Annotated in this window: 49 protein-coding genes and 1 pseudogene (2 of these 50 cut by a window edge); 31 read left to right on the top strand and 19 right to left on the bottom strand. The window is 71.3% G+C overall.

What is annotated here, in order from left to right:
- The 3 genes from AB0I18_RS12080 to AB0I18_RS12070 all read right to left on the bottom strand — a co-directional run.
- Nucleotides 1-269: the beginning of a pyridoxal-phosphate dependent enzyme gene (locus AB0I18_RS12080; protein WP_363105314.1), read on the bottom strand. It extends 676 nt beyond the left edge of the window; only the first 269 of its 945 coding nucleotides appear in the window; it begins with the start codon at nt 267-269; its stop codon lies off the left edge, out of view.
- Between the two features lie 10 nt (nt 270-279).
- Entirely contained in the window at nt 280-870 is a 591-nt protein-coding gene (locus AB0I18_RS12075) for an N-acetylmuramoyl-L-alanine amidase (RefSeq protein WP_363105313.1), read from the bottom strand.
- A 161-nt stretch (nt 871-1,031) separates the two neighbouring features.
- Nucleotides 1,032-1,265 carry a hypothetical protein gene (locus AB0I18_RS12070; RefSeq protein ID WP_363105312.1) on the bottom strand — a complete coding sequence of 78 codons (234 nt, stop codon included), beginning with the start codon at nt 1,263-1,265 and terminating at the stop codon, nt 1,032-1,034.
- Nucleotides 1,266-1,500: 235 nt separating this feature from the next.
- Here AB0I18_RS12070 and AB0I18_RS12065 point away from each other — a divergent pair, with 235 nt between their 5' ends.
- The 3 genes from AB0I18_RS12065 (at nt 1,501) to AB0I18_RS12055 (ending at nt 5,101) form a co-directional block, all read left to right on the top strand.
- Nucleotides 1,501-2,907 carry a family 2B encapsulin nanocompartment shell protein gene (locus AB0I18_RS12065; protein WP_363105311.1) on the top strand — a complete coding sequence of 469 codons (1,407 nt, stop codon included), beginning with the start codon at nt 1,501-1,503 and terminating at the stop codon, nt 2,905-2,907.
- A gap of 112 nt (nt 2,908-3,019) precedes the next feature.
- Nucleotides 3,020-4,162 (top strand): family 2 encapsulin nanocompartment cargo protein polyprenyl transferase, encoded by a 1,143-nt coding sequence (locus AB0I18_RS12060; protein WP_363105310.1) that lies wholly within the window; start codon nt 3,020-3,022, stop codon nt 4,160-4,162.
- Nucleotides 4,163-4,477: 315 nt separating this feature from the next.
- Nucleotides 4,478-5,101, top strand: a complete 624-nt coding sequence (locus AB0I18_RS12055) for a GNAT family N-acetyltransferase (RefSeq protein ID WP_363105309.1) — start codon at nt 4,478-4,480, stop codon at nt 5,099-5,101.
- 137 nt (nt 5,102-5,238) lie between these two features.
- Here AB0I18_RS12055 and AB0I18_RS12050 read toward each other — a convergent pair whose 3' ends face one another.
- Nucleotides 5,239-5,835 carry a TetR family transcriptional regulator gene (locus AB0I18_RS12050; protein ID WP_363105308.1) on the bottom strand — a complete coding sequence of 199 codons (597 nt, stop codon included), beginning with the start codon at nt 5,833-5,835 and terminating at the stop codon, nt 5,239-5,241.
- Nucleotides 5,836-5,957: 122 nt separating this feature from the next.
- On the opposite strand from AB0I18_RS12050, the gene AB0I18_RS12045 reads away from it, so the two are divergent.
- The 5 genes from AB0I18_RS12045 to AB0I18_RS12025 all read left to right on the top strand — a co-directional run bounded on the left by AB0I18_RS12045 (nt 5,958) and on the right by AB0I18_RS12025 (nt 8,990).
- Nucleotides 5,958-6,542: a dihydrofolate reductase family protein gene (locus tag AB0I18_RS12045; protein ID WP_363105307.1), complete on the top strand. Its 585-nt coding sequence runs from the start codon at nt 5,958-5,960 to the stop codon at nt 6,540-6,542.
- Between the two features lie 96 nt (nt 6,543-6,638).
- Nucleotides 6,639-6,863: a hypothetical protein gene (locus AB0I18_RS12040; RefSeq protein WP_363105306.1), complete on the top strand. Its 225-nt coding sequence runs from the start codon at nt 6,639-6,641 to the stop codon at nt 6,861-6,863.
- Nucleotides 6,864-6,992: 129 nt separating this feature from the next.
- Entirely contained in the window at nt 6,993-7,406 is a 414-nt protein-coding gene (locus AB0I18_RS12035; RefSeq protein WP_363105305.1) for a YciI family protein, read from the top strand.
- Complete coding sequence (locus AB0I18_RS12030) at nt 7,403-8,650, top strand: sigma-70 family RNA polymerase sigma factor (protein ID WP_363105304.1); 1,248 nt, start codon at nt 7,403-7,405, stop codon at nt 8,648-8,650. The genes AB0I18_RS12035 and AB0I18_RS12030 overlap by 4 nt, the downstream gene beginning before the upstream one ends.
- Nucleotides 8,651-8,660: 10 nt before the next feature.
- The gene (locus tag AB0I18_RS12025; protein ID WP_363105303.1) at nt 8,661-8,990 is read left to right on the top strand and encodes a DUF952 domain-containing protein; all 330 of its coding nucleotides are present in this window, start codon (nt 8,661-8,663) and stop codon (nt 8,988-8,990) included.
- 209 nt (nt 8,991-9,199) lie between these two features.
- Here AB0I18_RS12025 and AB0I18_RS12020 read toward each other — a convergent pair whose 3' ends face one another.
- The 4 genes from AB0I18_RS12020 to sodN form a co-directional block, all read right to left on the bottom strand.
- The gene (locus AB0I18_RS12020; RefSeq protein WP_363105302.1) at nt 9,200-9,973 is read right to left on the bottom strand and encodes a VOC family protein; all 774 of its coding nucleotides are present in this window, start codon (nt 9,971-9,973) and stop codon (nt 9,200-9,202) included.
- Between the two features lie 54 nt (nt 9,974-10,027).
- On the bottom strand, nt 10,028-10,441 hold the full coding sequence (locus tag AB0I18_RS12015; protein ID WP_363105301.1) for a helix-turn-helix transcriptional regulator: 414 nt from the start codon (nt 10,439-10,441) through the stop codon (nt 10,028-10,030).
- A 192-nt stretch (nt 10,442-10,633) separates the two neighbouring features.
- Entirely contained in the window at nt 10,634-11,296 is a 663-nt protein-coding gene (locus AB0I18_RS12010; protein ID WP_363105300.1) for a PASTA domain-containing protein, read from the bottom strand.
- Between the two features lie 243 nt (nt 11,297-11,539).
- Nucleotides 11,540-11,935, bottom strand: coding sequence for a superoxide dismutase, Ni (gene sodN, locus AB0I18_RS12005; RefSeq protein ID WP_030790542.1), 396 nt, complete (start codon nt 11,933-11,935; stop codon nt 11,540-11,542).
- Between the two features lie 145 nt (nt 11,936-12,080).
- Between sodN and sodX the strand changes: the two genes are divergently transcribed.
- Nucleotides 12,081-12,515, top strand: a complete 435-nt coding sequence (gene sodX / locus AB0I18_RS12000) for a nickel-type superoxide dismutase maturation protease (RefSeq protein WP_363105340.1) — start codon at nt 12,081-12,083, stop codon at nt 12,513-12,515.
- On the opposite strand, the gene AB0I18_RS11995 is transcribed toward sodX, so the two are convergent.
- Nucleotides 12,419-13,048, bottom strand: a complete 630-nt coding sequence (locus tag AB0I18_RS11995; protein ID WP_363105299.1) for a CGNR zinc finger domain-containing protein — start codon at nt 13,046-13,048, stop codon at nt 12,419-12,421. The two genes, sodX and AB0I18_RS11995, sit on opposite strands and share 97 nt — an antisense overlap.
- Before the next feature lie 98 nt (nt 13,049-13,146).
- Between AB0I18_RS11995 and AB0I18_RS11990 the strand changes: the two genes are divergently transcribed.
- Complete coding sequence (locus AB0I18_RS11990; RefSeq protein WP_363105298.1) at nt 13,147-13,905, top strand: class I SAM-dependent methyltransferase; 759 nt, start codon at nt 13,147-13,149, stop codon at nt 13,903-13,905.
- An 84-nt stretch (nt 13,906-13,989) separates the two neighbouring features.
- On the opposite strand, the gene AB0I18_RS11985 is transcribed toward AB0I18_RS11990, so the two are convergent.
- Genes AB0I18_RS11985 through AB0I18_RS11975 form a run of 3 tightly spaced genes read right to left on the bottom strand, consistent with a single transcriptional unit; the run spans nt 13,990 to nt 16,681 of the window.
- Nucleotides 13,990-14,742, bottom strand: coding sequence for an amino acid ABC transporter ATP-binding protein (locus AB0I18_RS11985; RefSeq protein WP_363105339.1), 753 nt, complete (start codon nt 14,740-14,742; stop codon nt 13,990-13,992).
- A gap of 15 nt (nt 14,743-14,757) precedes the next feature.
- A complete protein-coding gene (locus tag AB0I18_RS11980) occupies nt 14,758-15,687 on the bottom strand; it encodes an amino acid ABC transporter permease (RefSeq protein ID WP_363105297.1) in 930 nt (309 codons plus the stop codon).
- A 34-nt stretch (nt 15,688-15,721) separates the two neighbouring features.
- Nucleotides 15,722-16,681 (bottom strand): ABC transporter substrate-binding protein, encoded by a 960-nt coding sequence (locus tag AB0I18_RS11975; protein WP_363105296.1) that lies wholly within the window; start codon nt 16,679-16,681, stop codon nt 15,722-15,724.
- A 650-nt stretch (nt 16,682-17,331) separates the two neighbouring features.
- Here AB0I18_RS11975 and AB0I18_RS11970 point away from each other — a divergent pair.
- The 4 genes from AB0I18_RS11970 (at nt 17,332) to AB0I18_RS11955 (ending at nt 21,073) form a co-directional block, all read left to right on the top strand.
- A complete protein-coding gene (locus tag AB0I18_RS11970) occupies nt 17,332-18,576 on the top strand; it encodes an NADP-dependent malic enzyme (protein WP_363105295.1) in 1,245 nt (414 codons plus the stop codon).
- A gap of 637 nt (nt 18,577-19,213) precedes the next feature.
- Complete coding sequence (locus AB0I18_RS11965; protein ID WP_363105294.1) at nt 19,214-20,179, top strand: zinc-binding dehydrogenase; 966 nt, start codon at nt 19,214-19,216, stop codon at nt 20,177-20,179.
- A gap of 97 nt (nt 20,180-20,276) precedes the next feature.
- Nucleotides 20,277-20,486 carry a helix-turn-helix domain-containing protein gene (locus AB0I18_RS11960; protein WP_033282107.1) on the top strand — a complete coding sequence of 70 codons (210 nt, stop codon included), beginning with the start codon at nt 20,277-20,279 and terminating at the stop codon, nt 20,484-20,486.
- Nucleotides 20,486-21,073, top strand: a complete 588-nt coding sequence (locus AB0I18_RS11955; protein WP_363105293.1) for a Clp protease N-terminal domain-containing protein — start codon at nt 20,486-20,488, stop codon at nt 21,071-21,073. Before AB0I18_RS11960 ends, AB0I18_RS11955 begins: the two co-directional genes overlap by 1 nt.
- A 207-nt stretch (nt 21,074-21,280) precedes the next feature.
- Here the strand turns inward: AB0I18_RS11955 and AB0I18_RS11950 are convergent, their stop codons facing one another.
- Nucleotides 21,281-22,393 carry a helix-turn-helix transcriptional regulator gene (locus AB0I18_RS11950; protein WP_363105292.1) on the bottom strand — a complete coding sequence of 371 codons (1,113 nt, stop codon included), beginning with the start codon at nt 22,391-22,393 and terminating at the stop codon, nt 21,281-21,283.
- A gap of 1 nt (nt 22,394) precedes the next feature.
- On the bottom strand, nt 22,395-23,522 hold the full coding sequence (locus AB0I18_RS11945; protein ID WP_363105291.1) for a hypothetical protein: 1,128 nt from the start codon (nt 23,520-23,522) through the stop codon (nt 22,395-22,397).
- Nucleotides 23,523-23,680: 158 nt separating this feature from the next.
- Between AB0I18_RS11945 and AB0I18_RS11940 the strand changes: the two genes are divergently transcribed.
- Together AB0I18_RS11940 and AB0I18_RS11935 are read left to right on the top strand one after the other, a co-directional pair.
- Nucleotides 23,681-23,854, top strand: coding sequence for a hypothetical protein (locus AB0I18_RS11940; RefSeq protein ID WP_363105342.1), 174 nt, complete (start codon nt 23,681-23,683; stop codon nt 23,852-23,854).
- 111 nt (nt 23,855-23,965) lie between these two features.
- Nucleotides 23,966-24,283, top strand: a pseudogene (locus AB0I18_RS11935) (hypothetical protein); the annotation flags it as partial.
- A 33-nt stretch (nt 24,284-24,316) separates the two neighbouring features.
- Here AB0I18_RS11935 and AB0I18_RS11930 read toward each other — a convergent pair.
- Nucleotides 24,317-24,502 (bottom strand): DUF6104 family protein, encoded by a 186-nt coding sequence (locus tag AB0I18_RS11930; protein ID WP_363105290.1) that lies wholly within the window; start codon nt 24,500-24,502, stop codon nt 24,317-24,319.
- A gap of 240 nt (nt 24,503-24,742) precedes the next feature.
- Here AB0I18_RS11930 and AB0I18_RS11925 point away from each other — a divergent pair, with 240 nt between their 5' ends.
- The 13 genes from AB0I18_RS11925 to fxsT (AB0I18_RS11865) all read left to right on the top strand — a co-directional run bounded on the left by AB0I18_RS11925 (nt 24,743) and on the right by fxsT (AB0I18_RS11865) (nt 47,010).
- On the top strand, nt 24,743-25,237 hold the full coding sequence (locus AB0I18_RS11925) for a CU044_2847 family protein (RefSeq protein WP_363105289.1): 495 nt from the start codon (nt 24,743-24,745) through the stop codon (nt 25,235-25,237).
- Nucleotides 25,234-27,600, top strand: coding sequence for a trypsin-like peptidase domain-containing protein (locus AB0I18_RS11920; RefSeq protein ID WP_363105288.1), 2,367 nt, complete (start codon nt 25,234-25,236; stop codon nt 27,598-27,600). The genes AB0I18_RS11925 and AB0I18_RS11920 overlap by 4 nt, the downstream gene beginning before the upstream one ends.
- A 276-nt stretch (nt 27,601-27,876) precedes the next feature.
- Nucleotides 27,877-28,896 carry a MoxR family ATPase gene (locus tag AB0I18_RS11915; protein ID WP_363105287.1) on the top strand — a complete coding sequence of 340 codons (1,020 nt, stop codon included), beginning with the start codon at nt 27,877-27,879 and terminating at the stop codon, nt 28,894-28,896.
- Nucleotides 28,897-28,903: 7 nt separating this feature from the next.
- Entirely contained in the window at nt 28,904-32,332 is a 3,429-nt protein-coding gene (locus AB0I18_RS11910) for an SAV_2336 N-terminal domain-related protein (RefSeq protein ID WP_363105286.1), read from the top strand.
- 42 nt (nt 32,333-32,374) lie between these two features.
- Entirely contained in the window at nt 32,375-32,635 is a 261-nt protein-coding gene (gene fxsA / locus AB0I18_RS11905; RefSeq protein ID WP_363105338.1) for an FxSxx-COOH cyclophane-containing RiPP peptide, read from the top strand.
- A 173-nt stretch (nt 32,636-32,808) separates the two neighbouring features.
- Complete coding sequence (locus AB0I18_RS11900) at nt 32,809-34,053, top strand: FxsB family cyclophane-forming radical SAM/SPASM peptide maturase (protein ID WP_363105285.1); 1,245 nt, start codon at nt 32,809-32,811, stop codon at nt 34,051-34,053.
- On the top strand, nt 34,053-35,564 hold the full coding sequence (locus AB0I18_RS11895; RefSeq protein WP_363105337.1) for an HEXXH motif-containing putative peptide modification protein: 1,512 nt from the start codon (nt 34,053-34,055) through the stop codon (nt 35,562-35,564). The genes AB0I18_RS11900 and AB0I18_RS11895 overlap by 1 nt, the downstream gene beginning before the upstream one ends.
- Nucleotides 35,565-35,714: 150 nt before the next feature.
- Nucleotides 35,715-38,726, top strand: coding sequence for an FxSxx-COOH system tetratricopeptide repeat protein (fxsT, locus tag AB0I18_RS11890; protein WP_363105284.1), 3,012 nt, complete (start codon nt 35,715-35,717; stop codon nt 38,724-38,726).
- Between the two features lie 103 nt (nt 38,727-38,829).
- Entirely contained in the window at nt 38,830-39,237 is a 408-nt protein-coding gene (locus AB0I18_RS11885; protein WP_363105283.1) for a CU044_2847 family protein, read from the top strand.
- Nucleotides 39,234-40,178 carry an AAA family ATPase gene (locus AB0I18_RS11880; RefSeq protein WP_363105282.1) on the top strand — a complete coding sequence of 315 codons (945 nt, stop codon included), beginning with the start codon at nt 39,234-39,236 and terminating at the stop codon, nt 40,176-40,178. The genes AB0I18_RS11885 and AB0I18_RS11880 overlap by 4 nt, the downstream gene beginning before the upstream one ends.
- 7 nt (nt 40,179-40,185) lie before the next feature.
- Nucleotides 40,186-42,150, top strand: coding sequence for a magnesium chelatase (locus tag AB0I18_RS11875; RefSeq protein ID WP_363105281.1), 1,965 nt, complete (start codon nt 40,186-40,188; stop codon nt 42,148-42,150).
- On the top strand, nt 42,140-43,459 hold the full coding sequence (locus tag AB0I18_RS11870) for a CHAT domain-containing protein (protein WP_363105280.1): 1,320 nt from the start codon (nt 42,140-42,142) through the stop codon (nt 43,457-43,459). The genes AB0I18_RS11875 and AB0I18_RS11870 overlap by 11 nt, the downstream gene beginning before the upstream one ends.
- Before the next feature lie 554 nt (nt 43,460-44,013).
- Nucleotides 44,014-47,010 (top strand): FxSxx-COOH system tetratricopeptide repeat protein, encoded by a 2,997-nt coding sequence (gene fxsT, locus AB0I18_RS11865; protein WP_363105336.1) that lies wholly within the window; start codon nt 44,014-44,016, stop codon nt 47,008-47,010.
- A 98-nt stretch (nt 47,011-47,108) separates the two neighbouring features.
- Here the strand turns inward: fxsT (AB0I18_RS11865) and AB0I18_RS11860 are convergent, their stop codons facing one another.
- The 4 genes from AB0I18_RS11860 to AB0I18_RS11845 form a co-directional block, all read right to left on the bottom strand.
- A complete protein-coding gene (locus AB0I18_RS11860; protein ID WP_363105279.1) occupies nt 47,109-50,933 on the bottom strand; it encodes a multifunctional oxoglutarate decarboxylase/oxoglutarate dehydrogenase thiamine pyrophosphate-binding subunit/dihydrolipoyllysine-residue succinyltransferase subunit in 3,825 nt (1,274 codons plus the stop codon).
- Nucleotides 50,934-51,288: 355 nt separating this feature from the next.
- A complete protein-coding gene (locus AB0I18_RS11855; RefSeq protein WP_363105278.1) occupies nt 51,289-52,557 on the bottom strand; it encodes a HAMP domain-containing sensor histidine kinase in 1,269 nt (422 codons plus the stop codon).
- 66 nt (nt 52,558-52,623) lie between these two features.
- A complete protein-coding gene (locus AB0I18_RS11850; RefSeq protein ID WP_363105277.1) occupies nt 52,624-53,361 on the bottom strand; it encodes a response regulator transcription factor in 738 nt (245 codons plus the stop codon).
- A gap of 113 nt (nt 53,362-53,474) precedes the next feature.
- The gene (locus AB0I18_RS11845) at nt 53,475-54,164 is read right to left on the bottom strand and encodes a spermidine synthase (RefSeq protein ID WP_363105276.1); all 690 of its coding nucleotides are present in this window, start codon (nt 54,162-54,164) and stop codon (nt 53,475-53,477) included.
- Between the two features lie 145 nt (nt 54,165-54,309).
- Here AB0I18_RS11845 and AB0I18_RS11840 point away from each other — a divergent pair, with 145 nt between their 5' ends.
- Together AB0I18_RS11840 and AB0I18_RS11835 are read left to right on the top strand one after the other, a co-directional pair.
- Nucleotides 54,310-55,185 carry a rhomboid-like protein gene (locus AB0I18_RS11840; protein ID WP_363105275.1) on the top strand — a complete coding sequence of 292 codons (876 nt, stop codon included), beginning with the start codon at nt 54,310-54,312 and terminating at the stop codon, nt 55,183-55,185.
- Between the two features lie 115 nt (nt 55,186-55,300).
- Nucleotides 55,301-56,637: the 5' end (the start) of a SpoIIE family protein phosphatase gene (locus AB0I18_RS11835; RefSeq protein WP_363105274.1), read on the top strand. The gene runs 1,657 nt beyond the window's last position; the window shows 1,337 of its 2,994 coding nt (coding positions 1-1,337); it begins with the start codon at nt 55,301-55,303; its stop codon lies off the right edge, out of view.

Raw genomic sequence — 56,637 nt, 5'->3', positions numbered from 1 at the left:
GCGGCGGCGGTGGCGCGCAGATGGTTCGAGTACGCGCCGCCGAAGGTGAGGACCGTACGGCCCGCCGCGGCGCGCAGGTTCGGGGCCAGCTTGCGCCACTTGTTGCCGACCAGGCCGGGGTGGATCAGGTCGTCCCGCTTGAGCAGCAGCCGTACACCGTGCCGCGCGAAGCGCTCGTCCGCCGTCTCGCGCAGCGGCGACGGGAGTCGCGGCCGCAGGACACCGAGGTCGAGCGCTTCGGGGGTGTCGGGGACATCGGGGCCGGTCACCCGGCCATTGTCACTTGAGGCGGCCCCCGATGCGCTCCCGCATGGCGGCCATCGTGAAGCCGCGCGGGTCGATCTTGCCCGGCTGCCATTCGAGGTGGCCGATCACCGAGCGCTCAGTCCAGCCGTGGTGACGGCAGACCGCCGCCGCGGCCCGCTCGATCGCGGCCAGCTGGGCCTCGGGCCAGGGGTCCTGGCCGTCGCCGAGGTTCTCGCACTCGAAGCCGTAGAAGTGGCGGTTGCCGTCGGTGTTCGCCTCGTTGTCCGGCGGGAGGCCCTTCTCGGCGATGACCGCGCGCAGTACGTCGTCGTCGCCGAGGCCCGCGTGGTTGGCACGGCCGTAGCCGACGAGGTGGACGCGGCCGTCCTTGGTGATCACGCCGTGGCACAGCGGGCCCGGCAGGCCGCTGTAGCCGTCGCGGCAGATCTCGACCGTCCGCGCACTGCCCGAGGTCACGGTGTGGTGGATCATCACGCCGTGGACGGGGCCCCACGGCCCCTTGTGATTGCGGTTGTGATGCTCCCAGTCGCCGACCTCGACGACAGTGAGCCCTTCGTCCTTGAGCCGGCCCAGAAAGCTGCCCGCGGACATGGGTGGGGCCACGACCGCCTCCTTACACGGGGCGCGACGGCCACCGGTCGTGGCCGTCTCGTACCGCTGCTTGTACCGGAACCCCGCAGCCCTGAACCACTTGTTCGCACAGCGTGCGAGCCGATCCGGTCAGCGTCCGGTCAGTGCCCCGTCAGCGGCACGGTCGGGCCGTGTCAGGCGCGCAGGAAGCTGTCCCCGTGTGTCGCGATGTGGCTCTCCAGGGCCTGGAGAGCCTGCTGAGTGGCCTGCGGCGAACCGCTGCCGCGCTGCTCGGCGTAGTAGGCCGCACCGAGGCTTTTCAGCAGCTCGCCGCCCGCCCGCTGCGCCTGCACGTCGTCGAGCTTCTGCTTGCCCTGCGTGAGGCCACGCTGGGCCTGTTCCTTGGCGCGGTCCAGGAAGCCTGCCATTGCCGTCTCCTCGTCGTTCGTCCGTTACCGGCCCAACGGGCGACCGGATCTTGAAGTTCCCCGGCCAGGATGGCCCGCGGGCTCGGCCGCCGCGACCTGTCGACCGGCCGGACGGGTTCTACGTTGTGCCCCGAAATCGAAGATCCATTCCCGCTCTTTCGTGTAATAGCACCGACACGGTCCGTGATGGAAGGCTTGCCCCGCAGCTCATTGTGCGATTTGGGAGGGCATTTTCATGTCGGTAGGCGAAGAGATCCGCGCGGACCAGGATCAGCCGCAGAAGAGTCTCGGCACATCCGCGGCGCGGAACCTGGCCACCACCACGAAGTCCGCACCACAGATGCAGGAGATCAGCTCACGATGGCTGTTGCGCATGCTCCCGTGGGTGAACGTGCAGGGCGGCACGTACCGGGTGAACCGAAGGCTCAGCTACTCCGTGGGCGACGGCCGCGTCACCTTCGTGAAGACGGGTGACCGCGTTCAGGTCATCCCCGCGGAGCTGGGCGAACTGCCGGCCCTGCGCACGTACGAGGACCAGGAGGTGCTCGGCGAGCTCGCCCAGCGCTGCCAGCAGCGGGAGTTCGGCCCGGGCGACGTGCTCGCCTCCTTCGGCAGCCAGGCCGACGAGGTGTTCCTGCTCGCCCACGGCAAGGTCGAGAAGATCGGCACGGGTCCGTACGGGGACGACTCGGTGCTCGGCGTCCTCGCAGACGGGGCCTACTTCGGAGACCAGGCGATCACCGACCCGGACGCCATCTGGGAGTACACGGCCCGCGCGGTCACGGCCTGTACGGTGCTCGCGCTGCCCCGCCGGGACCTCGACCAGATCGCGGAGCGCTCCGAGTCGCTGAACGAGCACCTTCAGCAGCTGCGCGCGATTCCCGAGCAGCGCGCCAACAAGTACGGCGAGAAGGAGATCGACCTCGCCGCCGGCCACACCGGAGAAGCGGCCATCCCGGGAACGTACGTCGACTACGACGCGGCACCACGGGAGTACGAACTCAGCATCGCCCAGACCGTGTTGCGCATCCACACACGCGTGGCCGACCTCTACAACCAGCCGATGAACCAGACCGAGCAGCAGTTGCGGCTCACCGTGGAGGCGTTGAAGGAGCGCCAGGAGCACGAGCTCGTCAACAACCGGGAGTTCGGGCTGCTCAACAACTGCGAGTACGACCAGCGGCTGCAGCCGCACGACGGTGTGCCCGGCCCGGACGACCTGGACGAACTGCTCAGCAGGCGGCGCGGTACCAAGCTGCTGCTCGCCCACCCGCGCGCGATCTCCGCGTTCGGCCGCGAGCTCAACAAGCGGGGTCTTGTCCCCGAGACCATCGACATGGGCGGCAACCGCATCCCCACCTGGCGCGGCGTGCCGATCTACCCGTGCAACAAGATCCCGGTCACCGAGGAGAGGACGACCTCGATCATCGCCATGCGTACCGGCGAGGCCGACCAGGGCGTCATCGGGCTGCAGCAGGCCGGCATCCCGGACGAGATCGAGCCGAGCCTGTCCGCGCGGTTCATGGGCATCAGCGAGCAGGCGATCATGTCCTACCTGGTGACGGCCTACTACTCGGCGGCGGTCCTGGTGCCCGACGCGCTCGGGGTCCTGGAGAACGTCGAGATCGGCCGCTGGCGGTGACGTCCCGCACGGCGCCCGCCGTGTTCCCGCACGTCTGCGCGGGTAGACCGACTGAGTACGCGCCCAGCGGCAGCGGAACCGCCACCATCCGCGAACTCTCCAAGGCGGACCCATGGGTGAGCTCATGACGGAGACACAGCAGAGCCCGTTACCGGTCGTCGAAGGGCGGGACCCGATCGAAGGGCGGTCCGTTCCCGGACGCCACGGACCTGCCGGGGACGGGCGACACGGGGCGCCCGACGGGCAGGAGGCGGAAGGAATCCTGGAGCGTGCCCGGGCGTCGGTCGACCCCGAGCTGCGCCGGGCCGTCGAGTCACTGCCAGGGCCCCTGCGGCGGATCGCGCTCTACCACTTCGGGTGGCAGCACGCGGACGGCACTCCGGCGGCAGGCAATCCGGGCAAGGCGATCAGGCCCGCACTCGTGCTGACCGCGGTCCGGGCGCTGGGCGGGCAGCACGCGACGGCCGTACGGGCGGCCGCCGCCGTGGAGTTGGTGCACAACTTCACGCTGCTGCACGACGACGTCATGGACCGGGACACCACCCGCAGGCACCGGCCCACCGCGTGGACCGTGTTCGGCGACGCCGACGCGATCCTCGCCGGGGACGCTCTGCAGGCGCTGGCCCAGCGGCTGCTCGCCGAGGATCCGCATCCGGCGTCCTCGGCGGCGGCCGCCCGGCTCGCGAACTGTGTCGTCGAGCTCTGCGCGGGGCAGCACACGGACACCGCGATGGAGCGCCGGGGTCCCGACGACGTCACGCTCGACGAGGTTCTCGCGATGTCCGAGGCCAAGACGGGAGCGCTGCTCGGCTGCGCGTGTGCGCTCGGGGCCCTGTACGCGGGCGCGGGCGAGGCGGACGTCGAGGCGCTGGACGCGTTCGGCCGTGAGGCCGGGCTCGCCTTCCAGCTCATCGACGACGTGATCGGCATCTGGGGGGATCCGGGGCACACCGGCAAGCCGGCCGGGGCGGACCTCATGGCCCGCAAGAAGTCCCTGCCCGTGGTCGCCGCGCTCGCCTCCGGTACGCCGGACGCGGTCGAACTCGCCGAGCTGTACCGGGCTCCGTACGCCGACGGAGATCTGGAGCGCACGGTCCTGGCCGTCGAGCGTGCGGGCGGCCGCGACTGGGCGCAACTCCAGGCCGCCGACCGGATGTCCCGGTCCCTCCACCATCTGTCCCGGGCCGTCCCGGACCCGGAAGCGGCGGGAGGGCTCCTGTCGCTGGCCGAGTTCGTGACGCGGCGGAGCACGTGACGGGGAGGCCGGAGCCGCGTGGCGCGTGAGGAGGTAGGTGACGAGTGACGGGTGAGTGAAAAGGCGGGAGGCCGCCTGACGTTCCCGGCTCCCGTACACCCGAAGCGGTACGGCTGTCACGGGCCGTACCGCGAATGAGACACCGGAGCCACAGATGCCGCGTGGTGCCTGACGACGCGGCGCGGCGGAGGGGTTCCGGTTCCGGCGGGCCCCGCACATCCCCACGGTGTGCGGGACCCGTCGCCCCTTGACGGGGTGATCGCCTAGGCTTCAACGGCCAGGTGAGCACGGTCGGTTGAGGTGAAGGGGCGGGGCATGGGCGTGGCAATCCGCAGAGCGGGCGAGGGCGACCGGGAGGCCGTGACGCGGCTTCTCGACGAGGCCTTTCAGGACGACCCGGTGAGCGGTTGGGTCTTCCCCGACGCGGAACACCGGCGGCGCAGACATCCGCTGCTGATGGGCGCCTTCCTCGACATCGTGCTCGACGAGGGGTACGTGGACATCACCGAGGACGGTTCGGCCTGCGCGCTGTGGTTCTCGGTGCCGGCGGAGGCCCACGAGGAGGACGAGGACGGGCCGGCCCTGTTGCGCGAGGCCGTCGACCCCGAGAACGAACGGGTCGAGCTGATCGGCCGGTTGACGGCCGACATCCACCCGAAGGGCAGGGCTCACGAATACCTGTGGATGATCGCCGTGGCGCCCGGGAGGCAGGGCGAGGGCCTCGGCACGGCGCTCATCGAGCACGTGCTGGGCCGGTGTGACGGGGAGGGCCTGGCCGCGTACCTGGAAGCGAGCAGCTCCCGTAGCCGGGTCCTCTACGAACGCCTCGGCTTTGCCTCCACCGGCCGTGTCCTGGACCTTCCTTCGGGTCCGCCCATGTGGCCGATGTGGCGTGAAGCGAATCGCTCCGCGGGTAGGGCGGGGAGTGCCGGGTCGTGAGCAGCCTGCGGGGCGGTGGGGGCTGGGCGCGCAGTTCCCCGCGCCCCTAAAAGACTGGGGTGCCGGGGGTCGGTTCGTAGGGTGCGGGTCGGCTGTGGCTGGGCGCGCAGTTCCCCGCGCCCCTTGAGGGGCGTGTCTCAGGCGTTCGAGTTCGGCACCACTGTCTCCACGATTCGTTCTACCAAGCCCTCCGGCACGCTCACCCCCGGCAGTACGCCGTCCAGTACTCCCGGCAGGGTCAGGTGTTCCAGGATCAGGCCGAGCATGGCGAGGTAGAGGACCGTCACGGTGTCGTCGCCGCCGGGGAGGCCCGCCGAGCGGTGGAACTCCATCCCGTACTCGAGGTCGCCGCGGATCGTCTTCGTGTACGAGGCCCGCAGCTCGGGGCGCCGGGTGGCCTCCAGGCGCATTTCCAGGAGCGCCAGATAGCCCGTGCGGTCCCGCTGCGCGCGTGACATGAGGTCGTGCATGAACGCCGTGACCAGGGAGCGGTCCCTCGGCCCCGTCATGAGGTCGGCCAGCACCCGCGGGTCCGGCGCGAGCCGTTCGTGCAGTCGCGCGTCGATCTGGCGCAGCAGGTCGTCGCGGCCGGTGAAGTAGTTGGAGGCGGTGCCCACCGGCACCCCCGCCTCGCCGTCGACCGCGCGGAATGTCAGTCCGCGCGCCCCCTCGCTCGCCAGCACCTCCACACCGGCGTCGACCAGGGCGGCCCGGCGCTCCGGGTTGCTCGCCATCCGGAAACCTCTCTCCCACTTGAGTCCCGTACGGGAAACCCTCGGAAATCTCCTTGCAACCACTACAGTTGAAGCACTATGAATGGAGTGGTTCACGGGACACCCTACGGAAAGAGGCCGACTTGCGAAAGCTCACCTACTTCATCGCCTGCTCGATCGACGGCTTCATCGGCGACCCGAGCGGCGACGCGGAGATGATGATGCGCTTCGTGGACGAGGAGTTCTTCGAGTTCCTCAAGGCCGAGTATCCGGAGACGATGCCCACCCACGGGCGCCGCTCCGTCGGCATCGACGACCTGCCCAACAAGAAGTACGACACGATCATCCAGGGCCGCGCCAGCTACCAGATCGCCCTGGACATGGACGTGACCAGCCCGTACGCCCACATGCGCGAGTACGTCGCCTCGCGCACCCTCAAGAAGTCGCCCGACCCGCACGTCGAGATCATCGCCGACGACCTGGTCGGCAGGGTCCGCGAGCTCAAGGCGGAGGACGGCGACTTCGGCATCTATCTGTGCGGCGGCTCGCAGCTCGCGGGCGAGCTGATCGACGAGATCGACGAGCTCGTCGTCAAGACGTATCCGGTCGTGCTGGGCTCCGGCATGCCGATGTTCGGCTCCGGATTCGCCGTCGGTGAGTTCACGCTGGAGGAGGTGCGCACGTTCAAGAACGGGGCGGTCGTGCGGACGTACAGCAGGAAGCGCTGACCGGCGGACGGCCCGCACAGTCGCTCGCGGCTCGCGGCTCGGGCTCGTATGGTCGCTCGTCTGTCGGCCCGGCCCGTACCGTCCTACCCTGGAGGTATGGCCAGTGATGAGTACGTCTGTCCGGTCTGCAAGCAGCCCGTCGACACTGTCGTGCGTCGGCACAAGACGATGGGAGTCTTCGTGCCCATCTGGGGTCCCGGCCCCTGCCAGAACCTCCGGTGCGCGGCGTACGAGGAAGAGGACTCCGAGGCGGAGCCCGCCCTCACCGTCGAGCCCGGACCGCCCGATGCGCCGGAGTCGCAGGCGGAGCGGGACGCCTGAGCTGATCCCGGGCGGTTTCCGCCCGCCCGAAGAATTCTTTGCGCCGGCATGTAGAGACTCGACGGCCGGCTCCGACGTCCCCTGCGAGAGCCGCCCACCGCGGGCGGCCCCAGTCGAAGGAGCGGACTCATGAAGTACCTGGTGATGGTGCAGGGCTCACAGGCGGACTACGAGGGCATGCAGGGCAGGCCCACCGAGGGCTCCCCGGCCTGGAGCGAGCAGGACATGCAGGCGATGTTCGCGTTCATGGGAGCTCTCAACAACGACCTCGCCGAGTCCGGCGAACTGGTCGACGCCCAGGGCCTGACGGAGCCCGCGCGGACGCGGCATGTCAGCAAGGGTCCGGACGGGAAGCCCGTGATCACCGACGGCCCGTACAGCGAGACCAAGGAACTGCTCGCCGGCTACTGGGTCCTGGACTGCGCGAGCCTGGAGCGGGTCACGGAGATCGCCGAGCGGATCCTTGAGTGCCCCGAGCCCGAGGGCCAGCGGGCGTACCCGGTCGTCATCCGGCCGATCGGCGGCGACGGCGGCGACGTGTGAGCCGTCCCCCGAGACGGACGACCGCGACCGAGGACCTGCTGCGCCGGCACGCGCCGCAGGTCCTCGGCGCGCTCGTGCGGCGGTACGGGCACTTCGACGCCGCCGAGGACGCCGTGCAGGAGGCGTTGCTGGCCGCGGCCGGGCAGTGGCCGGCGGCCGGAGTGCCCGACAACCCGCGCGGCTGGCTGATCAGGGTCGCCTCGCGGCGGCTCACGGACGCGCTGCGCAGCGAGGAGGCACGGCGGCGGCGGGAGGAGCGGGCGGCGGCCCTCGCACCGCGTGATGCCTTCTGGGTATCACCGCCTGGAGCCGACGGCGGCGACCGGGCGCCCTCCGAGGACGACACGCTCACTCTCCTCTTCCTGTGCTGCCACCCCGACCTGACCCCGCCCTCGCAGATCGCGCTCACGCTGCGCGCCGTCGGCGGTCTCACGACGGCCGAGATCGCCCGCGCGCACCTGGTGCCGGAGGCGACCATGGCGCAGCGGATCAGCCGGGCCAAACAGAAGGTGAAGGGTGCGCGGTTCGGGCGCCCCGACAACTGGGAGGAGCGGCTGCCCGCGGTCCTGCACGTGCTCTACCTCATCTTCAACGAGGGGTACACGGCCACCTCCGGGACGACGCTCCAGCGTGCCGAACTCGCGGGCGAGGCCATCCGGTTGGCCCGTACGGTGCACCGCCTGCTGCCCGGTGACTGCGAGGTGACCGGCCTGCTCGCGCTCATGCTGCTCACCGACGCCCGCCGCGTCGCGCGCACCGGGCCGCACGGCGAGCTGGTCCCGCTCGACGAGCAGGACCGCGGGCTGTGGGACAAGGCGGCGATCGATGAGGGCGTGGCCCTGGTGACCGAGGCCCTGCCCCAACACCGGCTGGGCCCCTACCAGTTGCGTGCCGCGATCGCCGCCGTCCACGACGAGGCGCCCTCGCCCGACAGCACCGACTGGCACGAGATCCTCGGCCTCTACGACATCCTCGTACGCCTCGCCCCCGGCCCTGTCGAACGCCTCAACCGCGCGGTGGCGGTCGCCATGGTGCACGGCCCGAGGGCGGGCCTGACCGAACTGGACCCTCTGGAAGCCGAGTTGGCGACGGGCCACCGCCTCGACGCGGTCCGCGCCCACCTCCTGGAGCGCGCCGGCGACCCCGAAGCCGCCCGCGCCGCCTACGAGTCGGCGGCCGCCAAGACCCTCAGCCTGCCGGAACAGCGGTACCTCCGGGCCCGCGCGGCCCGCCTGACCCCTTAGCGTGTGGACCATGCCCGAACTTCTGCACATCACCGAGCGCGCCCTGTGGGATGCGGCCCGCGCGACCGGCACGTACGAGATGTCGACGCGCGGCAGGACCCTCCAGGAGGAGGGCTTCATCCACTGCTCGACCCGGACCCAGCTGCCGCGCGTCGCCGACTTCCTGTACGGGGCGTACGAGGGCCCCGACGAGCTGGTGGTGCTGGTCATCGACGCCGAACGGCTCGGAGCGCCGCTGAAGTACGAGGCACCGGAGCCGGGCGGCGAGGAGTTCCCGCACATCTACGGCCCGCTTCCGGTCGACGCGGTGACCGCCGTGGAGCCCTGGGAGCGCGCATGACGAGGCGCGGGCGAAGGCGTTTGGTGGCGGTCGTCTGGACGGTGGCCGTAGTCATGGCCGGCGTCCTCACCCTGTCGTTCCAGGACTCGGCGGAGCCGCAGGCGCCGGTCATCCGGGGGCCACAGCAAGCTCCCGCCCCGCTGTTGTCCGCAGACGTCCCCTAGCTGGAAGCACCCCTTGCCGGAAGCCCCCTGGCCGTGGGCAGGCTGCTAGCCCGTGGGCAGGCTGCCGGTCTCCGGGTCCCGGCCCGTCAGGCAGTACGTGCCGCCCACCGGGTCCCGCATGACCACCCAGCGTGCGCCGCGGCTCACGAACGCGGCGCCCAGCTTCTCGTGCCGGGCGCGGGTGGCGTCGATGTCCGAGCAGGCCAGGTCGAGATGGGCGGCGGTGGGGCGGTCCTCGCCGAGACGCTGGAGCAGGATTCGGAGGGGGAGCCCGGCAGGCGGCTTCACCAGATGGAACTCGGGGAGCGCGCCGGTGTGCGACGCCCAGCCGGTGAGGTCCGTCCAGAACGCGACCTCGGAGTCGTACGCGTTCGGAGCCAGGTCGATGCTCACCTGGTCCAGGCGGCTCGTCGTGCCGTCGGGGGCCTTGGCCACCGGAGGCCGGGCCGACTCGCCGTGCCACGGGACCGCGCAGAACAACTGGCCGCCGGGCGAGCGCAGCACGGCCCAGCTGCCGTGGTCGGACACCAGCGTGGCGCCGAGCCGCAGCGCCGACGCCACCAGCTCGGGGACGTCCTCGACCGCGAGGTCGAGATGCGCGCCGCCGTCGCCGGCCGCGATGCCCTGCGCCTTCACGCACGGGTCGGCCCCGTCCGGCAGCAGCGTCACGAACTCGTCCAGCTCGCCCCTGAAGGGAGACAGCCGGGTGTCCGTGATCGTCGTCCAGAAGTCACAGGCGCGGCCGAACCCCTCGACGGGCCGGTCGACAAAGGCATACATCCAGCGGATCGGACCCGCACCCACGACATCCTCACTCATCCGGCGATCGTAGGTCAGACCGAAGCGACCGGCGTCAGACGACTTCAGACCACTTCAGACCAAGGGTTCGGCCTGCCGTCCGCGCACCGGTCGCGAGTACATCTTCGCCACGCACGCCGGGATCGCCGCCCCCTGCTCGTGCGGCCGCGCCCGGTACGCGCTCGGTGTCTCGCCGACCAGCTCGGTGAAGCGGGAACTGAACGAGCCCAGCGACGTACACCCCACCGCGAAGCAGACCTCCGTCACGCTCAGGTCGCCCCTCCGCAGCAGGGCCTTCGCCCGCTCGATGCGGCGCGTCATGAGATAGCTGTACGGCGTCTCGCCGAAGGCCGCCCGGAAGCTGCGCTGGAAGTGGCCGGGCGACATCAGCGCCGTCCGCGCGAGCGCGGGCACGTCCAGCGGCTCGGCGTACTCACGGTCCATCCGGTCGCGTGCCCTGCGCAACCGCACCAGGTCCTCCGGCATCATCCGCCCAGCATCCCACGGCCCACTGACAAGAGCTCGATCGTCGGCCCGGGCGGCCTCGGCGAGTACCGGTGCACCTGAGCCGGCGCCGCCGAATGGGGCGGTTCGGTGAGGTGGTCCGGCGCGATCACCTCCGGGCTTTCGAAAGCCCGGCCGCGCAGCTGTGGCCGAGTCGGGTCGGTCCGTGGGTGTCGGTCAGCAGGACTCCTCGAACTTCACGGCGTCCAACGTCACCGGCCGGCCGTCCAGCGTGGAGCCGGCGGCCGGTTCCTGGGAACAGACCTGCCAGTTCGACTCCATGAGCACGAACCGGTCCTGTCCGGAGGCGTCGTGCACGGTGATGCCGGTGCCGCTGTCGAGGGCCTGGCGGGCGGCCTTGACGGACTTGCCCTCGAAGTCGGGCATCGTGGCCCCGGCCTGCTCGGGCTCGCCCGCGTCCTTGGCGGGGCAGTCCTCTTCGAGCTTCACCGCGGCGAAGTCGACCTCCGTGTCGGTGGGGTGCTCGCCGGCCCGCGGAACCTGGCCGCACACCTTCCAGTTCCGGTCGAAGGCCTGCATACGGCCACGGCCGAGCGCGTCGTGCGAGGTGAGCCCGTAGAACCCGGCCTCCTGCGCCTGGTCCTGTGCGGACTGGAGACCCTTGCCCACCATGTTGGGCAGGCCGGCCGTCTCGGCGTCGGTGCCGCCGGGCTCGGCCTTGTCGCCGGCGGAGGCGGAGGTGTCGTCGGCGTCCTGGACGGCCGTCGGCTTGTCGACTGCCGTGTCGGCGGTGCCGGCCGTGTCGACGCCGCTGCCGCAGCCGATCAGTGCGAGTAACCCGGCAGTGACGAGTGCCGCGGTGGCGGTGCGGGTGCGCATGGTTCCCCCTGGGATCGCTGTGCGAAAGGAGCATCATGCGCCATGTGCGCGTTATGCGAGGGTGTAGTGGCGATTCTCGGGGCGTGCGCGAAGTTCGCGCGCCCTCGGGTCGCGGGGACCCGACCCACCCCAGGGGCTCCGGAAAGGCCGAAAGGGCCCGGCCGTTGATCGGCCGAGCCCCTTCGGTTGCTCGCTGACCTGCGAGGGTGCACCGCCCGCCGGTCGTGGCGAACGTACCCTGGATCAAGCCTTCTTGGTCTCCCAGAAGATCTTGTCGATCTGGGCGATGTAGTCCAGCGCCTTCTGGCCCGTGGCCGGGTCGGTCGAAGCCTTCGCGGCCGAGAGGGCCTTGAGGGCGTCGTTGACCAGCTGGTGCAGCTCCGGGTACTTCTCGAAGTGCGGGGGCTTGAAGTAGTCGCTCCACAGCACCGACACGTGGTGCTTGGCGAGCTCGGCGCGCTGCTCCTTGATGACGGTGGCGCGAGCCTGGAAGTGCGCGTCGTCGTTGGCGGCCATCTTTTCCTGTACGGCCTTCACCGACTCCGCCTCGATGCGGGCCTGGGCAGGGTCGTACACACCGCAGGGCAGGTCGCAGTGTGCGCTGACCTTCACCTTGGGGGCAAACAGGCGGGAGAGCATTGAGCTGTCCTTCCTCGTGATCGTCTTCTCACGTGCGACATTACTCCGTGAGGGACGGGTTTTCGCGAGTGCCCCCATGGGCTTAGGACAAAAGTCCGGGGTGAGACTGGGACTCGTGGAGGATAGGACCGGGGAGGTGCCGGTGATGCCGGAGCTGTCGCAGGAGACCGAGCGCGGGAGGACTGTCCCGCCCTTCGGGAGGGCGGAGGTGACAGGGCCGTCGATGGTGCCCACGCTGCACCACGGGGACTGGCTCCTCGTGCAGTACGGGGCGCGGATCAGGCCCGGGGACGTGGTCGTTCTCCGGCATCCGTTCCAGCAGGACCTGCTGGTCGTCAAGCGCGCGGCCGAACGCCGGGAAGGCGGCTGGTGGGTGCTCGGCGACAACGCGTACGCCGGCGGGGACAGTACCGACTACGGGACCGTGCCCGAGGAACTCGTCCTGGCGAAGGTGTGGTTCCGGTACCGGCCGCTCAAGAAGGATCAGCGATCGCCGTTGGCACTCGCGCGCTGGGCGCTGTCCGCCGCCCGGCCCGTGCTGTCCGACCGGTCCGCCTCAAGGCGCTTCCGGGCGCGGTAGGCGGCCACGTTCGCCCGGGTCGCGCAGCGGTCCGAGCAGTAGCGGCGTGAGCGGTTCGTCGAGGTGTCGAGGTAGGCGTTGCGGCACGGCGCCGCCTCGCACAGACCCAGGCGGTCCACGCCGTACTCGGTGAGGTGGAAGGCCAGGCCCATCGCGGCGATGGCCGCGTAGCCCGCCGTGGCGTTCGAGGGATGGTCCGCCAGGTGCATGTGCCACAGCGGGCGACCGTTGTCGTCCCGGTGGTCGTGCCCCGAGATCTGCGGGCTCACCGGGAACTCCAGGAGGAGTGAGTTCAGCAGGTCCACGGCGAGCGTCTCGTCGCCGCCGTCCGCCGCCTCGAAGACGGCGCGCAGCCTGGCCCGTACGCCCCGGAAGCGTGTCACGTCCGCGTCCGTGGCCCGCCGGGCCACCCCCTCGTTGCCGCCGAAGAGATCGTGGATGGCTTCGACCGAGGTGAGCGAGTCCTTGTCCCGGGCCGGCTCCTCGCTGTTGACGAGGCGTACGGCGTAATCCGAGTAATAGGCCAGTTCCACTTGTAGTCCTTACGGTGGCGCTCTATGGTCTGGTGGCGGGAGAGTAATGACTAACCGTGCTCTCAGGGTATTACACACTGGGGAAGAGAGGGGCTTCCATGACGACCACCGTCGGAGCCGACTGGCAGGCGTGGCAGGAGAGCTGGGACCGGCAGCAGGAGTGGTACCTCCCCGATCGTGAGGAGCGCTTCCGGGTCATGCTCGACATGGTCGAGGCCCTGGTGGGCCCGGAGCCGCGAGTCCTGGACCTCGCGTGCGGTACGGGAAGTATCACGGCCAGGCTGCTCGAAAGGTTCCCGAAGGCGGTCAGTACCGGTGTCGACCTCGACCCCGCGCTCCTGACGATCGCCGAGGGCACCTTCGCGGACGACGACCGGGTCACGTTCGTGACGGCCGACCTCAAGGACCCGGACTGGCCGACGTTGCTGCCGTACGACTCGTACGACGCCGTCCTCACCGCGACCGCCCTCCACTGGCTGCACAGCGAACCCCTCGCGGCCCTCTACGGTCAGGTCGCGGAACTCGTCCGCGACGGTGGCGTGTTCATGAACGCGGACCACATGATCGACGAGTTCACCCCGCGGATCAACGCGGCGGAGCGCGCGCAGCGGCACGCGCACATGGATCGCGCCAAGGCGGCCGGTGTCCTCGACTGGTCCGAGTGGTGGCAGCTCGCCGCCAAGGACCCGGTGCTCGCCGGGCCCACCGCCCGCCGCTTCGAGATCTACGGCGAGCACGCCGACGGCGACACCCCGTCCGCCGAGTGGCACGCGCGCGTGCTGCGTGAGCAGGGTTTCGCCGAGGCCCGCCCGGTGTGGCGCTCACCGTCGGACGCGCTGGTGCTGGCCCTGAAGTAGGCGGGCTGGCCGAGTAGGCCGAGAGGCCGAAGGGGCGGTACGGGAGTCCCGTACCGCCCCTTTCGTGCGCGCTCCCAGAGTCCGCTAGAGGACCTTGGACAGGAACGACCGGGTGCGCTCGTGCTGGGGGTTCGTGAGGACGTCGCGCGGGTGGCCCGACTCGACGACCACGCCGTCGTCCATGAAGACGAGGCTGTCGCCGACCTCGCGGGCGAAGCCCATCTCGTGGGTGACGACGACCATCGTCATGCCGGACTCGGCGAGGTCGCGCATGACGTCCAGGACATCACCGACGAGCTCGGGGTCGAGCGCCGAGGTGGGCTCGTCGAAGAGCATCAGCTTCGGGTCCATCGCGAGGGCCCGCGCGATGGCGACCCGCTGCTGCTGGCCGCCGGACAGCTGGGACGGGTAGGTGCCCGCCTTGTCGGCGAGGCCGACCCGCTCAAGGAGCTGCGTCGCGCGCTCCCGCGCCTGGGCCCTGTTGACGCCCTTGACCTGCACCGGCGCCTCGATGATGTTCTCGAGCGCCGTCATGTGCGGGAACAGGTTGAAGCGCTGGAAGACCATGCCGATGTCCCGTCGCTTCAGCGCGACCTCGCTGTCCTTCAACTCGTACAGCTTGGCGCCCTTCTGGCGGTAGCCGACCAGCTCCCCGTCGACGTACAGGCGCCCGGCGCTGACCTTCTCCAGGTGGTTGATGCACCGCAGGAACGTCGACTTGCCGGAGCCGGACGGGCCGATGAGGCAGAAGACCTCGCCGGACTTCACTTCCAGGTCGATGCCCTTGAGGACCTCGACGTGGCCGAAGGACTTGTGGACGCCTTCGGCCTTGACCATTGCCGTGCTCATGGGTCAGCGCCTCCAGCTCGCGAGGGACAGCATGTTCGCCTTGATCTTCTGGAACGGCGTGTCCGGGAGCGTACGGCTCGAACCGCGCGAGTAGTACCGCTCGATGTAGTACTGCCCGACGCTGAGCACCGAGGTCAGGACCAGGTACCAGGCGGCGGCCAGGAAGTACATCTCCACCGGTGCGCCCGAGGACTGCCCGATGTCCTGGGCGTACCGGAACAGTTCGGAGAACTGCACCACCGACACCAGCGAGGTCGTCTTGAGCATGTTGATGACCTCGTTGCCCGTGGGGGGCACGATCACGCGCATCGCCTGCGGGATCACGATCCGGCGCAGGGTCTTCTGGTGGCTCATGCCCAGGGCGTGCGAGGCCTCGGTCTGGCCCTCGTCGACCGAGAGGAGGCCGGCGCGGCAGATCTCCGCCATGTACGCGGCCTCGTTCAGGCCGAGCCCCAGCAGCGCCGTGAGCAACGGCGTCATGAAGCTCGACCAGTAGTCCTTGTAGATCGGACCGAGGTTGATGTACTGGAAGACCAGTCCCAGGTTGAACCAGACGACGAGCTGGACCAGGACCGGGGTGCCGCGGAAGAACCAGATGTAGAACCAGGCGATCGACGAGGTCACCGGGTTCTTCGACAGGCGCATCACCGCGAGGAGGATGCCGCCCGCGATGCCGATCACCATCGAGAGGACCGTCAGGAGCATGGTCTGCCCGACGCCCTTGATGATGCGGTCGTCGAAGAAGTAGTCCGGTACGGCACCCCAGTTGATCTTGCCCTGAGCGAACGCGTAGATGATCGAGACGAAGATCGCGATCGCGATGACGGCCGAGACGTACCGCCCGTAGTGCCGGACCGGGATGGCCTTGATGGCCTCCGGTCCGGCCGGGGGAGTGTCCTCGGGGCCGGCCGTCTTGTCGATGTCAACAGTCACGGATGATGCCTTTCAGCGCCGCTGGGAAACGCGGTCACTTGCCACCGTTGACGGTGGCTTCCTTGACGGCGCCGGCCTCGACGCCCCACTTCGCGATGATCTTCTCGTACTCGCCGTTCTTGATGATCGCGTCGAGCGCGGCCTTCAGGGCGTCCCGCAGCTCGGCGTTCGACTTGTCGATCGCGATGCCGTACGGGGCGGCCTCGACCTGCTCGCCGACGACCTCGAAGTCCTTGCCGCCGCCGGAGGTCTTCGCCGCGTACGCCGCGACCGGGAAGTCCGAGGAACCGGCGTCGGCGCCGCCGGAGCGCAGCCGGGTCTGGGCCTGCTGGTCGTTGTCGAAGGCCTCGATGCCGAGCTTCTTGCCGGCCGGGCACTCCTTGGCCTGGGCCTTGGCCAGGTCGTGCGAGACGGTGTTGCGCTGGACCACGATCTTCTTGCCGCAGAGGTCCTCCCAGGTCTTGATGCCCTGGTCGGCGCCCTTCTTGGTGTAGATCGAGACACCGGCGGTGAAGTAGTCGACGAAGTCGACGCCCTCGCCGACCTTCTTGCCGGTGTCCGCGTCGATGCCCTCCTGGCGGTCCTTGGTGTCGGTCATCGCCGACATCGCGATGTCGTACCGCTTGGAGCGCAGACCGGTGAGCAGGGTGTCGAACGTGCCGTTCTCGAACTCGAACTTCACGCCGAGCTGCTTGCCCATCGCGTCGGCGAGGTCCGGGTCGATGCCGACGGTCTTGCCCGAGTCGTCCTTGAACTCGACCGGCGCGTACGCGATGTCCGAGCCGACCTTGATGACGCCCTTGTCGCGGACGGCCTTGGGCAGCTGGTCGGCCAGCGGGGCCGCGCTGGTCTCCGTGGTGTCCGAGCCGCCGTCGCTGTCGTCGGTCTGGTCACCGCAGCCGGCGAGCAGCAGGGCGCCGGCGACCGCGATCGCACCGACCGCGGTTATTCGGGACTGCGCGGCGGTGGTACGACGGGTGGAGCGTGCGGTCATGGTGGGTTCCTCCGGCGGGTGGGTGGAGTTGCCGATGGGTCGGCAGGAGCCGATGGGTCGACGAGAACACACACCATCGGGTGTCGCGACCTCGTGTGATGACGGCATCTTGCCATTCGGACTTACGCCTTCAGGGTGCCCGCCATGTCAAAATCGGATAACGGGTGACCCCCGAACCGGGCCAGTTCGGTACATCAAGACCGGATCTTGTGCGGGAAATGCCTGTTACGACCGGAAAATCTTCGGTGGATCCCGCAACTGGAGCGACCGCTTCTCCGCACTTGCGCCGCATCAGGGGCGTATCGGCGATCCGCTCGCATATTGGGCGCGTTCGGCACATTCGGTCGGCTGTCCTGTCACCGGTATGTGACCTTCGCTCTCCGGTATACGGCCTCCCGCTGGTCAGGGTGTGACCTTCGCCGGTCGACATGTGACCTTCGCGTTATGGACTCGTCCGCGGTGCCGTCCGTCCGGTAAGAAGGTTCCTTACACCCCTCATCCGGGGCTCAGGGCGCGTGTGCGACGCGCCCGTCGCGTATGTACCCGTACGTACCCGTACGTGAGAGTCATCAGGGACATATGCGGTGCCCGCCCACGCCTCACCAGGAGTGGACACCCTCAACCGTTTAAGACTTAAGGGGTAAAACAAAGTGGCAGCGGAGATCGTCAATCCTCGCAGCGACAGCAGTACGGGCCGCGGTACGGATCAGGAGGGCGGGGGCGCGCCCCTCGATTCCTTCGACTCGTTCGACCCGGCGTTCGCGCTGCACCGCGGCGGCAAGATGGCCGTGCAGGCCACGGTGCCCGTCCGTGACAAGGACGACCTGTCCCTGGCGTACACGCCCGGTGTCGCGAAGGTCTGCAGCGCCATCGCGGAGCGGCCCGAGCTCGTCCACGACTACACGTGGAAGTCGTCCGTGGTCGCCGTGGTGACGGACGGGACGGCGGTTCTGGGGCTGGGGGACATCGGTCCCGAGGCCTCCCTTCCCGTGATGGAGGGGAAGGCCATCCTCTTCAAGCAGTTCGGCGGCGTGGACGCGGTGCCGATCGCGCTCGACTGCACGGGGGTCGACGAGATCATCGAGACCGTGGTGCGGCTGGCGCCGTCCTTCGGGGGCGTGAACCTGGAGGACATCTCGGCGCCCCGGTGCTTCGAGATCGAGCGGCGGCTGCAGGAGCGGCTGGACATTCCCGTCTTCCACGACGACCAGCACGGGACCGCTGTCGTCACGCTGGCGGCCCTGCGGAACGCCGCGCGGCTGACCGGGCGGACGCTGGGGGAGCTGCGTGCGGTGATCTCCGGCGCCGGTGCGGCCGGGGTCGCCATCGCGAAGTTCCTGCTGGAGGCGGGGCTCGGGGATGTCGCTGTCGCGGACCGCAAGGGGATCGTGTCGGCCGACCGGGACGATCTGACCCCGGTCAAGCGGGAGCTTGCCACTCTGACCAACAAGGCGGGGCTTTCGGGGTCGCTGGAGTCCGCGCTCGCCGGGGCCGACGTGTTCATCGGGGTGTCCGGCGGTACGGTGCCGGAGCCTGCCGTCGCTTCCATGGCGGAGGGCGCGTTCGTGTTCGCGATGGCGAACCCGAATCCTGAGGTGCATCCGGATGTCGCCCACAAGTACGCGGCCGTCGTCGCCACCGGGCGTTCCGACTATCCGAACCAGATCAACAACGTGCTGGCGTTTCCCGGGATCTTCGCCGGGGCGCTTCAGGTGCGGGCCTCTCGGATCACCGAGGGGATGAAGATCGCGGCGGCGGAGGCGTTGGCTGCGGTCGTCGGGGACGACCTTGCCGCGGACTACGTGATTCCGTCGCCGTTCGATGAGCGGGTTGCTCCGGCGGTTACCGCGGCGGTTGCGGCGGCGGCTCGGGCGGAGGGTGTCGCTCGGCGCTGAGCCCTTGCCGGTCGTTGGTCGCCGGTTCCCCTTTTCGGGTCCCGTCCTGGTGGGCGGGACCCGATTTTTTACCTTGCGGTGCGGCTGGGTGGGTGGTTTGCCTCCGGCGGGGGGTGGTGTTCGTCTGCGGGTCCGTCGTGGCTGGTCGCGCCGTTCCCCGCGCCCCTAAAGGACTGGGGTGGCTTGGGGTGGTTTGTAGGGTGCGGGCCCGGTGGGGGCTTGTCGCGCAGTTCCCCGCGCCCCTTAAAAGACAAAGACCGGGGGGCTTGGGGTGGTGTGATCACTGCGGGCCGGTGGGGGCTGGGTGCGCAGTTCCCCGCGCCCCTAAAAGACAAAAGACAACGGCCGGGTGGGGTCTGCAGCGCAGGCCCCACCCTCCCGCACTCGGCTCTCCGGCGTGAGGGGTCGTGTCGGGGTGTCCGATCGCCGCGGCAACATGCCATGACCGAATATCCCAGAGCGGCGATCGGATACCCCGTCGCGGCACCGACCCCACCACCCACCAACCCAGGGGCGCGGGGAACTGCGCGACCAGCCCCCACCGAACCCGCAGACAAACAACCGCCCAACCGCCGGAGGCTCAGGTCACAGAAGGCGGTGGTTCCGTCGGGGCGGGGCGAAGCCTAGGGTCGGGGACATGTTCGCTGCCTACGCTGCTCGTATCGACCGTGACCAGCCGCTGAACGGACTCGAGTTGGGGGACCGGCCCACCCCCGAGGCCCGCCCCGGCTGGACGACCGTGAACGTCAGGGCCGCCTCCCTGAACCACCACGACCTGTGGTCGCTACGCGGCGTGGGCCTCGCGGAGGACAAGCTGCCGATGATCCTCGGCTGCGACGCCGCCGGCATCGACGAGGACGGCAACGAGGTCGTACTGCACTCCGTCATCGGCCAGACAGGACACGGCGTCGGACCGAAGGAGCCGCGCTCCATCCTCACCGAGCGATACCAGGGAACGTTCGCCGAGCAGGTGACCGTGCCCGCCTGGAACGTCCTGCCGAAGCCGAAGGAGCTCTCCTTCGAGGAGGCCGCCTGTCTGCCCACGGCCTGGCTGACGGCGTACCGCATGCTCTTCACCAACGCGGGCGTACGCCCCGGCGACTCGGTCCTCGTCCAGGGCGCCGGAGGCGGTGTCGCCACCGCCGCGATCGTGCTGGGCAGGGCGGCGGGCCTGCGTGTCTTCGCCACCAGCCGTGACGAGGCGAAGCGCAAGCGGGCCGTCGAACTGGGCGCGGTGGAGGCCGTCGAGTCCGGCGCCAGGCTGCCGCAGCGCGTGGACGCCGTGATCGAGACGGTCGGCGCCGCCACCTGGTCCCACTCCGTCAAGTCCCTCAAGCCCGGCGGCACCCTGGTCATCTCGGGTGCCACGAGCGGCGACCGCCCCTCGCACGCCGAACTGACCCGCGTCTTCTTCCTCGAACTCAAGATCGTCGGCTCCACGATGGGCACGAAGGACGAGTTGGAGGACCTGCTGGCCTTCTGTGCCGCGACCGATGTCCGCCCGGTGATCGACTCGGTCCTGCCGCTCGACCGCGCCCGCGAGGGCTTCGAGAAGGTGGCCTCCGGCGACCTCTTCGGCAAGGTCGTTCTGACAGCGCCCTGACCTCCCGGGCGCCTTGACCTGCTGGGCCTGCCCCTCACGCACCCACCGATGTCAACCGTGGTTGACATTGACGGGTGCGTCAACTTAAGTTGACGTCATGACCGAAGCAACGGATCTCGCCGAACGCGCGGGCGACCGCGATCCGCGGATCGGGCTGCGGGCAGTCTCCGCGTTGCGGCGACTGGTGGAGCAGCTCGAAGCGGTGCAGGTACGCAGCGCGCGCAATCAGGGTTGGTCGTGGCAGGAGATCGCCGCGGAGTTGGGTGTCAGCAGGCAGGCCGTGCACAAGAAGTACGGGAGGCAGTGATGTTCGAACGGTTCACCAAGGACGCTCGCGCGGCGGTACTCGGCGCGGTCGGCCATGCCGAGCGGCTGGGCGCGGGGACGGTCGAGGAACAGCACCTGCTGCTGGCCCTGCTCGACCGAGAGGGCAGCCGTGCGTCGTTTGCCCTGGCGTCGCTGGGGCTCGCAGGGCGCAGGGAGTCCGTCGAGCGGGCCCTGGCGGAGGCGCGGCGCCGGGGCGGGCTGTCCCGGGCCGACACGGACGCGCTGTCCGGGCTGGGCATCGATGTCTCGGAGATCGTCTCCCGGGTCGAAGACGCCCATGGCGAGGGGGCGTTGGAGGCCGAGGGGAAGAGCGGTGGGCGCGGGAAGGGGTGGTTGTCCGGGTTCGTCGGCGGACATCGTCCGTTCACCCGGGGCGCCAAGGACCTCCTGACGGAGTCTCTGCGTATCGCCCTCGCTCAGCGGGACCGGCGCATCGGCGACCAGCACCTCCTCCTTGCCCTCACCGCCCGCCCCGGCGTCCCCGCCGAGGTCCTGGCCGACCACGGGGTGACCTACGCGTCGCTGCGGCGGGTGCTGTACGGCGGGGGAGAGGCGAAGGCAGGCTGAACGTGACGGTGGACTGAGGGCGGGCGGAGAGCTGTTGGGGGAGGGCTGAGGACGCCTGCGGGGGCCGGAGCGGCGAGGCGGGGGCGCCCGCCTCACTTCAGGGCGAGCGCCCGGAAGTTGCCGAGGCCGGACGCCGGACGCCGGACGCCGTACGCCGGACCCCGAGGCCGTATGCCGGACCCCGAAGCCGCCTCCCCCGTCCCCCGCTCAGGCCTTGGGCTTCCTCAGTGAGGCCGCTATGTGCGCCGCCGCTGTGGACAAGCGGCGGCGGGCGTCGCGCAGTTGCTCCTCCGTCACCCCGTAGTCGCGGGCCGTGTCGCGGATGTCGTCGCGGAAGCGGTCGAGGAGCCGGTCCAGGTCGCGGGCGGGGTCGCCCGTGGAGTCCTCGTGGGCCCAGGCGGGTTCGTAGTCGGCGGGGAAGTCCTCCGGGGTGACCGTGTAGTCGGGCTCCTTCGCCCCGGCCCCCGCCGCCTCTGCCCCCGTCGTCCCCGCCGCTCCCGTCGACCCCGGCCGGCCGAAGCCGAAGTCCTTCCCGAACTCCTTGCCGAAGTCCTTTCCGAACTCACCGAACTCCTTGGCGAGTTCGGTGAGCCCCTCGCGTACCCCCGTCGGCCAGTCGCCCCGCGCGAAGTGGTCCTGCACCTGCTCCTGGACGTGCTTGGCGACCCGCTGGAACTCCGCCTGGGCCTGGGCCCGTGCCCGCTCCTGCGCCTCCTTGGCCTGGTGGCGCGCCCGCTGGGCCTCCTCGCGGGCCCGTCGGCTCTCGTCCTTGGCGCGCCGGGCCTGCTCCTTCCACTCCTGCTTGACGCGACGCATCTCCTCCTTCGCGACGCGCCACGCCTCCTTGTCCCCGAGGTCCGTGAAGTCCCCGAAGGGCCCCTCGGGGCCGCCCCGCTGCCCCTTGGCGCCGGCCCCCGCCCCGGTGGAACCCCGTCGTGCCTCGCTCGCCGCCGCCCGCATCTCGCGGCGCAGATCACCCGCCGCGCCCCGCACATCGGCACGGATCTCCGCGGCGAGTTCCGCGACCGATTCGCGGATCTCCAGCTCCAGATCGGCCAGTTCGCCCCCGCGGTCGGCCAGCTCGGCCCGGCCCGCATCGGTGATCGCGTACACCTTGCGGCCGCCCTCGGTGGTGTGGGTGACCAGGCCCTCGCTCTCCAGCTTGGCCAGCCGGGGGTACACGGTGCCGGCCGACGGTGCGTAAAGCCCCTGGAAGCGCTCCTCCAGGAGCCGGATCACCTCGTACCCGTGGCGCGGTGCCTCGTCCAGCAGCTTCAGCAGGTAGAGCCGCAGGCGGCCATGGGCAAAGACGGGAGCCATGTCAGAGCCCCTTCTCGTGGGTCGGGCCGCCGGGCGATCCGCCGGTCGGGTGGTGGGTCGATCCGTCGTTGGGAGTGTAGGTAGGCCCGTCGGCGGTCTCGGTGGGTGGGCTGTCGGCGACTTCGGTGCCGGGGTGTTCCGTGGCACTCCCCGGACCGGCTCCGCCAGGAGTGGCGTCCTCGGTGTCCTCGGGAGTCGAACCCCTGCCCTTGCCCTGCTCGGTCCCGGTCCCGGTCCCGCCAGGGACCGTGTCCTCAGGTCCTGGCTCCTTGGAGTCGGCCCCCTCCGCGGAATCCACCACCTCGTCCCACAGCTCGTCCTCCGCCGGAGGCCTCCGCAACAGCGCGATGGAGCCGGAGAGGGTCGTCGCCTTCAGCCTCCCGTTCCCCGCTCCCAGCCTGCCGGTGATCTTCTTGGCGCCCCACATTCCGCTGACCCGGAGGTCCTCGAAGGCGCTGGAGACGGCGCCGCTCGCCGTGTCCACCTCGACCTCCGCGTCCGCCGGGTGGGGGAGGCGGATGGCGATCTCACCCGAGATGCTGGTCAGGCTGACGTCGCTGGGCCGGCCGGACGCGTCGAGGTCGACGATGAGGGCACCGCTGACCGACTCGGCCCGTACGGAGGCGCTCGAACCCTCGATGACGGTGAGGTCGCCGGAGACGGAGTTGAGACGGAGGTCGCCGGTGAGGGCCTGCGCCTCGACGTTCCCGGACACCGTGTCCGCTCGCACCGGGCCGGAGAGCCCCACAAGTGTCGTGTCGCCGGAGATGCCCTTCACGACCGCACGCCCGTCGACCCCGGAGATCACGGCGGTGGCGCTGACCACGCCCACCTCCACGGGAGTGCGCGCCGGAATCGCCAGGGAGACCACCGCGCTGCGACGCCAGCCCTTGCGGTCGAGCCACTTGAGGAAGCCCTTCCAGGGCAGGTCCTCGTACGCCACCGTCAGGGTGCCGTCCTTCTGCGTCACCACCAGGGGTGGCCCCTCTATCGAGGAGACCTCCAGGCGTGTGGAACCTTCGTCGATCCCCACGACGTTCACCGTTCCATTGACGATGCGCACATGGAGAGCCGTCACCGGTTCGTCGAACGTGAGCTTCCTCGGCTCTGCGACGGACCACTCGGACATGGTGCTGACCTCCTAGAACGGGACGGGACGCAACACGCCATATCGCGTCTTCCAATAGACACGATATATCGTGGATTCGCGAAGTCAAGACACCCGTTCTGGTGATCCGGCAGGATCGGCAAGGGGTAAATACGCCTGATCTGGGCCCATGTCGCCCCATGAGTCGCAGGCCCCTCGCACGCCCCCCCGGCCGGGAGTGGAGCGTCCTGGTCCCCGAGGGCAAGCCCTGGCTGCACGGCGACGAACCGGTCGACCGCGTCCTCACCGGCTGGGCCACTGCCTTAGGCGTTCTGCCCTGGGAGGTTGCGGACGGTGACAGGGTTCACGGCTGATCGATCTTGAAACGGGTGAGGGCCTTCTGGCCTGGTGTGGATTGCGACATCTGCACCGGCAACAGAAAGGCCCTCGTGCCACACCGTAATGCGCCCCTGACCGAGACCGGACGCCTGCGCGAGGCGGCCCGCGGCCGGCCCGACGCCCGCCCCGTCGAACGGGTCGGCAGGAGCCACGCCGTCCACGCCGTCCACGCCGTTCGCGCGGAACCCGACGCGCTCGGCACCGCCCGCCTCGGACCCTGGCTCCCCTGGACCGGCACCCCGCGGGCCCGCGCCCTCGCGCTCGCCCAGCCGGCGGCAGGGCGGCTGCCGCTCACCGTCCGCGGCGTACGCCGACGCAGCGGCGGCTGGACCCTGGCGGGGGCGCTGTTGCTGGCGCACGGCGCGCTCGGATTGACGTACGACTTCATGCGCCCGCGCGACTGACTCGCCCTCCCGGGCGGTGAAGGTCCCGCAGCCCTACTCGTCGTCCTCGTCCGCGTCGTCCAGTCGCGCCAGCCACGTCGCCAGCCGCTCCACCGGCACCTCGAAGTCCGGATTGAGATCGACGAACGTGCGCAGCTGCTCGGCGAGCCACTCGAAGGTGACCTCTTCCTCGCCGCGCCGCTTCTCCAGTTCCTCGATGCCACGGTCGGTGAAGTACATGGGTGGTGCTCCGTCGTTCTCGGTCCGGTGAAGGGGTGGGGATGTCTCGGCGCGGGAAGAACTCTTCCCTTACGGGAAGAAGGGACGAGGTCTTCCGGCGGCGGAGGACAAGGAAAAGGATAGGCGTGGTGAGGGAGGTACGCCGAGTGGCCGGACGGGCCCTCGCGCGGTGGCCGCCCCGCCACTAGCCTGCGCAACGGCAGGCGTGACCGCGGGGGTTCGGGGGAACGGGGGGATGCCATGGGGGACGGAGTGAACCGGATCGCGCGTATCGCGATGCCGGACGGGACACCGGTCTGGGCCCGGATATCGGGGGCCGGGGAACTGGTGGAGCCGGGCGGCGAGCTGTCGTACACGGACACGGGGTTCGCCGACCGGGTGGAGGCGCAGGTCGAGAGCCTGCACTCGGTGGTGACCAGTGTCGCGAGGTCGCTGGCGGGACCGCTGCGCGCGGTCCGGCCGGACGAGGTCAGCGTGGAGTTCGGGATCGAACTGACCGCGAAGGCAGGCAAGGTGGTCGGCCTGCTCGCGGACGGTGAGGCCAAGGCCGGCATCACGGTCACCCTCACCTGGAACGGCGGCCCGCCACCGGATCTCGCGACGGAGGACCAGGGCGCGGTTCGCGGCGCGGACGGCCAGGGCCCCGGCACCGCGGGCGATCCGCGCGCGGGCGCGTCCTCCGGCGCCCCGGCGCACGGTGGCGCGACGGGTGCCACCGCCGGGGGCGGGGCATGACGGACGGGCACCTCCAGGGCGCGTCGAGCGACCTCGACACCGCCCACCGTGCGCTGCGTGAACTCGTCATGGCCGCGACGGTGCGCATCCATCGCGCGGGGGCCGGGTATGCCCTGGACGAACCCGGCACGTTCCTCGGCAGCGGATTCTTCATCGCCCCGAACTGGGTTCTGACCTGCGCGCACGTGGCACGGAGCGAGGAGGGGGGCGAGGTCACCGTGGTGTACGAGACCGGTCCCGGCCGCGGTACGTCCGCCGTCCCCGGGGAGGTGACGGCGACCCTCCCGGACCATGTCGAGCCCTCCTCGCGCGGGGGCAACTGGCCTGCTCCGGACCTCGCCCTGGTCCAGCTGCGGGAGCCCGTCGACCACGACTGCGTCTATGTGACCGAACGTCCGGCCGCGTACTACGGCGAGGGCAGGGTGTTCTACGCGGGCTGGACCGTGATGGGCGGACAGCTGCAGTTCCTGGACGGCATCCTCTCGGTGCAGGGCACGCTCGGCGGCTGGTCCGCGGGCGTGCAGATGCGGCTGGGCCAGGACACGCTGCCCCCCGGCGTCTCCGGTGGGCCCGTCGTCGATCCGGTGCGCGGCGAGGTGATCGGCGTACTCAAGTCGCGGGCGGACCGGGGGACCGGGGGCACCTCGACGGGGGTGGAGCAGCTACGCGCGCTGCCCGTGCCACCGGCGGCCGTGTCCGCCGAGCACGACGACCCCTACCAGGCCGTCTTCCACGCCCATGACCGCTACCACCGCGACCGGCAGCGCCACCCCGACTCCGATCGCAGTACGTGGGCGGACGTGCAGGGCCAGCTCGGGGCGCGGCCCGGGCGCACCCTCGGCCCGGACGAGCGGACCCAGCTGCTCGGCCGGCTCGCCGATCTGCCCCCGCCGGTCAGCACCCGGGCGCTGCTCGACCTCCTGGAGTCGCTGCTCGGCAGCCGGGCCGCGATCCCGCTGCCCGCGCCGCGCGGCTGGCGGGACGGGCTCGGCGCGCTGTACGAGAGTTCACGCCGGGACGGAGCGCTGGAACTCGTCCTCGACTACACGATGCGGGTCATGTCCGCGGAGCGTCCATACACCACCCCGGGTACCCAGCGCGCGGAGCAGGCCCTGTGGGAGTGGGCGCGACAGGCCGCGGAGGGCCTCGGTATCCGCTACCGGCGCGCCCTCGCGCACCAGCGGATCGAGCGGCTCCGGCTGCATCAGCCGCCCAGGGTGCCGCAGCCGCCGCCCGGCCCTGAACACAACAACGACGTGGCGAGACGCCGCGACGCGGTGGACGTCGTTCCGGCCCCGCATCCCGAGGTTCCGGCCCCGCGTCCCGAGACCGATCAGCCGCTGGCGGTGTCTCCCGGTGTGAGCCTGCCCGCCGTCACGCGGCCCGGGGCGGACGCTCCGGGGACCGTGATGCCGGGCACATCACCCACGACCGCGGTCCCGGGCGTAGCGTCCCGTCCCTCCGGCCCTCCGGTCGGACAGGAGCACGCGGTGGCGCACGGAGCCGAGCGTGCGCCCCGGTTGTCCGCCCTCCTCGAAATCGTGCAGCGCGGCTGGGAACCCGACCGCTGCGACTGGCGGATATCGGTGGCCCGGCCGACCGGCGAGGTCGTACGTCTCCACGAGGCCGAGCGCGCGTCCCTCGGCGCACTGCCCGGGGACCTCGCCGCTCCCCTCGCGGAGGCCTTCCGGCGCTGTGACGAGCCCGGGCGGCCCGCCGTCCTCCAGGTCGGGCTGCCCCACCCGCTGCTCGGCCTTGCCGTGGACGCCTGGCGGTTGAGGCCCGGCGACGCACCGCTCGGCGTGTACCGCCCCGTCGTCGTGCGCTGCGCCGACCGCGACCAGCTGCCCGACGGGGACGAGCCGGGGCCATTCGGCAAGGAGCAGCTCTCCGCGGAGGAGGAGCGAGTCGAGCGCGAGGCGCGCTGGCGGTGGATCCACGCGCACGGTGCGCAGACCGAGATCCTGGACTGCGAGGACGGACTGCACCTTCCCGTACCGCCCGCCGAGGCCCTGCGCCGGCTGCCGCACAGCGCGGTCCCCGTCCTCTGCCGCTTCGGTGACCAGCGGTTCGAGGACGACGTGCTGGCGCTCGCCCGGATCGTGCACGGCGGTTTCGGCGTGGCCCTGTGGCGGCGTCGGCGCGGCCGGTCGGAGGCCGTCTGCGGTGAGTTCCACCGTGGGGCGGACGACACCGTCGCGGGCGCGGACAGCGCGGAGCGGCTCCCCGAACTCGTCCACGCCCTGCGGGCGGGGCTGTGCGCGGGCCGCCCCGAAACCTACTGGGCCGACGGGATAGCCCTTTTCTACGACGATCCGCGCCGCCCCCTGCCCGGCACCGGGGACCTCCTGGAGGCGCCGTGACCGGACCCGGAGCGCCCTCTTCACGGGCTCGCGCGAACCCCGGAGGCGCCGTGACCGGACCCGGAGTCCCCTCTTCACGGGCTCGCGCGAACAGGGGGCCGACTCCAAGGGCCCGTACCCGGTCGGCCGTTGACCTCGTGGACTCCGTATCGGCCACAGGACCACCGGACTCCATCCCGGCGGACCCGCCGGGCCCTTACCAGCCCCACCCCGGATCGATACCGTGAAGCACATTCGACGGCTGCCATCGTGGACGAGCGACGACGAGGACCGGACATGACCGAATCCAGTGAGTGGCTCATCTACCGGGGCGCCGGCGAACCCCACGACGGCATCGACCGGCTGCCCGCGCCCCCGCCCTGGCGGGACTTCGCCGGCCGGGACGCCGCCGGCGGCGACGGTTCCCAGGACCGCAGGCTCGGCGCGCACCGGCACCTCGCCGAACTGCACCGGCCGGGCGCCGAGGAGCTGGAGATGATCAACGCGGCGCTCTATCTGCGCCGACCCCTCCTGGTCACCGGAAGCCCGGGTGCGGGCAAGAGCACGCTGGCCCACTCCGTGGCGTACGAACTGGGCCTCGGCAATGTGCTGCGCTGGTCCATCGTCAGCCGCTCCGCGCTCCAGGACGGTCTCTACCACTACGACGCCATCGCCCGGCTCCAGGACGTGCAGATCGCCGCCCAGGCCGGACACGGCGGGTCGGCCGGCGCGCCGGGGGCGGTCGAGGGCATCGGCAGCTATATCCGGCTCGGCCCGCTCGGCACCGCGCTGCTGCCCTCCGACACACCGCGCGTACTGCTCATCGACGAGCTGGACAAGAGCGACATCGACCTGCCGAACGACCTGCTCAACGTGTTGGAGGAGGGCGAGTTCGCGATACCCGAACTGGAGCGCATAGCCGACCGGTTACCCGATGGCGAGGCCGACGTGCTCACCGCGGACGGCACCAAGGTGCGGGTGCGCGACGGCCGGGTGCAGTGCCACGCCTTCCCCTTCGTCGTGCTCACGAGCAACGGGGAGCGCGACTTCCCGGCCCCGCTGATGCGCCGGTGCATCCACCTGGAGCTGGGCCGGCCCGACCACAACCGGCTGGCCACCTTCGTACGGGCCCACCTGGGCGACGAGGCCGCGCGCGCGGGCGACGATCTCATCACCCACTTCCTGGAGCGCTCGCGCAGCGAACTCCTCGCCGCCGACCAGCTGTTGAACGCGATCTACCTCACCGACGCGGCCGCCCCGCCCAGTCGCGACCGGCTCGCCGACCTGCTCATCCAGCGACTCGACCGCCCGAGGTGACGCGCTGATGCCCGACGCCGCGGCGCGCCACGGTCCCGCTGTCCCGGCCGGACCGGACTCCCGAGAGCCCGGGACCGGCCGCACCTTCGACGATCCGATCGCCGAACTGGTCGCCCGGCTGCGGGGGATCGGGCTCGATCCGGACGCCGAGGGGCTGTGCGACACGCTCTGGCTGGCTCGATTCGTACGCCCCACTGGTGGCACGGAGGAGGAGGTCGGGCGGCAAGCCGGTCCGGCCGGCGCGGGACCGACATCCGTACGGGCCGGTGAGCGGACGGACGGCGGCGACACCGTCCCCGCCGAGCGGAAGCCCGCCGCGCCCGCGCAGCCGCAGCCGTACGACGAAGAGGGCGACCGGAGCGTGGCCCTGTACCCCGTGCCGCGGCACGGGCAGGCCGCGCGTGGACAGGGCGCGCGTGGGCAGGGCCGGGCGACCGCGCTGCCGGTCGGGGTGCCCGCCGCCCCCGCCTTCCCCGCCCCGCTCGAACTCCAGCGCGCCCTGCGGCCGTTGCAGGGCTACCGGAGCGGCGCGCCACCGCTGCGCTCGGTGCTCGACGAGACGGCGACGGCGGAGCTGAGCGCCCGGGCCGGCGGCCTGATCATGCCCGTGTACCGGGGAGTGACCAGGGCCGACGCGCAGCTCCAGCTGGTGATGGACGCCTCCTCGTCGATGCGCGTGTGGGACCGGATGTTCGCCGAACTGGAGCAGGTCTTCGGCCAGTTGGGGGCCTTCTGGGACGTCCAGGTCAGCCATCTGCACCAGGGTCCGGACGGCGAACCGGCGGTCAGCCGCAGCCCGGAGGCGCACGCGGCGCCGCTGCACTCCGCGGACCGGCTGAGCGACCCCACGGGCCGCCGGGTCACCCTCCTGGTCAGCGACTGCGTCGGCCCCCTGTGGCACAGCGGCCACGCCCACCGGCTGCTGCACCACCTGTCCCGGCAGGCCCCCGCCGCCGTACTCCAGCCGCTGCCGCTGCGCATGTGGAACCGCACCCGACTACCCGTGTCCTACGGCGAGTTGACGCGCGGCGAGGCACTGGCCGGTGCCGCCACCCTGCGCGTGCGCACACCGACCGGAATCCCGCCGGAGGCCCGCCGGGGCGCCCTCCCCGTGCCCGTGCTGCCGCCCGAGCCGGTGGCGCTCGGCGCCTGGGCGCGGCTGCTGTCCGGGGCCGGCGCCGGACCGGTCTCCGGCGCCGTCGGCTGGGTGCGGGCGAACCATCCGCCCGCTCCGGCGGCCGGACCCGGCGGCCGCCGCGCCTCCGCGCTCGAACTGGTCAGCAGGTTCCGCTCCACCGCCTCACCCGACGCCGGCCGACTCGCCGTCTACCTGGCGGCGGCCCCGCTCTGCCTGCCGGTGATGCAGCTGGTGCAGCGAACCATGCTCCCGCACTCCGGGCCGTCCGAACTCGCGGAGGTCCTGCTGAGCGGACTGGTCTCGCGCGCCAAGGAGGGGTACGGGCCGGACGGCGCCCAGTGGTACGAGTTCGCCCCCGGTGTGCAGGAGTCGCTGCTGTCGCCGCTGGGCCGGGACGAGGCGCTGCTGGTCCTCAAGCACTGCTCCGAGTACATCGAGCACCGCTTCGGCAAGGGCGGCCCGAACTTTCCGGCCCTCGCCCTCGCCCAGCTCGGCGACGGCGGCTCGCCGCGCCCGTTCTCGCCCGGCACCGGTTACCCGGGCGAGAACGGCGACAACGGCGCCGCGACCCTGGTGCCGCAGCCCTTCGCCGAGGTCGCCGCACGAGTCCTGGAGCGCTTCATGCCGCTGCCGGAGCAGTTCGCGCTCTACGGCAGCCGGGGGCGCACGGGACCGGCCGAGGAGCGCCCCACGCACCAGGCGGTCACCCGGGCCCGCACGCTGGTCGCGCAGTTCGACAGCGACGGCATGGTGCAGGACCTCATCGACGCCGTACAACTGCTGCGCGGCGCCACCGAGCACGAACGGCCCGTGGGCGGCGACCCGGAGCTGTGGGCCGAGTACGCCCACTGCCTGCTTCGGCTGTGGGAGGTGCAGGGCGGCGCGGACCTGCTGCGCGAGGCGGAGAACGCCGCCGACCGGGCCGTCGCCCACCCGCGCGCCCAGCGCGAACGGGCCGTGCTCGCACGGGTGCTGCGCACCGCCGCCGCCGACCGCAGGCGCCGCGGCGACCAGCGCGGCGCACTCGACCTGCTGCGCCGCGCCGACCGCGAGTACGCGGTGGCCTGCGCGGCCCCCGACCTGGACGACCTGGAAGCCCTGCGGCTCACCCTGGAGCGGGTGGGCGCGCTGGAGGCGCAGTGGCGGCTCGGTGGCGACAGCGCCCTGCTCCAGGGCGCTGTCGGCATGCTGGAGGCGTTCGCCGACGCCTGGCCCGACCCGCGCCGGCGCCCGCCGGAACTCCCGCTGGCCCACGGCCGCGTCCTGCTGCGCCTGTCGGGCGCCACAGCCGACCCCGAACAGGCCCGCCTGTACGCCGCCCAGGGCGCCCAGTCGCTGCGCAACGCGCTCGACGGTACGACCGAGGGCGGTACGGACACCGAGGGCGGTACGGACCCGGACGCCGCCGAACCCCGGCGCGAACGCGTCCGCGTCCTCCTCGACCTGGCCGACGCCCTCCTGAGGTCGGGCGGCGCCCTGGACGAAGCCCAGCAGCGCGTCGACGAGGCGCTGTCCCTCACCCGCGAACAGGGCCCGCGCGCCGCCCTGTTGGTGCGCGCCGGGCGTATCCGGGCGGCCCGGTACGCGGAGTCGGGCGACCCGCGCGAACTCCACCAGGCCGCGGAACGCTTCGAGTCCGCCGCCCGCGGGGTGCCCCGGGACTCGTCCGCGCACGCCGACATCCTCGCCGAATGGGGCGAAGTGCTGCTGCGCCGGGCGGCGTTGGAGGGCGGTCCCTGGGCCCATGAACCGCTGTCCCGGGCCATCCGGGTGCTGCGGGACTGCCGCACCGAGACACCCGCGGGCAGCGGACGGCTCGCGTACCGGCTGCTGCTGCTCGGCCGGGCGCTGATGCTCCGGTACCGGACCCGCGGCGACCGGGTGGATCTGCGGGAGGCCGAGCACCTCTTCGGGCTCGCGGCGGCCGCGGCGGACGATCCGCCGCTGGCCGCGCAGTGCTGGCTGGAGCTGGGCCGGGCGCAGTTCGAGGCGTACCGGAGCCTGGGCCGCCCGGCACGCCTCGACGAAGCCGTCGACGCGTTCCGCAGCGCGGCGGAGGCGGCCCGCGAGGCGGAGAACTCGGCGGAGACGGACCACCGGCGCCAGGAAGCCGTGGAGCGGGGCGCGCAGGCACACCACTGGCGGGGTATGTCCTACGAGGCGGCGGCCCGTCCGCGCGCCGCCCGCGAGGCCTACCGGGCCGCGCGTGCGGAGTGGTCGAGGCTGCCGGACGACACGGTCACCGCGAGCGAGCCGACGGCCCGGCAGACGATGCAACGGCTGGCCGAGCTGGAGTGACGCGGCGGAGTGCGGTGGAACGCGACGGAAGAGGGGCTGGGGATGGAGATGGGGCTGGGGATGGGCGTGCGGGGCGAAGGTCATGAGCGGAACAGGGCGTCGGAATCGGAGCCGAAGGCAGAACCGGAGTCGGGGTCGGAATCGGAGTCGGAGCCGGGAGAACAACTGCCGGATCTCCTGTCGTTGGGACTCGTCGATCTGAGGACGATCCAGCACCCGGTCCTGAGCGAGGTGTTGGCGGATCTCCGGGAACGGGCCGGGCAGCCCAGCGAGATGCTTTGGGGATTCAACAACGCGTTCTGAAGGAATGGCTTTCTGAGCAACGGGCAAAGGAACCGGAGATTCGGCCATTTGGCGACAGTTCCGGTCGCTACCTCAGTTGAATCGGACAAGTTTGATCGCGTCGAGTTTGCGACGGTCGCCCGCCCGGGAAAGCGGGTCCGTACGGGCGGGGGCCGAGCCATGGGGGTGCCGGAGTGTCTGAAAAGTACGCTCCCGCTCCTCCGGAGGCCGCGGGGCCGTTCCCCTTCCGGCAGTTCATCGTCAAGGCGCACGGCCGCTGCAACCTGGCCTGCCGCTACTGCTACCTGTACGAGGGCCCGGACCGGACCTGGCGCACCCGCCCCGCCGCCGCACCGCCCGGTGTCCTGGCCCGCACCGCGTCCCGCATCACCGAACACGCGCGGACCCACGGCCTGACGGCGCTCTCCCTCGTCCTGCACGGGGGCGAACCCCTGCTGGCGGGCGCCACCACGCTGGCCCGCTTCACCGGCCTCGTACGCGACGGTGTCCCGGACTCCTGCACGGTGCACGCCACCGTCCAGACCAACGCCACCCTCCTCACCGAGGAGCGGCTCGCCGTGCTGGCCCGGCACGACATCCGCGTGGGCATCAGCCTCGACGGCGGCTCGGCCGACCACAACGCGCTGCGGGTCGACCGCACCGGGCGCCCCTCCTGGCCCGCGGCCGCGCGCGGGGCGCGCCTGATCGCCGACCGCTTCCCGGAGTCGTACGCCGGAATCCTGACGGTGGTGAACCCGGCGACGGACCCCGTCGAAACGTACGAGTCCCTGCTCGCCCTGCGCCCGCCGGCCCTCGACCTGCTGCTGCCGCACGGCAACTGGTCGGCCCCGCCCCCGCGTTGGGAGCGTACGGGCGCCTCGTACGGCGACTGGCTGTGCGCCGTCTTCGACCGCTGGTGGCGGGCCGGGCGGCGCGAGACGCGGGTGCGGCTCTTCGAGGAGTGCGTCGCCCTGCTGCTGGGGCTGCCCGCGGCGACGGAGTCGCTCGGGCTGGCCCCGTTCGACGCCGTGGTCGTGGAGACGGACGGGTCGATCGAGCAGGTGGATTCCCTGAAGTCCTGTTACGAGGGGGCGGCGGAGACGGGTCTCGACGTCTTCCGGCACACCTTCGACGAGGCGCTGCGCCACCCGGGCGTGGCCGCTCGGCAGGCGGGTGCGGCGGCGCTGGCCGCGGACTGCCGGGCGTGCCCGCTCCTCGATGTCTGCGGCGGTGGCCACTACGCCCACAGATACCGGGCGGGAGAGGGCTTCGGTAATCCGTCCGTGTACTGCGCGGACCTGCAGCGTTTCATCCGGCACGTGGCGGGACGGCTGGCCGGGAGCGCGGCAGGGGCCGTACCGGTCTCCGCCATACCCGTCCCCGCCGTTCCGATCTCCGCTGTCCCGTCGTTCGCCTCTCGCGAAGGGGGCACCCCGTGATACTCCCGGAGGTCCCGGACCGGGCCCTGACCGAACTCGGCCGCACCGAGGGCGGTCCCGACACCCTCGCGCTCCTGGTACGCGACCAGGACACCCGGCGGCTGCTGATGCTGCGGGCGGTACTGGACGCGGCGGAGAGCGCCGACAGGAGGGTGTGTTCCGCCGGGGCGCGGCGGCGGCTGCGGGAGGACTGGGGGCTGTTGGCGGCGGCGGACGGGGACGGAGATGGGGACGGGGACGGGGACGGAGATGGGGTTGGGGCTGGGGGCATGGCCGAGGTCGGAGCGATGCCGGTGGCGTCGGCCGCCCCGGACACCCACCTCTCGCCCGCTCGCGCCCGCCTCCTCCACCCCCTGGTCGGACCGTGGGCCCGGGACTGTCTACGCGGGCTGGACACGGCGCCGGAGCCGCGTGCGGAGCAGCCGATACGTCAACTGGCCCACGACCTCGCCCACTTCAGCGCACTCGCCGCGGTGGCCGCCGCCCGCGCCGGGATCCCGTTCACCGTACGGCTGACCGCCCGCGACGGAGTCCTCGTCCTGCCCTCCCTCGGCGCCCTGCGCACCGCCGCGCCCGGGGACGTCCCGGTCGACCTCGTGCACCGGCGGGAGCGCCTGACACTGCGGCAACCCGGCGCCGCGACGAACATCGTCGTACGCCTGGAGAACGGGGTGGGCGCCTGGTCCGGTGCCCCGGCCTGGACGCCCGCGTACGCCCTGCCCGGCCTGCGGCCCGGCGCCGGGCCCATGCCGCTGGACGACCTCGACCCGTACCGCACGGTGAGCGGGGGCCCCCGCTACCACGGGCTGAGCGGCTCGACCACACTCGACGACGCGGAGCGCAAGCGGTGGCTGGGGGCCTGGTCGGGCACGGCTGCCGCGCTGCGGCTGGGCGGTGAGCAGCGGGTCGCGGAGGCTGTGGGGCTGCTTCGGTGTCTGGTTCCGCTGGCTGAGCCGCCCTGCGCGTCACCGGGGACCCGCGGTGGAAGCTGCAGCGGCACCCGGCGTGATGCCTTCGGAGCTGTGCTCAGCAGTACGCCGCCCACCCCCGCGACGCTCGCGGCAACGCTCGTTCATGAGCTCCAACACGCCAAGCTGGCCGCGCTCGGCGACATGCTGACACTGCATCGGGCCGGCCCGCGGGCACGGTACTTCGCCCCTTGGCGCCCGGATCCACGCCCGTACGACGGGTTGTTGCAGGGCGCGTACTCGCATCTCGCGCTCGCGGACTTCTTCCAGCGCTCCGCGCTCACCGTCACCCGTCAGGCCCACCGGGAGTCGGCCTGGGCGCTGCACGCGCGGTACCGGGAGCAGGTCGGGGCGGTGCTGCCGGCACTCGTCGGATCGGGTGATCTGACGGCGCGGGGGCGCCGGTTTGTCGATCAGATGGTTGCCGTTTTCGAACGACTGGACGAGCACCCGGCTCCCCGGGGGCATGTCGCGCGGGCGAAGGCCTATGTCGAGGCCGCACGTGCGCTGTGGGAGGCCCGATGGGTTCGCTCAATGGGGTGATTTTTGTTGCCGATTCGAGTGAAGATCGTTGCGCACGCGGGAAGCGGGAAGAGAGTTGCGAACCGAGTGTGACGGATACCCGTCCGCCGCTATCGCGGTACCGCGCCCAGGTTCTAACATTTCTTACATTATGTGCGGGGAGGCCGCTGCATGTCTGGAGCTCGAAAGCCGGTCGGGCCAGCCGAGAGGGGGGCCGGGAAGCCGACTGTCACGATCAGCTTCGCCGGTTTCAACCGGGCCTGGGCGGCGTGGACCGGGGATCGCCTGGAGCGGCGCGGCCACCGCGTCGTGTACGCGCGATGGGACTCCCCGGCCGAGGCTCCGCTCGCGGACCTGCTGCGCGACCTGAAGCTTGCCGAAGGCCGGATTCTGATCGTGGTCAGTGAGTGGTACTTCCAGCTGGGTCCGCGCACCCACGAGGAGTGGAACGCGGCCCTGCGCGAGGTTGTGGCCCCCGATCCGTCCCGTTTCGCGGCCGTCTCGGTCACCACGGCCTCGGTGCCCAGTGCCGCCGCGGTGCTCGCCGCGGTCGACCTGACCAATGTGGGTGCCGAGGAGGCCGAGCGGCGCCTGCTGGAGCGGCTGGACCTGCCCGCCACTCCGCTGTCCCAGGCCGCGAGCGGCGGGCGGCGCGGTCCGCGCTTCCCGGCCGCGAGTTCCGAGGTGTCGGGCGGGGTCCCCCGTCGCAACACCCGGTTCACGGGCCGGGAACCACTCCTCAACGACACGTATCACCTGCTCACGGGCGCCGAGCCGGGTGCGGGGGTGGTCACCCTGCACGGTATGTCGGGAGTGGGCAAGACACAGCTCGCGGCCGAGTACGTGCACCGGTTCGGCTCCGAGTACGACGTGGTGTGGTGGGTCAACGCCGAGAGCCGGGTCACCTATCGGCGTCATCTCGCCGAACTCGCCCCGAGACTCGGGCTCACCACGGGCGCGGAGTACGGGGAGCGGCTCCGCGCGGTGCGGGAGTCGCTGCGCCGGGGCGACCCGTACGGGAGTTGGCTGCTGATCCTGGACGGTGCGGACGAGCCGGACCAGGTCTGGGACCTGGTGCCGAGTGGACCGGGCCATGTGCTGATCACCTCCCGGAACCCCGAGTGGGGTGAGCACAACAGCAGACTGCTGGAGGTGCCGGTCTACGACCGGCCCGAGTCGGTGGCCTTCATCCGCCGCCGAGCGCCGCGCCTCACGGAACCCGAGGCGAACCAGCTCGCGGAGGCACTGGAGGACCTGCCGCTGCTGCTGGACCAGACCGCGGGCTGGCTCAACGACTCCGAGCTGTCCGTGCAGGAGTACATCGCGCTGCTGGGGGGCGGTGTTGACCAGGACGTGGTGAAGGTCTCCGCCGACTTCCCGGTGGCCTTCCAGACCGCCTGGTCGATACTGCTGAACAAGTTGCGCGACACCGTTCCGGAGTCCGTCGACCTGCTGCGGCTGTGCACCTTCTTCGCGCCAGGCTCCATCCCCGTGCGTCTCCTCAGGGAGATGCCGCACGACGAACTGCCCGAACAGGTCGCCGGACTCCTCAACGACCCGCTGCTGTGGAACAAGGCGATCAACCAGCTGCGCCAGTACTCGGTGATCCGCCTGGAGTCGCACGAGGCGGTCGGCGACGAGGCGGCGTCCTCCGGGGAGTCGCTGTATCTGCACCGCATGGTGCACCAGATCGTGCGCAACGACATCCCGGAGGAAGACCGGCGCGAATTCGGCGACGTGGTGCGCGGCGCGCTGGCGACGGCGGATCCCCGCAGGCCCATCGACGCCAAACTGTGGCCGGAATACGCGGAGATCGTGCCGCAACTGGAATACGCGGACGCGTTCCACAGCACCAAGAAGGAAGTTCAGCAGTTGGTCCTCAACTGCCTGCGCTACATGTACGTCTCCGGCGAGTACGCGTCGGGCATCGTCCTCGGTGAGCGGGCCCTGGAGGCCTGGCGCGCCCTGCTCGGCGAAACCCACCAACGGGTCTGGGAGCTGACGCACCACTACGCCAACCTGCTGCGCGCGGTCGGTGACTACGGCCGCACCGAGACGATCATGCGCGCCGCGGTGGACCACCTCAGGGAGGAGCGGGGCGCGCAGGACCTGGAGCACCTGCGCTTCGCCGCCGGCCTCGCCGCCGACCTGCGCGGCCTCGGCCGCTACGACGAGGCGCTGGAGCTCTCCCAGTGGGTCCTCGCGGCCAACAACGACCTCTTCGGCGACCAGGACCACCGCACCCTCAGCGCGCAGAACAACTTGGCCGTCTCCTTGCGGCTCCTCGGCCGCTACGAGGACGCCCGGGATATCGGTCTGCGGACACTGGAAGCCCGGCGGGTGGTGCTGGGCGAACGGCATCAGTGGACCCTCGACTCTGAGCTCCACTACGCGACGGACCTGCGACTCCTGGGCCGTTACACCGACGCCGAGTCGCTCCAGGGCAAGAGCGTCTTCGAGAGCCGCCGCGCCCTGGGCCGCGACCATCCGCAGACGCTGAAAGCAGAGCACAATCTCGCGCTCTGCCACTACCGCAGCGGTGACCGCGACAAGGCAGGGGACCTGCTCACCCACGTACTGGAACGCGGCGAGCGCGTGATGGGCGAGACACAGCCGCTCACGCTGATGTTCGCCGTCAGCCAGAGCTGCTTCGCCCGCGAGCACGGCAACATCGACACGGCCCGGGAGATCAGCGAGAGCACGGTCGCTCGCCACGAGTCGATGCTTACCGAAGGACACCCCTTCATCGTCGGAGCCCGCGCCAACCAGGCGCTCATCCTGCGCAGCGTCGGCGAGCGCGACCACGCGCATGTGCTGATCGAGCAGGCCCTGGCCGACATGACCGCCGCGGTGGGCGAGAACCATCCCTGGACCCTGGGCTGCGCCATTAACACCGCGGCGCTGCGGAACCTCGTCGGCGACCCCGAGTCTGCCGCCGAGCTCAGCCGCATCACGGTCGCCCGGGCCACCGAGGCCCTCGGCCGCACCCATCCGCTGACCCTGTCCGCCCGCATCGCCCTCGCGGCCGACCTGCGCGGTCTGCGAGACCGTCAACAGGCCGAGAAGACCGAACAGGCGGCCCTCTCCGATCTGGACAGCAGCCTCGGCCGCCAGCACGTCCACACCGTCTCGGCCCGCGCCCGCAACCGCCCGTACTGGGACTTCGAGCCCTACAACACCTGACGCCGGGATCCGCCCCGGTGCGCATAACCCTCAGCGCACCGGGGAATGACCCAGATCTCTCTCAAGGGCCGCACACTGCAAGAGAGTTGAACCAGGGGGGCGTGTGGTGATCTTAGTGGGGCCTGTCCCGGCGGGAGCGGACGGGCCCATTCCCATCGAAGTCGACACGGACCTTGGCCCGGCTTCCCCCGACGGCCTCGACCTCGTCTACGGAGACGAGGAGACCCGGGACAGCCCCGCCCAGAGAGTCGTCCAGGTCGCCCGTGACGCCTACACCGACGGGCTGGACCTCGCCCGGCGCTGCGCGGCTCAGGCGGTTCGGCGGTTCGGGGACCTCGCGGAGGACGTCCGGCCCGACGAGATCGAGATGCAGCTCTCCATCAAGGTCGACGCCGGTGTGGCGGCCCTGGTCAAGAGCGGGGCGGAGGCCCAGCTCCAGATCACGTTCCGCTGGCAGACGTCCGGCTCGCGGGGCGAGCCGGCTCCGGTTCCGCAGGGGGACCCGTCGTGAGCCGCGCGGCGGGGGACGTGCACATCCTGCCGTACAGCCGTGTCGTGGGGCAGGACGAGCTGAAGCTGGCGCTGGAGCTCAACCACGTGGTGCCCCGGATCGGCGGGGTGCTGATGGCCGGAGCGCGCGGTACCGCCAAGTCCACCCTCGTACGGGCCTTCGCCCTCATGGCCCATTCCGAGCTGCCCGTCACCCTGCCCATCAACGCCACCGACGACCGTGTCCTCGGCGGCTGGGAGCTCGACGCCCTGATCCGTGGTGAGACACGTCCCCAGCCGGGCCTCCTTGAGGACGCGGACGACAAGGGGCTGCTCTACATCGACGAGGTGAACCTCCTCGACGACCATCTCGTCAACATCATTCTCGACGTCGTCTCGACGGGCGTGCTGTCCGTGCAGCGGGAGGGCCTGGCCACCGCCAAGTACCTCTCCTTCGGGCTCGTCGGCACCATGAACCCCGAAGAGGGCGGCTTGCGGCCGCAGTTGCTCGACCGGTTCGGGCTCATGGCCGCCGCCGAGCAGCTGGACGTCGATGCACGGCATCGCATGATCCGTACGGTGCTGGACTTCGAGGAGGAGCTGGGGAAGGAGGGGTCCGGCTGGCTGGCGGAAGCCGGGCGGGACGACACGGCGACCCGCGAGCGACTGGAGAGTGCCCGGGACAGGGTGCCGCGGACCCAGGTCCCGGACCGGATCGTCCGGTTGTGCGCCGAGGCGGCGGAGCGGGTCGACGCCGTCGGACAGCGCGGCGAGATCGTCGCCACGCTGGCTGCCCGCGCGCTCGCAGCGCTGGAGGGATCGGACCGGGTCCAGCCGGGGCATCTGCTCCGAGTGCTGCCCATGGCACTCCGGCACCGTCGGCCCGAGACCGCACACGGCGGCACCTTCGACTGGGGACCGGACGACCGGGCCCGCGTCAAGGACCTCTTCGACACCCTGTGAGCCGCCCATGGCCACCGACCCGCCGAGCGGCTCCGACGCCGCCGGCACCGCGCCCGAGGAACCGGACGACCTCGCCCGGCGGCTGACCCATGCCCTCGTCTGCGCCGCCGCCGATCCGGCTCTGTCCGGCGTGCTGCTCTTCGACCTGGATCCCCGGCTGACCGATCCGGTGGCGCGGCTTTTCGCCGGGATTCTGGCCGGCTCCGCGCGGGCGGCCGATGCCATCCCGCTGATGCTGGGTGCCACCAGCCGGGACGAGGACCTCTGGACCCGGCCCAGACTCCGGCAGGAGCCGGACGGCATCTCGTTCCGGATGGAGCCAGGCCCGCTCATCAAGGCGGACGGCCGCCCGGGATCGCCGCCCCTGGTCGTGGTGCCCGATCTGTCCCGGCTGAGCGTCGCCGGGATGCGCGCGGCAGTTCAGCTCCTGGGGGCCGACGTCGCCGTGGTCGAGCACAGCGGGTTGCGCCACCGGGCCCGGCCGCGGGCGCGCTGGCTGGCCTCCTGCCGTTCGGTGGACGTGGGGCGGCTCAGTCCGCACCTGCTGGACCGGTTCGCCGTACGGCTGTCCGTGGCCGGTCTGCGGCTGCCGCCCGCCGAGCGGCTGTTCGCGACCCTGCCGTCCGGCTGGCGTACGGCGGCTGCCCATGGCGTGCCGACCGCGGCGGTCACCGACCATGCACTCACGCGCATACGCGAACTTCTCGGCCCGGACACGAGTGTCCGCAGGGAACTCGCGCTGGCGAGGCTCGCCCGCACCGTCGCCGCCCTGGACGGGGAGCGGATGGCAGGGGTCCGACACTGCGACGCGGCGGCCCGGCTGCTCGGCCTGGCAGTCGCCGACGTACCGCGGCCGGCCGGATCGGAACCTCCGGCGCAGGGCTCCCCGCCGCCGTCGGCGGAGCCCGGCTCGGTGCTCCGCATCAGGCCCGGCGACCGGAGCCGCACCGACGGGGACGAGCGGCGGCGGCACCCCGAGACCGGCGAGCCGCTGCTGGAGAGCGAGCCTCCGGAGGGAATCGGTACCGCCCAGGGCGGGGCGCCGGCCGTGCCCGCCACCCCGTTCCCGGAGGACGACGCGGAGGCCCCACGCGACTTCGCGCCCCTGCGCAGCCCCTGGCAGCGCACGGCGGGACCTGCCTCGGCACGCGGTGTCGTGGTCGGCACCCGGCGGGCGAGGGACCTGCGTGATCTCGCCTATGTGCACACCGTGCGGGAAGCGGCGGTGCACCAACGTGTCCGGGGTGCCGAGCGGTTCACCGTCTCGCCCGTCGACCTGCACAGCCACGTCCGTGCCGGCATCCCCGAGCGCATGCTCGTCCTGGTCCTGGACCACACCTGCCGGGACGACGACTGGGACTGGCAGGACGCCCTCGCCCCGTTCCTGCAATGGGCGTACACCGGGCGGGCCGCCGCACAGGTGATCGAGGTCGGCGGCGCGGAAGCGGCGGACGAACTACGGGCCGACTCCTTCGCCGCGCGCAGTGTCCTCGACCCGCGAGTCCTCGCCGCGCTGTACCGCCCGGCGGGTCGCGCCACACCGCTTGCGCACGGCATCGAACAGGCGGCGCAGGCGCTGCGCCGGGCGTTCCGGCAGCACGGCAACGGTCTGGCGGAGGCCTGGCTGGTCGTCGTCACCGACGGCCGGGGCAACGTCCCGCTGCGCGCAGGCCGCACCGGACGGATCAGCGGTCCGGTGGCCGCGGCGGGCGTCGAGGACGCCTTCGAGGCGGCGGCGCGCATCAGAGCCATGGACCGGACGAGGCTGCACGTCGCCGTCGTGGACGCGGCCCGAGAGCCGTACGGGGACCTGCCGTTCGCGCTGGCCGACGCCCTGGGCGGCACCGTGGTCGAGGGACGCACCATCCGCGGCACGGAGACGGACGAGGAGGCGGTGCCGATGAGCGGTGAGCGGCAGATCCCGTACGGGGACGAGCGTTCCGTCGGACGGGGAGGCGCCGTTGAGCGGTGAGCCGCAGCGTGGGGCCCGGTGGCTGACGGGAGCCGGCGGCGTGATGCGTCGCGCGGCCCTGCCCGGCCTGAAGGCGGCGGCCCGCCGGGAGTCCGCCTCCGTCCTCCATCTGCGCCGTTCGCACGAGCCGCCCGCCGGGCTCGGTGGGACCGACGCACGACCCGGTGCCCGCCTGCCGGAGGGTTTCGCCGTGCTCCGGGTCGTGCGCGCCGAGGGGACCGGCAGACAGGACGCGTACCGGCTGCACGGCTGGTGCGGCGGCCTCACCGTGAAGTGCTCGCCCGGGCCGACCCGGCTCACCGCCCCCGCCGTCAGCCTCGGCAACGTCAGCCGCGAGGGCGGCGAGTTCCCCTCGGAGATCCTGCGCGGGATTCAGCACTGGTCCGACAACCAGACCGAACTGGCCCGGTGGATCAACCTGATCCGGGCCCGGCACGGAGCCGCGTTGCGCCTCATCGTGTGGGACGACACGGGGTTCGAACTTCCCTGGGAACTGTTCCTGGTGCCGACGGATGTCCAATACGGCCTGGAAGGCGGTCTGTTGGGCGCCCTGCTCGTCATGGCCCGCTGGACGACCGTGCACGATGTCGACCAGGACCTGCCGCGCGAGACGGGCGAATGCCACGGCCGGGTCCTCGGTTACGTCCACAAGGACATGTCCGACGACGGGAGTGTCTTCGCTCCGTACGCACACCAGTTGCACCTGGAGATGACGCCCTTCCTCCGGGCGCTCGACACCCCGACGGGCCGTACCGGCCTGGTCTACATGGGCTGCCACGGCACGTACGGCGAGACCGTCCCGCGCCTGTCGCTCGGCGAGCGCACCTGGGCCGAGTTCAACGGCGAGGCCATGCACGTCCTGCGCGCGGACCGTTCGCTGGTCTGCCTGAACGCCTGCCACTCCGGCCGCTTCGTCGACAACAGGGCACAAGGGGAGCACGCGCTGCGCGGCTTCGCCGAACTCTTCCTGCGCAAGGGGGCGGGCGGCTGCATCGTCACCGCGGGAAAGGTCGGAGACCTGGAGGCCCGCGCACTGGTACGACGTCTGGTGCACGAGGTGGCCACCCACCCGCAGTGGCCCGTCGCCGACACCCTGCGCGCCTTCCGGGCCCGCGCGGTCGAGGAGTTCGGCTCCCTGGCGGTCGTCCCGACCACGCGCAACGATGACGGGCAGGTCGACCGGATCGGGCAGAAACGAGTTCTGCGGCTCCTGTACGCCTTCATGTTCCACTACTACGGGCACCCGCTCACCACGCTGCGGCTCGCGGTGGGCGACGAAGCGAACCCCGGCGGAGGGGGTGGGTGGTGAGCGGCGACGAGCGTCCCCTCGAAAGCCCTCTCCTGATCGAACCCGTCGTGGCCTGGCCGCGGCGGGCCGAGACCGGACGCAACTACCTCGTCACCGTCGATCTGCGGGGCCCGCTTCCGGCCCAGGACGGCACACCGGCCTCCTGGCCCTACCCGGACGAGGAGTTCACCTTCACGATCGCCCTCGACGGCTCGCCGTTCTTCGTCTGCACGGCCCTCGACGAACCGAGCGTCGTCCTGCACCGCTTCGGCGGAACGTACGGGGCGGCACGGTTCCGTGTGTCGACAGGCCGGGAGACCGGGCCGGCGTCGCTCTGGCTCACTGTCAGCAACCAGTGGGGCGTGCCCGTCCGCAAGGCGGAGCTGCGCGCGGAGATCCGGGAGCGGGAGCCGGGGCGGGAGCCGGCGGCGCGGCTCACGGAGGTGGTACGGGAACGGGTGTCCTCGCCGGACAGACGACCGGCTCCGGGAGTACCGGAGAGTCCGGGCCGGATCGCCGGGCCCCGGGACGGGGGGACGGACCGCCGACGCACATGGCTGGAGGGTCCGCCCCGAATCGGCGACGCCGGCGAACCGACGACGACGCGGCCCGCGACCCGCACGGGACGGCAGACCGTCACGATCAGCTTCGCCGGGTTGAACCGCGCCTGGGCGGCCTGGATCAGGGACCGACTGGAGCGGCACGGACACCGTGCCGTGTACCAGCGGTGGAACCCGCCGCCCGGCACGCGGCTCGAGGAGTCCCTGCGCGACCTCCTGCTCGCGCCGGGCCCGGTCCTGCTGGTCATCAGCGACTGGTACCTCCAGCAGGGCTCGCACACCCCGGCGGAGTGGGCCGACGCGCTGCGACAGGTCGTCGCCCCCGACGAGCACCGCTTCGTGGCGGTCTCCGTCGCGCCCTCCGCCCCGCCGACGGCAACAGCGGTTCTCGACGCGGTCGAGCTGACCGGTGTGGACGCCGACGAGGCCGAGCGCCGCCTGCTGGCCCGCCTGGGCCTGCCCTTCGTCCCCGTGCCGGAGTCCGATCAGGCCGCTCGGCACGGCCCGCGCTTCCCGAGCGGGATCCCCCAGGTGTCCGGGGGAGTGCCGCGACCCAACGCCCGCTTCACCGGTCGTGAGCAGCTGCTCAGCGACACCTACGAACAACTGCTCGGCGGGGGTGCGGTCACGCTGTGCGGCATGTCCGGGGTGGGCAAGACCCAGCTCGCCGCCGAGTACGCGCACCGGTTCGGTTCCGAGTACGACCTGGTGTGGTGGGTCAACGCGGGCAACCGGACGTCGTTTCGCCGGGAGCTGGCGGAACTCGCGCCGGCACTGGGGCTGTCCACAGGGGCCGAGTACGGCGAGCGGCTGCGTGCGGTGCGGGACGCGTTGCGCCGAGGAGACCCGTACGCCCACTGGCTGCTGATCCTCGACGGCGCGGACGAGCCGGGCCAGATCCAGGACCTGGTGCCGACGGGGCCCGGCCACATCCTGATCACCTCGCGCAACTCCGAATGGGCCGAGCACAACAGCGCGCTGGAAGTACCCGTCTACGACCGGCCCGAATCGGTGGCCTTCATCCGGCGCCGCGCACCACGGCTGACGGAGACGGAGGCGGACCGGCTCGCGGAGGCGCTGGAGGACCTGCCGCTGCTGCTGGACCAGACCGCGGGATGGCTCAACGACTCCGACGTCTCGATCGGGGAGTACCTGGAACTCCTGAACGCGGACGTGGAGCAGAGCGCCGTCACGGTGTCGGCCGACTTCCCGCTCACCTTCCGGACCGCTTGGTCGGTCCTGCTGGACAGTCTCCGCGAGTCCGCCCCGGAATCCGTCGAACTGCTGAGGCTGTGCACGTTCTTCGCGCCGGGACTCGTACCCGTACGCCTCCTCAGACAGACGCCGGTCGACGGACTGCCGGAGCACCTCGCCGGACTGCTGGGAGACCAGGAGAGGTGGGACAGGGCGATCGGCCAGCTGCGCCGGTCCTCGGTGGTCCGTCTGGAGTACGAACGGGACGAACCGTCGGGAGCGTTCCTCTACGTGCACCGCATGGTGCACCAGACCGTCCGCAACGACATGTCCGACGAGGACCGCCGGGAATACGCGGGCGTGGTCCGCCGGGCCCTTGCCGCCGCCGATCCGGGCCGCCCCGCCGACACGGACATGTGGCCCCGCTACGCCGAGATCGTTCCGCATCTGGAGTACGCGGACGTCCCGCGCGACACCGTTCCGGCCATCCAGGAGCTGGTCCTCAACTGTCTGCGCTACATGTACCTCTCCGGCGAGTACGGTGCCGGCGTGCGGCTCGCCGAACAGGCCGTGCCCGCCTGGCAGGAGCGTCCGGGCACGTCCGAGACCGTGCTGTGGGAACTCGGCCACCACTACGCCAACCTACTCCGGGCGTGCGGCGAGTACCGGCACAGCGAGACCGTGAGCCGCGCGGCGGTCGAGCAGTACCGCGCGGCCGCCGGGACCCCCGGTCACGGGCATCTGCGCTCCGTCGGCAGCCTCGCCGCGGATCTGCGCGCGCTCGCCCGCTACGACGAGGCCTTGTCCCTCTCCCGGGAGGTCGTCGAGGGCTACGAACAACTCCTGGGGGAGGTGGCGGGGGCGGACCGTCACACCCTCCTGGCGGCACGCAACAACCTGGCGGTCTCGCTCCGGTTGCTCGGGCGCTACCGGCAGGCCCTGGACATCGATGAGCGGACGCTCGCCGACCGACGGCGCTTCCTGGGGGCGGACGACGTGTGGACGCTTGATTCGCAGATCTCCTGCGCCACCGACCTGCGCCTCCTGGGCCGCTATTCCGAAGCCGTGTCACTTCAGGAACGCAGCGTGCACCAGCACCGCGAGGTGACGGGCGCCAACCATCAGCAGACCCTGCGGGCCGAACACAACCTCGCCCTGTGCCGCCACCGCGTCGGCGACCGTGACGCGGCAGGACCGCTCCTTGCCGGCGTGCTCCAGCGCTGCGAGCGCGTCCTGGGCGAAACGGACCCGCTGACGCTGATACTCGCCACCAGCCAGAGCTGCTTCGCCCGTGAGTACGGCAGCATCGACGAGGCCCGCCGGATCAGCGAGTCCGTCGTCGCCCGCTATGAAGACCTGCTCGGCCCCCCGCATCCTTACGCCGCCGGCGCCCGCGCCAACCACGCGCTGATCCTGCGCAGCGTCGGTGAGCGGGAGGCGGCGTACGGGCTCGCCGAGAGCTCCCTCGCCGGCATGGCCTCGGCGGTGGGGGGCGACCACCCCTGGACCCTGGGCTGCGCCCTCAACGCCTCGGCCCTGCGCAACCTCCTCGGCGATCCCGAGTCCGCCGTCGCCCTCAGCAGGGACACGGCTGCCAGGGCTGCCACGACCCTCGGCGGTACGCACCCGCTGACGCTGTCCGCCCGCATCGGCCTCGCCGCCGATCTGCGGACGCTCGGGCAGCCCCGGCAGGCGGAGAAGGCGGAGGCGGAGGCCCTGAACGTCCTCGCCGCCACCCTCGGCCCCGAGCATCTCCACACCGTCGCGGCCCGGTCCCGCGTCCGCCCTTACTGGGACTTCGAACCCCAGACCACGTAGAGGGCGGGGCGGAAGACCGGCATACGCACTACAGGGCCCGCCCCCGGAAACTCCGGGAACGGGCCCTGTGGTCAGGGTGGTCAGGCGCGTTCAGAGGCTCACGCCTCGAACACCTCCCGAACCAACTGCTCCTGCTCGGCCTGATGCCGCTTCGCCGACCCCACCGCCGGAGACGACCCGTGCGGACGCGAGATGCGGCGCAGGCGCTCGCCGTGCGGGACGTCCGCTCCGACCGCGAGGTCGAGGTGGTCGATCAGGTTGAGCGCGATGAACGGCCAGGCGCCCTGGTTCGCCGGCTCCTCCTGGGCCCAGAGGTACTTCTCGGCGTTCGGGTACTTGGCGATCTCCGCCTGGATCTCGGCACCCGGGATCGGGTACAGCCGCTCCAGGCGGATGATCGCGGTGTCCGTGGCGCCGCGCTTCTGGCGCTCCGCGTCGAGGTCGTAGTAGACCTTGCCGGCCGTGAAGACGACCTTGCGGACGGCCGTCGGGTCGACGGACGCGTCGCCGATGACCGGGCGGAAGCCGCCCGTCGTGAACTCCTCCGCCTTCGACGCGGCCGCCTTGAGGCGGAGCATCGACTTCGGGGTGAAGACCACCAGCGGCTTGTGGTGCGGGTTGTGCACCTGCCACCGCAGGAGGTGGAAGTAGTTCGACGGGAGCGTCGGCATGGCGACCGTCATGTTGTTCTGCGCGCACATCTGGAGGAAGCGCTCCGGGCGGGCGGACGAGTGGTCCGGGCCCTGGCCCTCGTAGCCGTGCGGGAGGAGGAGGGTGACGCCGGACGTCTGGCCCCACTTCTGCTCCGCCGACGAGATGAACTCGTCCACCACCGTCTGGGCGCCGTTGACGAAGTCGCCGAACTGCGCCTCCCACAGCACGAGGGACTCGGGACGGGCCAGCGAGTAGCCGTACTCGAAGCCCATCGCCGCGTACTCGGAGAGCAGCGAGTCGTAGACGTTGTAGCGGGCCTGGTCGTCCGAGAGGTACTGGAGCGGGGTGTAGTCCGCGCCCGTCTCCCGGTCGATGAGCACCGCGTGGCGCTGGCCGAACGTGCCTCGGCGGGAGTCCTGGCCCGAGAGGCGCACCGGGGTGCCCTCCAGGAGCAGGGAGCCGAGGGCGATGGTCTCGCCCATGCCCCAGTCGATCGTGCCGTCCTCGACCATCGACGCGCGGCGCTGCAGCTGGGGCAGCAGACGCGGGTGGACGGTGACGCGGTCGGGGATGTTGACCTGGGACTCGGCGATCCGCTTGACGACCTCCTGGGAGACCGCCGTGGTGACCGCGACCGGGAACTCGGGCTTGGTGTCCGGGACATGGGCCTCGGCCGGCGCGGAAGTCGCCTCGCGGACCTCCGTGAAGACCTTCTCCAGCTGGCCCTGGTAGTCCTGCAGCGCCTGCTCGGCCTCTTCCAGGGTGATGTCGCCCCGGCCGATCAGCGACTCGGTGTACAGCTTGCGCACCGAGCGCTTCTTGTCGATCAGGTCGTACATCAGCGGCTGCGTGAACGCCGGGTTGTCCGACTCGTTGTGACCGCGGCGGCGGTAGCAGATGAGGTCGATCACGACGTCCTTGTTGAACGCCTGGCGGAACTCGAAGGCCAGGCGCGCGACGCGGACGACGGCCTCGGGGTCGTCGCCGTTCACGTGGAAGATCGGCGCCTCGATCATGCGGGCCACGTCCGTGGCGTACATGGACGAGCGGGCCGACTCCGGGGCGGCGGTGAAGCCGACCTGGTTGTTGATGACGATGTGGACCGTGCCGCCGGTGCGGTAGCCCCGCAGCTGCGACATGTTCAGGGTCTCCGCGACCACGCCCTGGCCCGCGAAGGCCGCGTCGCCGTGCAGCGCCAGCGGCAGGACCGTGAAGTCCGTACCGCCCTTGCCGATGATGTCCTGCTTGGCGCGGGCGACGCCCTCAAGGACCGGGTCGACCGCCTCCAGGTGCGAGGGGTTGGCGGCCAGCGAGACCTTGATCTGCTCGCCGTCGAGACCGGTGAAGGTGCCCTCGGCGCCCAGGTGGTACTTGACGTCGCCGGAGCCGTGCATCGACTTCGGGTCGAGGTTGCCCTCGAACTCGCGGAAGATCTGCGCGTACGACTTGCCGACGATGTTGGCGAGGACGTTCAGCCGGCCGCGGTGGGCCATACCGATGACGACCTCGTCCAGGCGCGCCTCGGCGGCCGAGTCGATGACCGCGTCGAGCAGCGGGATGACGGACTCGCCGCCCTCCAGGGAGAACCGCTTCTGGCCGACGTACTTCGTCTGCAGGAAGGTCTCGAAGGCCTCCGCCGCGTTCAGCCGGCGCAGGATGCGCAGCTGCTCCTCGCGCTCCGGCTTGCTGTGCGGGCGCTCGATGCGGTCCTGGATCCACTGGCGCTGCTTCGGGTCCTGGATGTGCATGAACTCGATGCCGGTGGTGCGGCAGTACGAGTCGCGCAGCACGCCGAGGATGTCGCGCAGCTTCATCATCGACTTGCCGGCGAAGCCGCCGACCGCGAACTCCCGCTCCAGGTCCCAGAGCGTGAGGCCGTGCTCGGTGATGTCCAGGTCGGGGTGCTTGCGCTGGCGGTACTCCAGCGGGTCGGTGTCGGCCATGACGTGGCCGCGGACCCGGTAGGAGTGGATCAGCTCGAAGACCCGCGCGGCCTTGGTGACGTCGTCGTCGTGCGAGGCGTCGATGTCCTTGAGCCAGCGGACCGGCTCGTAGGGGATGCGCAGGGCCTCGAAGATCTCGTCGTAGAAGCCGTTCTCGCCGAGCAGGTAGTTCGCGACGACGCGCAGGAACTCGCCCGAGGCGGCGCCCTGGATGACCCGGTGGTCGTAGGTCGACGTGAGCGTCATGACCTTCGCGATGCCGAGCTTGTTCAGGGTGTCCTGGGAGGTGCCCTGGAACTCCGCCGGGTAGTCCATCGAGCCGACGCCCATGATGACCGACTGTCCGGGCATCAGACGCGGGACCGAGTGGACCGTACCGAGGCCGCCGGGGTTGGTCAGCGAGACCGTGACACCGGAGAAGTCGTCCATCGTCAGCTTGCCGTCACGGGCACGGCGGACGATGTCCTCGTAGGCCTGCCAGAACTCGAAGAAGTTCAGCGTCTCGGCCTTCTTGATGCCGGCGACGACGAGCTGGCGGTCGCCGTTGGGCTTCACCAGGTCGATGGCGAGACCGAAGTTGATGTGCTCCGGCTTGACCAGGGTCGGCTTGCCGTCCTTCTCCGTGAAGGAGTAGTTCATCGACGGCATGGCCTTGATGGCCTGCACCATCGCGTAGCCGATGAGGTGGGTGAAGGAGATCTTCCCGCCCCGGGCACGCTTCAGGTGGTTGTTGATGACGATGCGGTTGTCGAAGAGCAGCTTCACCGGGACCGCACGCACGGACGTGGCCGTGGGGACCTCGACGGAGGCGTTCATGTTCTTCGCGACCGCGGCGGCGGGGCCGCGCAGCGTCACGTATTCGGGACCCCCGGCGGCCTCGGCCGCCGGAGCGGCCTGCTGCTTGGCCGGAGCTGCGGCGGCCGGCTTCGCGGGAGCCGCGGCCGGAGCCGGTGCGGCAGCCGCGGGCTTCGGCGCCGCGGGGGCGGCCGGAGCCGGAGCAGCCGGTGCGGCCGGGGCCGGAGCTGCCTGGGCCGGAGCCGCGGGTGCGGCCGGTGCGGCAGACGCGGCCGGTGGCTGCACCGTTGACGGGGCGGTGCCCGCGGCCCCCGCGGCCGCGGTACCCGCCGTCGCCGAGGCGGCGACGCCGCCCGGCTTGTAGTCGGCGAAGAAGTCCCACCAGGCTCGGTCTACCGAGTTCGGATCCTGGAGGTACTGCTGATAGATCTCATCGACGAGCCACTCGTTCGGACCGAACGCAGCCGCGGGGTTCTTCCCGGCTTGGTCCTCGGTCGAGATGCTCGAGTTACTGGGGGACTGTGGCGACACGGCGGCAACCGCCCTCTTCCGCTTCACAAGGTGATGGACAGCGGGAATAAAGGCTACGCCTCCCCGGCCGCCTAGGTCAGGCCGGGCCTGGTCATCGTCGCGTAAGTCACATCGAAAAGCGTGTTTCGGTGGTGGAAATGGCGGGAAACAAGCGAGGTTCCGATGCGGAAAGGTTACGCGGACCCCGGACGCGCCCGGGAAACGCCCCGCAGCGAGCCGAGGCGAACCCGGAGTGACGGTCCCGGAAAGTGTCGCGGAAGGCCGGGCCTCCGCACGATGACACGTGTCCTGCTGCTCCTACTGCCCGATCACACGTTGATCTTGGACTCTAGGATCTTGGGCTCCGTTTCGAACCCTACGTCAACCTGTCAAACGATGGCGCTCCCGGAAGAGTGACCTGGATCCGGCAGCCCCGCTTGGATTCGGCCACGCCGATCCGGCCACCGTGCAGATCGACCGCCCAGCGGGCGATCGCGAGCCCCAGACCCGTACCGCCGTCGCTGCCGGGGCCGTGCGGCGCCGCGACTCCGCCGCGGTTGAACCGCTCGAAGACCCGGTGCCACTCCGAGGGCGGAATGCCCGGACCCTCGTCCAGGACCTCCAGGTCCAGGGACTCGGGGAAGACGCCGCGCCGGGCCTTCACCGTGACGCGGCCGTGCGGCGGGCTGTGCTTGACCGCGTTGTCGATGAGGTTGGCGACGACCTGGTGGATCCGCTCAGGGTCCGCGTGCGCGGTCAGCTCGGGCGGCGACACGTCGAGGTGCAGATGGACGTCCGTACGCGTGTGGTTGCCGGAGTCCGAGGCCATGCCGCCGCGCGCGGAGGACACCATGTTGGCCTCCTTCAGTACGCCGGACAGGTACGGCCACACCTCGAAGCGGCGCCCGCGCAGCGGTACGACGCCGTTGTCCAGGCGCGAGAGGTCGAGCAGGGTCTCCACCAGCCGGCCGAGACGCTCCGTCTGCTTCAGGGCGATGCGCATCGTCTCGGGGTCGGCGGCGGAGACGCCGTCCACGACGTTCTCCAGGACCGCGCGCAGGCCCGCGATGGGGGTGCGCAGCTCGTGCGAGACGTTCGCGACCAGTTCCTTGCGCTGACGGTCCTGGGCCTCCAGGTCGTCGGCCATGCGGTTGATCGTCTGGGCCAGGTCGCCCAGTTCGTCGCGGCGGTCGGCACCCCTGACCCGGCGCGTGTAGTCGCCGTGCGAGATGGACCGGGCCACGGTGTTCATCTCGTCCAGCGGGGCGGTCAGCGAGTGCGCCACGAACTGGGTGATCAGCAGCGTCGCGATCATCGAGAAGACCGTGATGAAGCGCAGCTCGGTCTCGGTGCGCACGGCCATCATCATCAGACCGGTGGTGATGAAGACCGAGACGACGACGAGCGTGCCGAGCTTCGTCTTGATCGAGAAGGGGCGTACGTCCCCCCAGGAGCTCGAACCAGAACTGGAGCCCGAGCCCGAGCCCGACCCCGAGCCGGAGTTGGAACCGGAGACAGAGCCCGGAGGCGGTCCCGGGGGAGGTCCCGGAGGCAGCCCCGGAGTCGAACCCGAACCCGGAGTCGAACTCGAACCCGCGCCTGAGCCAATGCCCGTGCCCTTGCGCGACGCGTCAGGACCGCTCATCGCATCTACCCCTTCAGCCAGGGTGTTCAACTCTAGAGCTCCAGGAAGCTCCGGAGCGCTGGAGCCCTACGGATTCGGGGTCTCCAGCGCGTAGCCGACGCCGTGCACCGTACGGATCCGCTCGGCGCCGATCTTCCGGCGCAGCGCCTTGATGTGGCTGTCCACGGTCCGGGTGCCGGACGCGTCGGCCCAGTCCCACACCTCGGCCAGCAGCTGCTCGCGCGAGAGCACCGCACGCGGTGTGTTCGCCAGGCAGACCAGCAGGTCGAACTCGGTGGGCGTCAGATGGACGTCCTCGCTGCGCACCCGAACCCGGCGCTGCGCGTGGTCGATCTCCAGCTCGCCCAGGCGCAGGATGCCGGAGCGGGGCGTGGACGCGGCCAGGGCGGCCCGCTCCACGCGGCGCAGCAGCACGTGCACGCGAGCGGCCAGCTCACGCATCGAGAACGGCTTCGTCATGTAGTCGTCGGCGCCGACGCCGAGCCCGACCAGCATGTCCGTCTCGTCGTCGCGCGCGGTGAGCATCATCACCGGCACCGGACGCGCCGCCTGCACCCGGCGGCAGACCTCCAGGCCGTCGAAGCCCGGCAGCATGATGTCGAGGATCAGCAGGTCGGGCTGCCAGGCCTCGGCCGTGTCGACGGCGGCGGGGCCGTCCCCGGCCGTCTGCACGAGGAAGCCCTCCGCGCGCAGGCGGGCGGCGATGGCGTCCACGATCGTCGGATCGTCCTCGACCACCAGCACTCGGCGCTGTGCGCCCGGCGTGGCCGCCGTGCCGTTGTGGGAGGTGTGTGTCTGCTCCATCGCCCGCCCCTGAAGTGTGCTTTCCGGAACCAGTGGGGTGATCCCATGACTGCGCTTGACGCTTGAATGATCCGCGTCAGGTCAGCAGGGTACGGGCAGTGACCACCGCTCGGCTATCCAGGCCTGACCCCGAGGTGGACGACGTCCGGTACGCCCCGGGCAACCGGGATCTCTTCGGTACGCACCCGGTGGAACCCGGCATTCCACAAGGTTTTCGTGAAATCCGGCGAGGGTCGGGCGGACCACACCGCAAGTACCCCACCACCCCTCAAAACCCTTGCGCACGCGGCGAGTCCGGCCGGTGAGTAGAGGCCGTCGTTGCCCTCCGTGACGGTCCACTCGGGTCCGTTGTCGATGTCCAGGCACAGGGCGTCGTACGTGTCGCATGTCTCATTGACGTAGTCGACCAGGTCGGCTTCGACGATCTCCGTACGAGGGTCGGCGAGGGCCTGGGACGACAGCTCGGCGAGTGGCCCGGACCGGTGCCAGTCGATGATCGCCCGCTCCCGCTCGACGACCGCGATCCGGCCCCAGCGGTGGTCCGCCGCAGCGTGTGCGAGCGAGAACCCGACGCCGAGGCCGCCGATCAGGACGTCCGGCCCGGGGCGCCCGTCGAGCGCGTCGAGCGCGGCGTCGACCAGCAGCCGCTCCGAGCGGCCGTCGGAGGTGTCCATCAGGAAACAGCCGTTGGCGATGATCTGCAGCAGCTCGCCGTGGCGACGCAGCACGACCTCGCCGTACGGTCCCTCGCGGCGGTCGATGACTAAAGGGCTGCCGTGGGAAATGCCGTACGCGGTGGTCATGGAGCCATCCTGTCAAGTCCGCCCAGGAGAGGCAGCCGAATTGCGCCGGGCTGAGGGTTCGCTGTGAATCGGCCCGTGCGTGGCGTCGGTCATAGACAGCGGATGGCGGGGAGCCGAGGGTGGGGCGGGACGGAAGGGGTCCCAGGTGGACGGGTGTGGGACGAGCGGTGCGGAGGCGAGTTCCTGCGCTGTCCCCGATGCCTCTGTCCCTGTCCATGAGCCTGGGCCTGCCGCTCCCGTTCCGGGGCTCGACGGCATCCCCTGCCAGCGTGCCGTCACCGTCGAGGGCGGGGACGAGAGTGAGGGCGCGGGCGCGAACGGGCACGGCGGCGAGACCGCCGCAGCAGTCGGTCCACGGGCGGCCCCCGTCCGGCGCCGCCGCCGCATCCGTCCCTGGCGGGTGCTCCCGACCCCCACCGGAACCCCCTTCACCCTCGGGTACGCCGTCGTCCTCGCCCTGACCTCCCTCTTCACCGAGTACGGCGACGCGGATCTGGTGGAGCGGGTGCTCCAGGGGTCCAGTACGGATGTGGCGCACCTGGCGCAGTCCCCGGTCCATGTGCTCGTCGCCAGTGCGCTGTGGGTCGCGGGCGGGATCACCTCGACGTACGCGATCGCGTTTCTGCTGGTGCTCACGGCCCTGGAGCGACGGATCGGCGGGTGGCGTACCGCCGGTGTCTTCCTGTTGGGGCACGTCCTGGCGACGCTGGCCACGGAGGTTCCCGTCGGCCTCTCGGTCCTCGTCGGCCATCTCCCCGAAAGCTCGCTGCACCGCTACGACTACGGCATCAGCTTCGGCGTCGCCGCGAGCGTCGGCGCGCTGGCCGGGCTGCTGACGCCTTGGCTGCGCTGGACCGTGCTCGGGGTGTCCGGCTGGGTGGTCGTCGGGGATTTGGTCGCTTTCACGGACCCGATGACGAACTGGGGGCACCTGATGGCGCTGGCCATCGGGGTCGCCAGCTGGCCGGCGGTGCGGCGGTGGCGGACCGGAGGATACCGGGCGAACCGGCCGTTGGTATGAGTTTCGTCACATTGGGCGGCTGGGTGTTAGCGTGAAATCACTTGAAGGAACTCCCACCCGACAAGCCGGACGTCGGCGAGCGACGGGAACGACTTCAGGGTAGGAAGTGGTTCGGATGTCCGTCGCGTCATGGGACGACATCGGCGGGCTCGTCGGTGCGTACGAACGTTTTCAGGCCGGGGCGCGGGTCGAGTCCGACGTCAGGGACTCGATCCTCGACTCGTGGAAGCGCTGCCGGTCCGCGGGCCTCGAGTCCGACCGGCTCCTGATCCCCTATGCGGAGGGTCTGGGCCTGGAGGACCGGTTCCTGACGGCGGCCAATCCCGTGTTCGAACGGCTCACGTCGGCACTCACCGATGTGAAGGTGACCGTCGTGCTCGCCGACGCCAAGGCCCGGGTGATCCAGCGGGGCGGCGCGGACCCGGGGTTGAACGCGCGTCTCGACTCGGTGCAGTTCGCCCCCGGATTCGGCTTCGCCGAACAGATCGCCGGCACCAACGGCATCGGCACCGCGCTGGCGGAGCGGCGCGCCTGCCTGGTCCTCGGCCGCGAGCACTTCGCCGACTGCATGCAGCCGTTCGCCTGCGCCGGGGCACCCGTCCGGGACCCGTTCAGCGGGCGCATCGAGGGCATCCTCGATCTCACCTGTCTGCGCGGCGACGCCGACCCCGCCATGCTGAACCTGGTCCGTGAGGCCGTCGCGGACATCGAGCAGCGGCTGCTGGAACAAGCCACGCAACGGGAGCGGGCGCTCCTCGCCGCCTACCGGCGGGCCAACAGCGCCCACCTGTCCGCGGGGCGGCCCCCGCGGACCGGCGCCGACGACGCGGGAGCCGCCCGGGGCATCGACCGTATCGACCGCGCCGTCCTGCGGGACAAGGCCGAGGAACTCATCGCCTCCCCGCACCGGACCCTCGACGAGGTGACGCTGTCCGGCGGCCGGGTGGCCACGCTGCTGCGCCGGCCGGTCATGAGCGCGACGGGCGAGGCGGGCGTGGTCGTCGAGGCCCGTATCCTCGGCGGCCCGCGACTGCGCCACCTCGCGCAGACGGTGGCGGACACGCAGGTCATCCAGGCCACTCGGGCCATCGAGGCCGCGCAGGCTGTTCAGGCCGCGCAGGCGATTCAGGCCGGCCTGCCGGGACTGGCCGCGACCCCCGCCGACAGCGCGAAGGTGTCCCTGGCCGGGATGCCCACCGCGACCGTCAACGGCGACACGGCCGAGGCGGTCGAGGCGGCCGCGACCGTCAACGGGGACACGGCCGGGATGGCCACCACCGTCGTTCTGCCCCAGCCCCAGCCGCAGCCGCAAGCCCTGGGCACGGACGAGACCGAGGCCGAGGCCGAGGCCGAACGCGGTGGCGCCGACGGCTGGCTGCTCGTCGGTGAACCCGGTGTCGGACAACTCGCTGTGCTGGCCCGCCGGCGACTGGAGCTGCTGCACGATGCCGG

The sequence above is a fragment of the Streptomyces sp. NPDC050704 genome (genome assembly GCF_040654355.1).
Lineage (GTDB): Bacteria > Actinomycetota > Actinomycetes > Streptomycetales > Streptomycetaceae > Streptomyces.
The sequence above is the reverse complement of the archived record's forward strand: the minus strand, read 5'-3'. Positions and strand labels throughout refer to the sequence as shown.

What these genes read in the sequence shown, in the direction of transcription:
- AB0I18_RS12015 (WP_363105301.1), bottom strand. Translation starts at nt 10,441, where the DNA reads ATGATGCCGGAGGACCTGGTGCGGTTGCGCAGGGCACGCGACCGGATG.
- AB0I18_RS11940 (WP_363105342.1), top strand. Translation starts at nt 23,681, where the DNA reads ATGAGTCGCAGGCCCCTCGCACGCCCCCCCGGCCGGGAGTGGAGCGTC.
- AB0I18_RS12055 (WP_363105309.1), top strand. Translation starts at nt 4,478, where the DNA reads ATGGGCGTGGCAATCCGCAGAGCGGGCGAGGGCGACCGGGAGGCCGTG.
- AB0I18_RS11845 (WP_363105276.1), bottom strand. Translation starts at nt 54,164, where the DNA reads ATGACCACCGCGTACGGCATTTCCCACGGCAGCCCTTTAGTCATCGAC.
- AB0I18_RS12010 (WP_363105300.1), bottom strand. Translation starts at nt 11,296, where the DNA reads ATGCGCACCCGCACCGCCACCGCGGCACTCGTCACTGCCGGGTTACTC.
- AB0I18_RS11950 (WP_363105292.1), bottom strand. Translation starts at nt 22,393, where the DNA reads ATGGCTCCCGTCTTTGCCCATGGCCGCCTGCGGCTCTACCTGCTGAAG.
- AB0I18_RS11915 (WP_363105287.1), top strand. Translation starts at nt 27,877, where the DNA reads ATGACCGAATCCAGTGAGTGGCTCATCTACCGGGGCGCCGGCGAACCC.
- AB0I18_RS11850 (WP_363105277.1), bottom strand. Translation starts at nt 53,361, where the DNA reads ATGGAGCAGACACACACCTCCCACAACGGCACGGCGGCCACGCCGGGC.
- AB0I18_RS11920 (WP_363105288.1), top strand. Translation starts at nt 25,234, where the DNA reads ATGACGGACGGGCACCTCCAGGGCGCGTCGAGCGACCTCGACACCGCC.
- AB0I18_RS11965 (WP_363105294.1), top strand. Translation starts at nt 19,214, where the DNA reads ATGTTCGCTGCCTACGCTGCTCGTATCGACCGTGACCAGCCGCTGAAC.
- AB0I18_RS11875 (WP_363105281.1), top strand. Translation starts at nt 40,186, where the DNA reads ATGGCCACCGACCCGCCGAGCGGCTCCGACGCCGCCGGCACCGCGCCC.
- AB0I18_RS12070 (WP_363105312.1), bottom strand. Translation starts at nt 1,265, where the DNA reads ATGGCAGGCTTCCTGGACCGCGCCAAGGAACAGGCCCAGCGTGGCCTC.
- AB0I18_RS11960 (WP_033282107.1), top strand. Translation starts at nt 20,277, where the DNA reads ATGACCGAAGCAACGGATCTCGCCGAACGCGCGGGCGACCGCGATCCG.
- AB0I18_RS11945 (WP_363105291.1), bottom strand. Translation starts at nt 23,522, where the DNA reads ATGTCCGAGTGGTCCGTCGCAGAGCCGAGGAAGCTCACGTTCGACGAA.
- AB0I18_RS11985 (WP_363105339.1), bottom strand. Translation starts at nt 14,742, where the DNA reads ATGGTCAAGGCCGAAGGCGTCCACAAGTCCTTCGGCCACGTCGAGGTC.
- AB0I18_RS12020 (WP_363105302.1), bottom strand. Translation starts at nt 9,973, where the DNA reads ATGAGTGAGGATGTCGTGGGTGCGGGTCCGATCCGCTGGATGTATGCC.
- AB0I18_RS12050 (WP_363105308.1), bottom strand. Translation starts at nt 5,835, where the DNA reads ATGGCGAGCAACCCGGAGCGCCGGGCCGCCCTGGTCGACGCCGGTGTG.
- sodX (WP_363105340.1), top strand. Translation starts at nt 12,081, where the DNA reads ATGCCGGAGCTGTCGCAGGAGACCGAGCGCGGGAGGACTGTCCCGCCC.
- AB0I18_RS12060 (WP_363105310.1), top strand. Translation starts at nt 3,020, where the DNA reads ATGGGTGAGCTCATGACGGAGACACAGCAGAGCCCGTTACCGGTCGTC.
- sodN (WP_030790542.1), bottom strand. Translation starts at nt 11,935, where the DNA reads ATGCTCTCCCGCCTGTTTGCCCCCAAGGTGAAGGTCAGCGCACACTGC.
- AB0I18_RS11855 (WP_363105278.1), bottom strand. Translation starts at nt 52,557, where the DNA reads ATGAGCGGTCCTGACGCGTCGCGCAAGGGCACGGGCATTGGCTCAGGC.
- AB0I18_RS12035 (WP_363105305.1), top strand. Translation starts at nt 6,993, where the DNA reads ATGAAGTACCTGGTGATGGTGCAGGGCTCACAGGCGGACTACGAGGGC.
- AB0I18_RS11975 (WP_363105296.1), bottom strand. Translation starts at nt 16,681, where the DNA reads ATGACCGCACGCTCCACCCGTCGTACCACCGCCGCGCAGTCCCGAATA.
- AB0I18_RS11910 (WP_363105286.1), top strand. Translation starts at nt 28,904, where the DNA reads ATGCCCGACGCCGCGGCGCGCCACGGTCCCGCTGTCCCGGCCGGACCG.
- AB0I18_RS12025 (WP_363105303.1), top strand. Translation starts at nt 8,661, where the DNA reads ATGCCCGAACTTCTGCACATCACCGAGCGCGCCCTGTGGGATGCGGCC.
- AB0I18_RS12065 (WP_363105311.1), top strand. Translation starts at nt 1,501, where the DNA reads ATGTCGGTAGGCGAAGAGATCCGCGCGGACCAGGATCAGCCGCAGAAG.
- AB0I18_RS11930 (WP_363105290.1), bottom strand. Translation starts at nt 24,502, where the DNA reads ATGTACTTCACCGACCGTGGCATCGAGGAACTGGAGAAGCGGCGCGGC.
- AB0I18_RS11990 (WP_363105298.1), top strand. Translation starts at nt 13,147, where the DNA reads ATGACGACCACCGTCGGAGCCGACTGGCAGGCGTGGCAGGAGAGCTGG.
- fxsA (WP_363105338.1), top strand. Translation starts at nt 32,375, where the DNA reads ATGGAGATGGGGCTGGGGATGGGCGTGCGGGGCGAAGGTCATGAGCGG.
- fxsT (WP_363105284.1), top strand. Translation starts at nt 35,715, where the DNA reads ATGTCTGGAGCTCGAAAGCCGGTCGGGCCAGCCGAGAGGGGGGCCGGG.
- AB0I18_RS11955 (WP_363105293.1), top strand. Translation starts at nt 20,486, where the DNA reads ATGTTCGAACGGTTCACCAAGGACGCTCGCGCGGCGGTACTCGGCGCG.
- AB0I18_RS12040 (WP_363105306.1), top strand. Translation starts at nt 6,639, where the DNA reads ATGGCCAGTGATGAGTACGTCTGTCCGGTCTGCAAGCAGCCCGTCGAC.
- AB0I18_RS11925 (WP_363105289.1), top strand. Translation starts at nt 24,743, where the DNA reads ATGGGGGACGGAGTGAACCGGATCGCGCGTATCGCGATGCCGGACGGG.